Here is a 56,746-nt window from a genome sequence, read left to right on the forward strand (position 1 = left end):
ACTAGGTCCTGTTGAAAATAATATATAATGCTTATTATCGCAGCAGAACCCCCATTTGCTGCCACCTGACCCCAATCTCTAGTTGCTCCCTTAGCCAATTTTTCTTCAATATCTTTTTTTGCTGCGCTTTTATATTTCGACCAGAGGCTGGATGTTATAAAGAATAGTCCAAGCAGGAGAATCCCTTTTACACCAAAACCGAAAAAGACAGCTACTCCTGTTACTACTGCAGCAATTGCCCCATTACTACTTAATGACCGCTCTCGATAACCTGCAAAACCACCTAAAATAATAATTGAGATAATGATTAGATTTTGAATCATTTTATATTTATTACCTCATCATTTGTGATTATCTTCGAGACTGGAATATCATGCTTTTCTATAGGAAATTGCTGAATAACTTGAAAGTGAAATGCAAGAGATAGTGTTTTTCCGTCATAATTCGTTAAATAGCGATCATAGTATCCTCCGCCAAAACCAAGACGAAACCCCTCTTTTGTATAAGCTAAACCTGGTACGAATAAAAGTTCAATATCCTCAGGCTTTACCTCCATCGTCTGGTCTATTATGGGCTCAAGTAAGCCATAAAAAACGGATTCAAGTTGTGAAAATTCCGTTATTTTTCGGAAGGATAAAGTTTTTTCCTTTGGATTGCACTTCGGAACGACCACCTCTTTTCCTGCTTCCCACGCTTTTCGGATAATTTGATATGTATCAACTTCAGGTTCCTTCGAGATGGTAATTCCAATGACGTCCGCTTTTAGCCAATCCTCATCTTTATAGAGAGTGTCAGCAATTTTATAGGAATAATGTTCATAATAAGGTTTCGTAAGGATCGCTAGGCTCTCTTTCATTTCTTTACGAATAAGGTTTTTTTCAGACATGTTAATCAGGATCTCCTTATTTTTTTACAACAAAAAAAGCAGCAGGAAGCCCTACTGCTTATTTTGTTTCACGGTGTGCTGTTGTACGCTTCTCTCTTGGGCAATATTTCTTAAGCTCAAGACGATCAGGGTTGTTACGTTTATTTTTTGTTGAAATATAGTTACGATCTCCACACTCAGTGCAAGCTAACGTAATATTTACACGCATGTCAATTTCCCTCCAAACGATTAAGCTAGTTCGTTCATACGACTTTTCTATAATATCATTTTTCAAAAGGAAATGCTAGTTGTTTTTTAAAAGGTCATTTTCCTGCCCATATTCCGCTAACCTAGATAGTATTTATACAGAAATTATCTTGTCTTTTCGCTCATATTTGCCCTTTTATTTAACAGAGTATCTTCCATCACATTAACTGTTTGAGCAGCGATTCGCTTCCATCCATATAAACTCTTAACAATCTTCATTCCTTTTATACCAATCTCTTTTGCTGTTTGAGGGTTCTGCAATAAGAAGTCGATATTATCAAGTAGACTTTCTGCATCACCTGGCACCATGAGCAAGCCAGTTTGCCTATCCCTCACAATCCCTTTAAGTCCGCCTGTTTCTGAAACAATGGTTGGTTTAGCAAGGATCATCGCTTCCAGAGCCACAATTCCAAAGGGCTCATACAAACTAGGAAACACAGCTATTTCACTATTCACTAATAGCGCATTTCTTTGTTCGTCCGTAACATAGCCAATAAAAGCAATGTGATGGTCTAATTGTTTTTCTGTCACCATCTTACGATATCTTTCCATCATTGGTCCCTTGCCAGCAATCACAAAATAAATATCCTGTCCCCTATCTTTTGCTGCTTGTGCAGCCTCGATTAAAGTCTCAAACCCTTTTTCCTCTACGATCCGGCCGACTGAAAAGATATATTTTCTATTTTTAATGAATGGATAAATATTATTTGGATCCACTTTAACATCACTTTGGTCGATACCATTTGGAATAATAGTCATTTTTTTGTCTGAGAGATAGAAGTTTGCTAACAGTTCTTCTCTCATAAAGGTACTGCACACAATTACTTGATCTGATTCCGTAATGAGCTGAAGTTCCTTTTCATGGATGAACCGCTGCATGTCTGTATGTATTCCCTTATTCCTGCCATGTTCAGTCGCATGAATTGTAGATAATAATGGAATCGACAGCACTTCTTTTAACGTAATGGCAGACGTTCCTACCAGCCAATCATGAGCATGGACAATATCAAACTTTATATCTTCTGCTAATATTTCACCTTTAAAACTCATAGCTAGATTCAGACCAGCAATCCAAGAGAGAAAATGATCGTCATGGTTGTTTATTGGAGTAACACGATGGACATGAACACCATTCATGATCTCATAAGCCGAGAGACCGCCATTCCCAGCGGTCACCACATGGACCTCGTGACCTTGCTCGGCCAAATGAACAGAAAGACCATAAACATGCCTTGAGAGCCCGCCTACAACGTTTGGCGGGTATTCCCATGTTAGAATTAGAATTTTTAATTGCCAGTCATAGGAATGTTTTTGGGTCATTTCGCTAATTACTTTATCGTCCATTTTTCTGCTCCATATTTTTTGATTCTCCGTAATAACTGTACGTACTTACATGATCAATCCACTTAGGGGAATACTGGTCAATTTGTTGATCGTGTACTAAATTATTATAAATTTCACTTCCATTTACATTTCCTAATGGCGGGGTTTGAACTGAATTTGAGCGAAGGACTGGAAAAAAATCATGTTCATTAAATTTAACACCTAATTCGGCTACATAGCTCCTATTCGCTGTCAGACCTTTGATAAACCAATGCCCTTTATTATAGGGTACCGCGATATCATAGTAATGATGTGCATTTTTTCCTGTGAAAATGATATCTGTAACATCATAAAGTCTAACGATGTGAACCAATTCCTCGAATTTTCTGTTATAAAATAAAGAAATGACTTTCTCGGGAATCTTCGAAGCCTCCCAATAGACGATGACCTTTCTTGGGGTAACTAGTTTGACTTGAAGTTCACCTTTCATCGGAGAATAATCGATCGTTGGCTGATCGAAAACGTTATCTGCCTTTTGAATTTTCTCTTCAACAGCATTATCTTCTATTTGATTTTCTTGACTATTAACATACTTATTCCATCTGTACTGTACTCTTCCAACCGTAGTATTTAGTTGTGAGGCGATTTTTCGGAACGAGAAACCACCCTCTCTTAGTTTAATAATTTCTTCAATCATTGTTCTCCTCCATTCTGCAGACACATATATATGCAAAAGTAATCAAAATATTCTTTCATAGATAAATTAATGGTAACATCGGTAAGCGAACTGTACAATAAACGTATTTTGTCGTATTTTGCTTCTCCATAAAGTGACAATTTTCTCTGGATAAAAAAAAGATGAGACAAATTAAGTAGTCTCATCTTAGGTGAAATATTATTTCTTACTCATTTAGTTCAAAGCGTTTACCAGTTACCAGGTAAATGACATTCTCTGCAATATTAGTTGAATGGTCAGCAATTCTTTCGATAAACCGACAAACAAAAGCAAGTTGAATAATCTGGTTTGTAGCATTCGGATTTTCTGGAACCATACTAATTAGTTCGTGAACTAATTTACCAAACATACTATCCACTGAATCATCTTTTTCAGCACATTTCTGTGCAAGCATTACATCTTCATCAATATATGCCTTAACGGACATTGCTACCATTTCAAGAGCCTGGTCCATCATTTTCGGAATATCCAAGATCTCTTTAAAGTGCTTTTCATTGCCAATATGAATAGCTGCTTTTGCAATATTAACTGCCATATCAGCCATCCGTTCTACTTCAGATGAAACCTTAAGAGCGACATTGAGTGTTCTCAAATCTTTGGCAACAGGTGATTCTCTTGCAATTAAAAGCAACGCCTTATCATGAATTTCATGTTCTAATGCGTCTATTTTATCATCACCATCAATAACTCGATTAGCTTTTTCAATATCGTGATTTATAAGGGCACTTAGTGATTCACGAACGGCCGTTTCCGCTAAACTTTCCATTTCTAAAAGTTTTTCTTTTAAATCCGCTAATTTACTATCAAATTTTGACCTAGTACTCATCATTTCACCTCATCATCCAAATCTTCCTGTAATATAGTCCTCGGTTCTCTTATCTTCTGGAGTAGAGAAAATTTTATTAGTTTCTGAAAATTCTATCACTTCTCCATTTAAAAAGAAAGCAGTTTTCTTAGATATACGTGCAGCCTGCTGCATGTTATGAGTAACGATAATAATACTAAATTCCTTCTTTAATTCCTGTACAAGTTCTTCTACTTTTAATGTTGATATTGGATCGAGTGCAGAAGTGGGCTCATCCATTAAAATAACATCAGGCTCAATCGCAAGACAGCGGGCAATACAAAGACGCTGTTGCTGACCGCCAGATAACCCGTAAGCATTCTGATTAAGACGGTCCTTTACCTCGTCCCAGATTGCCGCCCCTCGTAAACTCTTTTCAACAATCTGATCTAAGATTTTTTTATCGCGAATACCATGTATTTTAGGTCCATACGCCACATTCTCATAGATTGATTTAGGAAATGGATTTGGTTTTTGGAACACCATTCCAACCTTTGTCCTTAATTCTTCTACTTGGTAGGATTTATCAAGGATATTTTTTCCTCGATAGAGAATTTCACCAGAGGTTCTTACACCCGGTACTAGTTCAATCATACGATTTAAGGTCTTAATATATGTTGATTTTCCACATCCAGAAGGTCCGATAATTGCGGTAACTTCATTTTCTATAATATCTAGGTTGATTTTCTTTAGCGCTTGATTATCACCATACCATAAATCTAAATCGCTTGTTTTATATACAATTTTTTTTTCTTGTGGATTAATAATTTTTGCAGTGGCTGATGTTGTTTCCATAGTAGTTTGCCTCCCTATCATAGCCTTAATATCTCTTTTGGAATTTATTTCGAATTAATACAGCGATTGAATTCATGACAATTAACATGACAAGTAAAACGATAATACCTGCTGCAGCTAAAGCATGAAACTCTGCTTGAGGACGGCCTGTCCAATTGTAAATTTGTAAAGGTAATACGGTAATCATATCAAAAAATGTTTTTGGTAAAAATGCAAGAAATAAAGGCATTCCAAGGACAACAAGCGGTGCTGTTTCACCGATTGCACGGGAAAGAGCCAAAATTCCGCCAGTAAGTATTCCTGGAATAGCAGCAGGTAGAACAATACGAACAATAGTCTGCCATTTAGTAGCACCTAACCCAAATGAAGCCTCTCTTAATTGATTAGGCACCGCGCGAATAGCTTCTTGTGAAGCCACAATTATGACAGGCAAAACAAGTAGACTCATGGTAAGACCTGCGGCCAAAACACTTGTCCCAAATGCTAGCGCACGAACAAATACTGTTAAACCGAGTAATCCGAAAACTATAGACGGGACACCCGCTAGATTGGAGATATTCACTTTAATAAAATTCGTTATCGCGTTCTCTTTTGCATATTCTTCGAGATAGATGGCAGTACCCACACCTAGCAGTAATGAAACAGGTGCAACAACAGCCATCAACCAAATTGTTCCAATTAACGCAGCGTAAACACCTGCATTTTCAGGCTTTCTTGAAGGAAGACTTTGTAAGAATTGCAAGTCTAAATAGCCAAGTCCTTGAGAGAATATCCGATATAATAATACTCCTAATATTAATAAAACAAACATAGTTAATGCAAAAAATATCCATTTTGAAATTGAATTTTTTGATAATCTTGATTTCATCCGCTTCACAACGGATTCATGATTAATTAAATTCATTAGTATTCCTCCCTAAAACGACGGGTGATGTACTGAGCTAATAAATTCATCACCAATGTAAATACAAATAATGTCATACCAACGGCATAAATGCTATAGTAGATCGTTGTACCATAACCAGCATCTCCTTGGCTGACTTGGACAATATATGCTGTCATCGTTTGAATCGAGCTTGTCAAATTCCATTCCAGATTAGGCGTTGAACCACCAGCAACTGCTACAATCATCGTTTCGCCGATTGCGCGTGAGATTCCTAATACGATAGATGCGATTATTCCTGAGATAGCAGCAGGTAAGACAACCTTAATGGCTACTTCAAATTTAGTCGATCCTAGTGCTAGCGCACCTTCACGCATTGCATTAGGAACGGAAGTCATCGCATCCTCAGAGAGAGAAGCAATCATTGGAGTTATCATGATTCCTATAACAATACCAGGACTTAGAGCATTAAAGATTTCAAGGGATGGAATAATTTCACGTAATATAGGAGTTACAAAGGTTAGCGCAAAAAATCCATAAACTATCGTTGGGATTCCAGCTAAAACCTCTAATATCGGTTTAATAATTCTGCGAGCTCGATCTGATGCATACTCACTCAAATAAATGGCTGAAGCCAATCCGATAGGGACAGCAACAATAGCAGCTATCACAGTTACCTTTAACGTTCCCATTATTAGTGGCAGAATACCGAATGACCCATTGGTATCGGAAAAAGGATACCATTTTTTAGCCGTGAAAAATTCCTTAATAGATACAGCATCAAAAAATAAAAATGTTTCAAAGATAAGCGTAAGAACAATACCAATCGTTGTCAAAACAGAGACAGCCGCTGTAAGGAATAAAATATATGGCATTATTTTTTCTGTAATTCCGCCAGCACTTTTCTTTTTCTTCTTCTCTTGAATCATTTTCTGAACCGAGAAGGAATTTGTGTTTTGAGTAGCCAAATTGAAAACCCCTTTCATTCACATGACAAGAAGAGAAGCACATTTCTAGTGCTTCTCACCTATAAAGTTATTCTAGATCCTACTTAAGAGTTTCTAGTGTTTCAAGCTGTTTTGTATACTCTTCTTCAGGTAATTTTACATATCCAACATCTTCAGATAATGTTGCAGCATTTTCTAATAAGAATTTCACGAAATCATAGACTTCTTCTTGGTCTTTAATAGCAGAGTTTTTCACATAAGTGAATAACGGACGTGATAACGGCGAATATTCACCAGATTCAATTGTTTCATTAGTTGGCTCAACAGGACCTTCTCCGCCATCAATTGGAACGATTTTCAAAGTATCTTTGTTTTCTGCATAATAAGCATAACCGAAATATCCAATCGCATTCTTGTCACCTTGAACACCTTGAACGAGTGTATTATCATCTTCAGAAAGAGTTGCTTTTTCAACAATTGGTTGTCCATCAAGAATTACTTCATCAAAGTAATCAAATGTTCCTGAATCTGTTCCCGGAGAGTATAATTTGATTTCTTCATCTGGCCATTCCGGCTTGATATCGGACCATTTTTTAGTTGTACCATCTTCAACCCAAATCTTCTTTAAGTCTTCAATTGTTAAGCTTTCTACCCAGTCATTGTCTTTATTTACAACTACTGAAAGTCCATCATATGCTAATTGAACTTCAGTATAATCAATACCTTTTTCTTTAAGAGCTGCTGCTTCTTCATCTTTAATTGGACGAGAAGCATTGCTTAGTTCAGTTTCTCCAGCGATAAATGCTTCAAAACCGCCTCCAGTTCCAGAAGAACCAACAGAAACTTTAACCTCAGGCTGTGTCATGCCATATTCTTCAACCACTGCTTCCATAATTGGGAAAACTGTAGATGAACCGTCTATTTTAATTTCACCTTGAAGTTGTTTCGCTTCTTCACCAGCTTGTTCTTGTTCTTTGTTGCCTTCAGTACCTTGTGCACCACAAGCTGCAGTAATTGCTAGCACGCCAGTCATCATTGCTGTTAGTGCTAATTTCTTAAAGCTTTTCATTACTTAATTCCCCCTACGAAAATTGGTTTGTTTAACTTGTTCGTTCTCCTTACAACATTAATAATAAACTCCTTCTGTAAAGCTTGTTTTAATGAATTGTAAAGGTTTTGTAAATGTGTGTATGACTTTTGTAAATCATAAATAATTTTGTACTATTATTATCATGTTCATCTTATTAATAAAAAAACCTGTCTCTAAATTTTGAGACAGGTGTTAGTATTCCTATTGATTTATAAGTGTATCCGATGTTTCATCGGTAACTTCGACATTTTCCCCATTAGTTTGGGTCTGTTTTTTTAGATTAAAATAGGTATCCATAACCCTTCTGCCAATAATATTGGCTGTAGCTGGACCACTGTTTCCTTGGTATGCCCAAGGAACCAAAACAGCCATGGCAACCTCTGGATTATCAGACGGAGCGTAGCTTGTTAGACTCAAATTCATCACTTCAGGTGGTATTTTCCCAAATTTCTTTCGCTCTGGACCATCGTAAAAAGCTTGAGCTGTTCCTGTTTTACCTGCTGGACTGTACGCTGCACCCTTAAAGCTGCTTACACCGGTACCATCCCCAACTTGCATAACCATTCTAAAGCCTTCCTGTACCCGATCGATCCATTCATCCTTACCATCGATACGATTTAATATTGTCGGTTCAATTTCTTGAATAACCGGACCTAGTTGGTTGTTCTCAAGCACCGGTTCACGAATTTCCTTTACAATATGTGGCTGGACTCGATATCCACCGTTTGCAATAGTGGAAACATATTGCGCTAATTGCATTACCGTATAGGTATCATACTGACCAATCGCTAAGTCAAGAAGCAAACCAGGCTGTTTCAACGGTCCGGCATAACCAGTACTCTCATTTGGAAGGTCAATACCGGTTTTTGTACCTAAACCAAATTGACTGAACGATTGACGCATTGTGTCAAAAGCAGTTACGTCAAGTGGAAGCGGCTTATTCGGTGCATATTGTCCACCTGCCATTTCAATGACAGTCTTCCACATATAAACGTTAGATGAAACCTGAAGGGCCCTGAGGTCGTTAATATTTCCAAAGTTCTTCCAAGAAGATTTTGGAGGTGTATTTTTGATCAATAAAGGTGAGTCATAATGGGTCGACCCTGGCTGAATAGCTCCTGTATTATAACCGGTCAATATTGTTGCGCCCTTGACAACGGAACCAACGTTATAAGAAGTCGTGATATTTCCAAGAGCAAAGTCACGCATTTCTTGTTTATTCGTTTCATCGTTTCTAGCAATTTGTTTACCCGCCATGGTTAATATTTCACCAGTGTGGGGGTTCATAAGAACAACAAAGGCACGGTCTAAAAGAGCCGATTTAGAATTTTGCTTTGCATTCCAAAGTTCTTCTTCAATGATTTTTTCGATTTCAAGCTGTAGATTCATATCAATTGTTAGGACAAGATCTTTTCCGCGCTGTCCTTCGGAAACCACTTCAGTGGACAAGATTTTGCCCGCTTTGTCTGTAACATTTTTTACTTTACCTTTTTGACCATGCAGGACATCTTCATATTGAAGCTCAATATAGCTTTTACCAACCCGGTCATTCCGGCTATAATCACGAGCAAGGTATTCCTCTAGTTTATCTTTTGGCAATCCTTCATCAGAAGAAGTAACATTACCAAGTACGGTTTTTAATGTGTTTCCGAAAGCATAATATCGTTCCCAATCTGTGGTCGTATCAACACCAGGCAGACTTTCTAAGTTTTCACTGACTACAGCAAATTCTTCAGGAGTGACATTTTCATTCTTTACGATTTGCTGCGTTAGCGCATAGCCACTGTTAAATTCTCTAAATATCGCAAGTGTTTCTAAATCTTGTGCAGTTAAACTTGCTAAGTCATTTTCATTTATTCTTTTTAGCTGGAGATTATAAATTTCTTTATCATCTAATTCTTCTTTGTCGTATAAGTCCCATTCTTTCTCCGTAATTTTGGCTTTCGCTTTCTCAGGGTTTTTTAATATCCAAAAATCCTGTTTATCACGTTCACGAATTTTTGATATATCTTTATTAATCAGCTGTGCCAATCGTTCAGCGGTTTTGAGCATTTCTTCTTGGCTGGTATCTTGAAATTTTGTATAGGTGATAGCATTTAACGGTGTATTATCTACGATAACTTTCCCGTTCCGGTCAAACATTTTTCCCCGTGGCACCGGGTTGTTAACGGTAATATCTTCCGTTCTCTCAATTTCACGTTTAAAATCCTCTCCATAAACGATTTGGACTAGACCTAAACGCAGGATAAGGACAGAAAACAGCACAAATATAACAAAGAAAAGCATGTTCAGGCGAAAAGTAACATGCGGCTTCTTTTTCTTTTTAATAACCAACTTCTTCACTTCCTTGTCAATTCGACATGATAAGCCTTATTTTAGCGGAAAATCCCCTTATTTTCTATGAAAAAGACTTACCAATTGACAACATCCAACAAATCACACAAAAACCATTTAAATAAAAAAACACGATGAGTAATAGGAACTACTCATCGTGTTAAGCTGTGGGCAATTGGACTCTCCTTACGAACAAATAAATAAGTGAGTGACCGGCACCTAGAAATAATAGCAGGATTGGTATGCTTTGCTTCTCATTAAACCAAGTAACTGCTGCTAGGAAAGACAGTATCGAAACGATTCTCCCCAAGTTAATATAGATTTCGCGGACCACGATATACTCAATTCTCATTTCAGCCGCTTTCCAAGCAGATCCAATTACATCATATGTAGTGGACATATATGGTACAAGCAAAATAGGATAAGCAACGGCAATCATCGCTGCATAAATTAAAAGTTTTACATAATTAACATCCCAGACGATAATCAAAACAGCTATATAAAGGATAATACCACCTACAAGTATTGCCTTTTTTCGCTTGTTTTTTTTAATCAACCGGGATGCAGCATAATAGGCTATGAAGGAAATTCCGGAGTTAATCAGTCCAAAGGTCCCTAGAGCCAGCTCACTTCCCGTCGAAATGTAGACTAGTACTGAGATAATAAATAAAAATGTCCCTTCTCTAAGCCCTTGGAAGAAATTCGCATTTGTGATAAGACGCCAGTTTTCATTTTTCTTTCTTTCTTCTAATATCCTTCTAAAATCATACTTACCATTTGCAGGACGCGGCTTTAATGAAAAACTTAAGAATACAGCAAGTGCAAAGAGAGATAGTGATATTCCAAATACAATTGAATACCCTGTAAATTTTTCAAAACGAGTAATAATAATTCCAGCAGCAATTGGGCCGATCATCCCGCCGGTAGAAGATAAAATTCCTAAAAAGCCGTTAAAAAAATCTCTTGTCTCAGGTTCAGTTATTTCAAATGTTAGGACATTATAAGCCAGCCAATAAAAACCATATCCAACTCCAAGCAGGCTTCCTAACAGTAATAGATAGGTTGATGCATTTTTCCCGGTTATTAAAACCATCAAATAAAATATCGCTAAAAAACTGACTCCGATTCGTAACACTTTAACACGATCGATTTTTTTTGCCCATCTGCCTGCTAAGATAAAGGTTAATGGCTGTAAAATAACAATCGAAAGGTTATAAAGGGCTAGGTCAGAATATTCTCCCGTTTGTTTCCATAAATAAATATTCACAAAAGTATTTGATAGTGAAACACTTAAAGAATATAAACCACCAATGATTAACAGCAAGGATAAATCTTTTGTTAATTCTACGTCACCTAAAAACTTAAATTTTTTCGCCATAGTAACTCCCCTTTGTGATAAGGGTTATTCTTTAACAAGGAGGGAGCCTTTATACGAAAAAATAAAAAGACAGCTGAAATAATCAGCTGCCTTTTCTACATAATGAGTATTATTTTGCTGCAGTGTAACGTTTTGAAACTTCATCCCAGTTAACAACGTTCCAGAAAGAAGCGATGTAGTCAGGACGACGGTTTTGATAGTTAAGGTAATACGCATGCTCCCAAACATCAAGACCAAGGATAGGTGTTTTACCTTCCATTATAGGTGAGTCTTGGTTTGGTGTGCTTGAAACTTCTAATTCACCATTGCTTACAGACAGCCAAGCCCAGCCTGAACCAAAACGAGTTGTTGCAGCCTTTGCAAACTCATCTTTAAAGCTTTCAAAGCTGCCAAACTTATTGTTAATTGCGTCAGCTAGCTCACCAGATGGTGCACCGCCGCCATTTGGAGCAAGAATTTGCCAGAATAATGAGTGGTTAGCGTGACCGCCGCCATTATTACGTACAGCAGTACGAGCTGCTTCAGGAACTGCCTCTAGGTTAGCAATAACTTCTTCAACAGATTTTGCTAATAATTCATCATTGCCTTGAAGAGCGTTATTTAGGTTTGTTACGTATGTGTTGTGATGTTTTGTGTGATGAATATTCATTGTTTCTTTGTCAATGTGAGGCTCAAGCGCGTCATAAGCGTAAGGTAATTGTGGTAATTCAAATGCCATTGGTATTTCCTCCTATGTATACTAAAGTTTTTTAGCCTTAAAGATATGTCTAAACTCAAAACGATTTTAGAATATTCCTAAAGCTTTGTAGCTTAAGATTATCAAAGAAAGTGTTTTCTTTCAAATAAAAAGCTCTGTGCTCCTAACAAATATACAATTTCCTTCCAAAGAAATTTTTATACGCTATTTTTTTCTAGTTTTCAATAAATTGTCATGTTTCAACTGGTGATAGGTTGTTAATACATGATTAAATCAAGTTGTGGGTGTAAAGGAGATGGACATATGCTAAGAAGCAGCTTTTCAATATATAGCTTATTAGAACAATTCTTTCAGAAAACAGATCAAATTCTAAAGGTAAAAGCAGGCAGTGTTCTTTTTCAGGAGAAAGATCCGGTGGAATATGTATATCTTTTGCTCAGCGGAACAGTGGCACTGGGGAGAGTCCACATGCGCGGAAAGGATTTTATATTAAAAATATTAAATACCAGCGAAATGATTGTTGATTATCAGCTATTTAAACATAACCCTCATTATCAGTGTTATGCAAAGGCACTGTCCGACAGTGAAATTCTTGCCATCAAAAAAGATCAATTTGAGGAATTTTTAATGAATGACCCTGATGCCATGAATGCTTTTGCATCCTGGTTGAGCACAAGCTACCTAAAAGCCCAAATGAAATGCCAGGATCTAATCATGAATGGGAAAAAAGGCGGCCTATATTCCATTCTCATTCGCCTTTGCAATACCTATGGCGTAATGACAGAGGATGGTATTCTTATTGATCTGCCATTAACACATCAGGAACTTGCCAATTTAACATTCGGAACTAGGGAAGTCATTCAACGTGCATTAAAAGAATTGCGGGAAAAAGATGTAATTACCTATGATCAGCAAAAATTCACGATAAAAAATATTAGATACCTAAAAGAAGAAGTCGACTGCCAAAACTGTCCCTATGAAATTTGCGGTGTAAATTAAATAATCCTCCTCACTGCCTGTGAGGAGGATTTTTCGACTAAAAAACAACTAACAGGAAGTAAACAATCATTAGAGTTTGAATAATTGCTTTTGTTATGACACTGCTTATAAAGCCAATAACAGATCCAAAACCGATTTTTAAACTGTTTTTGAAATCTCGTTTATTAACGAGAAGCTCCGCTGCTACTGCGCCAATAAATGGACCAATTAGAATTCCCAGAAACGGAATAATGAAAGGTCCGACTAAAAGTCCTATTGTACTGCCCCAAACGCCAGCCTTTGATCCACCATATTTTTGTACCCCAATCATATTGGCGATATAATCTGCGACAAACAAAAGGATAATAAAAAAACTTTGAATCAGCCAAAAGAACAAGCCAAACGGCTCGAATGAAAAAAAGATACCATATAATATATATCCAGCTAATAGAAACAAAACACTTGGGATGATGGGGTAAACCAGACCGACAAACCCAATGATAAAAAGAATTGAAATGATTGACCAATAAACGATCTCCATGATTTCTCCATCCTTTTGAAGTTTATTCTTTACCTTATACGCATATCTCACTAAATAGTTTCATAAATCATCATTCTTGTTTATATTCACGCCTAAAGATACAATAGAGTGGTGAATCTTTATTAGGGTGGTAATTATGAATATTTTCAAGCAATTTTATAAAAGTATCTATTCTCCAAAGGATATTGCTTCTTTCCGTTTTCAGGGAATTGGAAAAACCATTTTATATGTATTTTTTCTCACGTTCTTATCTATTTTGCCATCGATTTATTACTTAAATACAATGCTTAACGCGGGGATTGAAAGTACTAAATCAGTCATTAACGATGATATCCCCTCTTTTACCATAGAAAATGGAACCCTTTCTGCTGAGACGGATGTACCTATAACCATTGATAAAGGCGATTTCTCCATCATTGTAGATCCTACTGGTGTCATTACAAACGAGGATGTGGAGGACAAGGACAACGCCATCGCTTTGCTGAAAAATGAAATTACGGTCGCAGCAGGCGGAAGAATTGATTCCTATTCTTACTCTATGACGGAAGGTTTAACACTTACGAAAGCAGATTTTATCGATATAGTTGATACCGTTGATGGGATGAAGGGAATCATTATTCCTGTTATATCTATTTTTATATTTCTTGTATCAAGTGCCGTAAGCTTTATCGAAGTGTCCATTCTAGCTTGGATCGGTTTATTATTAAAAAATCTTGCAGGCAGAAGTATTAGTTATCGCCGCTTATGGAGAATGGCTGCCTACAGTGTAACGCTGCCAACGGTTTTCTTTACGATTATGAGCGCACTTAATACACCAGTACCAAATAGCTTTTATATTAATTGGTTTGTTGAAATCATCATCTTATTTTTAGCGGTAAAAGAAATACCCAACGAAAAAACAAAAATTGAGAGTTAAACGCACCCCTTAGGTGCGTTTTTTCGTTCTATATAGAAGTGGACAAGCATAGGAATGTACAAACATCCCATTTTGGAGGCCTATTTCATGAAAAGAATTTGTCTTTTTTTATTTGGACTTCTTACCATTTATGTAATATATATTGATTTAACGGCAGGTACCCTGCCGAAAGAGGAAACCCAAAAACCAGAACAAACAGTTGCGACAATGACCAACATTAACAATTCGGTGGACTCTTTTGAAGCTGAAGTGGAACCCGGTGAAACCCTGATATCAATCGTAGAAAGTCATATAAAAAAGCCGTTGCCTGTATCAATTGATGAACTCATTGAAGATTTTCAAAGCTTAAATCCAGGTTTATCTCCAGAAAAGATTCAAATTGGATCTACTTATGAGTTTCCTGACTACTCTAAATAGGGAGACAAAAGCGTCTGTCTTGTCAAGATTAGCAAAGGACTGATAAAATAATAGGTGCATGTTTAAACTAACCATTATTCGAATCCAATTTGAAGGAGCGAATTTCCTTGAGTGAAATTACACATCGTACAAAAACCCGTCCCGTTAAGGTTGGTAATTTAACGATTGGCGGAAGTAACGAATTATTTATACAAAGCATGACCACTACTAAAACACATGACGTTGAAGCAACCGTTGCTGAAATCAAACGTCTTGAAGAAGCAGGCTGCCAGATTGTTCGTGTTGCCTGCCCGGACGAAAGAGCGGCAAATGCGATTCCTGAAATCAAAAAGAGAATTAATATTCCTTTAGTAGTTGATATTCATTTTGATTATAAATTGGCGCTTAAAGCCATTGAAGGCGGCGCTGATAAAATTCGGATTAATCCAGGAAACATCGGAAAAAGAGAAAAAGTGGAAGCTGTTGTGAATGCTGCCAAGAAGCGCGGAATTCCAATCCGTATCGGTGTAAATGCCGGCTCGCTAGAAAAAAGAATTCTTGAAAAATACGGGTATCCTACTGCCGATGGTATGGTCGAAAGTGCTCTCCATCATATCAAAATTCTGGAAGACCTGGATTTCCACGATATTATTGTTTCCATGAAGGCATCAGATGTAAACCTTGCAATTGAAGCATATGAAAAAGCATCAAAGGCATTCGATTATCCTCTGCACTTAGGTATTACAGAGTCAGGTACTTTATTTGCTGGTACTGTAAAAAGTGCGGCTGGACTAGGAGCAATTATTAGCAAAGGTATTGGTAATACACTCCGTATTTCCTTAAGTGCTGATCCAGTTGAAGAAGTTAAAGTTGCCAGAGAGCTTTTAAAAGTATTTGGTCTATCATCGAATGCTGCAACGTTAATTTCGTGTCCAACCTGTGGCAGAATCGAAATTGATTTAATCAGTATTGCCAATGAAGTCGAAGATTATATTTCGAAAATAAAAGCGCCCATTAAAGTAGCCGTTTTAGGATGTGCAGTAAATGGACCTGGTGAAGCCAGAGAAGCTGACATTGGTATTGCAGGCGCACGTGGTGAGGGCTTACTATTCCGTAAGGGTGAAATCGTTCGTAAAGTTCCTGAAGACCAGTTAGTCGATGAATTGAAAAAAGAAATCGATCAAATTGCTGAGGAATATTTCCAGAAAAAGGCGCTAGAGGAAGCAGAAGTAACCAAATAAAATCATTAAGAAACCCGGCAAAACTGCCGGGTTTCTTTTCTTGTCTAGCTTCAGCGCCTAGGGGCTCGGGGTCATAAGCCAATCCGTCAAGAAGGTAAAGTGCAACCTTCTCGCCGGCCCGTCTTATGCCTGTCGCCACTAAACAAAGCGCTTATGCTTTTCTTATTGCCCCTATATTTGCAAGCTGCTGTTAAAAGAACGGCAGGATAAAGATACCGACGATAATCGAAATGGCACCTATCCCGATTGCCCACGCGCCAAGACCTTCGGCTCCTCGACGTCTAGCAACGAATCCTAACACAATACCTACTGCACCAAAAAGAATCGGCATTACAAACAGTGATAAAATAGATAACGCTAAGGCAGCCCATCCCATTCCTGTACCAGCCTTTGTACCCGTGCCAGCCCCGGAACTATCTTTTGATTTTTCTTGGAAGGTTGGTCGGGTTATAGCAACAGGTGCTGCAATTTCAGCAGCCGTTTCTTCTCTATATTCGGAAGAGTTGTTTGGGTTATTTTGGTTAGACTTTGGACTTGGGAGATACCCAGCCACTTTCGTGTCTTTTTTATCTTCCATCCGAATCCCTCACTTTCAGTAATAGGAGCATTAATTATTGTTTGTAACTTTCATCATTTTAGTTATGGTAAAATAAAGTTAAAAAACTTGGCAGTTGAAGGTGACTACATATGAGGAAAAGATTTGGAATTGATATTGATGGTACCGTAACGTGTCCATCAGCACTAGTACCGTTCATTAATGAAGGATTTGGATTAAACATCACATTAGAGGATGTAAAAGAATATGACTTAACGAAGGTTGTTCAAGTACCTGAGGAAAAATTTTCAAAATGGTTTGTTGAAAATGAGCCAATCATTTATGAACAATCTCCCCTTGCAGAAGGAGCAGAAATAATCCTGAACAAATGGAAAAAGGAACATGAATTATTCTTTATAAGCGCAAGGGGTTCACACCTATTAGAAAATACAAAAAAATGGTTTAGTAAAAAAGGCTTGTCCTACCATCATATCGAGTTAATCGGTTCTCATGACAAGGTAGCAGCCGCAAAACGGCATGGAGTTGATATTTTTCTCGAGGATAAACACGACAATGCCGTTATGATTCATGAAGAATGTGATATACCCGTTCTTTTGTTTAATACTCCCTATAACCAGGACCCAATTCCAAAAGGTGTAGTACGAGTTAATAATTGGTTTGAAGCGAATAATTGGGTTAAAAATTGGCTTGGATAAATAGCAAAAAACAGCATGGCTAACAATAATGCCATGCTGTTTGTTATTAATTGCACTCAGGGCAACGTCCATAAATTTCGAATTTGTGTCCTGATATATCGTACCCTTTTAAATCCTCACTTAAGCCGTTCATTGGGCAAGTTTCAATTTCCTTGGTCTTACCGCAATCCATACAGATGAAATGATGATGGTGCTGGTGGCGTGAACAGGAAAAGCGAAAATGCTTTTCACCAGATAGCTCCGTCATTTCAAGGATTCCCATTTTAACAAAAAGAGAAAGATTTCGATAAATGGTATCAAAGCTTAGCCCTGGATAGTCTTCCTTTAATTCATCTAAGACATCCTTCGCTGTTAAGTATTTATCGCTGTCTGCAAACAATTGTAGCATGTCTTCTCTCTTCCCTGTTTGTTTAAATCCATTTTCCTTTAAGAATTGAATGGCTTCATTAACATTCATCCAGCTGCACCCCCTTGTGAGACCTGATTTTTAATCATTAATTTTTTATAAACAATGGTAAATACTAAAATAGCCACTGCAATTATGACGATCGTTCCACCAGGAGCAAGGTCTAAATAATAAGAGCTAAACAGTCCCCCAAGAACAGCTATTTCTCCAAAAACAATCGACAAAAAGATGGTTTGTTTAAATCCCTTAGCAATGCGGATACTGGCTGCAACTGGTAAAGTCATCAATGAAGAAACAAGCATGATTCCTACAATTCGCATAGAGGCAGCAATGACAAGTGCCACCATGATAATAAAAATGAAGTGAATGCTTTTTGCCGCTATCCCTGAGGCTTTAGCGTGCTCTTCATCAAAAGATAACAAAAATAGTTCTTTATATAATAAAATGACCGTGATCACTACGGCGATACTAATTACAAAAATCACCCATAAATCTGTGCGACTTACCGCAGAAACACTTCCGAATAAATAACTATACAAATCCGTATTAAAACCATCAGCGAGTGAAATGAAGATGACGCCAAGGCCTATACCGCCAGATAAAATAATCGGGATAGCAAGCTCTTGGTAATGTTTATAAACGCCCCGCAGCTTTTCAATGAACAGTGAGCCCCCTACTGAAAAGACCATTCCTAAGTAAAGGGGATTTAGACCACTTAATGCAACAAAGTACTTTTCAAGTAATAGACTGGCTGCTATTCCCGCCAATGTGACATGACTTAGGGCATCGGCAATTAATGAAAGCCGACGGACAACGATGAAGACACCTAAAAGGGGTGCAAGAAATCCTATCAAGATTCCCGTTAGGAAAGCATTTTGTAAAAATTCATATTGAAAAATTCCTTGAATCATTTAAAAACGCCTCCGTGGTCATGGTGATGGGAAAGAAGATGGACATCCGTCCCATAAAATTCTGACATCCCCTCACTTCGATGTTGTTCGAATTCACTGGTTTCCCCATGAAAATGTAAATGCTTGTTTAGACAAGCTACATGGGTCACCTTATCTGAAATCGTTCCGATGTCATGTGTAACTAAGAGGAGTGTTATCCCCCGCTTCTTATTTAAGTCAGCAAGCATATGATAAAATGAGTTTACATTTTCAGCGTCCACCCCAACTGTTGGCTCATCAAGAATTAATAGCTTGGGTTCACTCACAAGAGCACGAGCAATGAAGACTCTTTGCTGCTGCCCGCCTGATAACTCACCGATATTTCGATTACTAAACTTCCTCATTCCTACAGCTTCCAATGCTTCATGGACTGTTTGAGTGTGTTCTTTCTTAAAAAAGCGGAACAGCCCAAGCTTCTTTGTTAATCCACTTGAAACTACTTCAAAAACGGTAGCAGGAAAACCGGTATTAAATGAATTGGCCTTTTGCGATACATAACCGATTTGCTGCCAATCTTTGAATTTACGCATTTCCTGCCCAAATAAGCGAATTTCACCTTTTTGCGGCTTTAATAATCCCAAAATCAATTTTAATAGCGTTGACTTCCCTGAACCATTTGGACCGACGATCGCCAGAAATGAACCATTTGGTACAGTTAGGTTAATGTTTTCTAGGACCGTATCCTTTTCATAGCGATAGGAAAGTTTTTTTATTTCAATAATAGATTGTGATTTCATACACTCACACCTTAATTTTAAGAATCATTCCGATTTAACTTAAAGTAGTATACAATAGGAAATAATCAATGTAAAGTCTTTACCTTTACAAGATTCTAATAAATTGTCATCGTTCCCTTTTTGTAACACTCTATTTTCCCCCTTCATACAGTAGATGAAGGGGTGATGAGTGTGAAAATTTTTGAAAGTATCATAAATCATAAGATAAATACCATTACTGGTGATGAACTATTCAAGTATGCACAACAATTTAATATCCGGGTAAATCGGCAGCAAGCATATAAGGTTGCTCAATACTTAAAAGGGAAAAATGTAAATATATTTGATGACCGTGAAAGATCGGCTTTGATTAAAGAAATTGCTAAAATTGCAGGACCTGACGTGGCAAGAGAAGTGAATAAACTTTTTGTTCAATTTACCAAATGACACTCAAAAAGCTGTGCCCAAAGCACAGCTTTTTTGTTACCCAAGCATAATTCTATCCAGCAGGTCTTCGTTAAACTTTTGTTGACGGAGCATTTCAATTTCGAATGCATAGGGCGGCTTTTTATTATCTTTATCTTCTCCGACGAATGGTGTTTCAAGAATTTTCGGGATATCGGTCAGCTGCGGATGGTGGACGATATAATTGAGGGCTTTGAAGCCAATATGGCCAAAGCCGATATTTTCGTGACGGTCTTTTCTCATACCTACTGCATTTTTACTATCGTTGATATGGAGAACTTTTAACCTGTCTATTCCAACAATTTTATCGAATTCATTTAACACACCATCAAAGTCTTCGACTATGTTGTATCCGGCATCGTGGGTATGACACGTATCAAAACATACCGAAAGCCGATCGCTATAGTTTACGCCATCAATGATCATCGCCAATTCCTCAAACGACTTTCCACATTCAGAACCTTTGCCTGCCATTGTTTCTAAGGCTATTTGGAGCTGCTCTTTTCCCGTTAAAACTTCATTTAAGCCTTCAATGATTTTCTTTATACCAGCTTCTGTACCGGCGCCGACATGTGCACCAGGGTGCAGAACAATTTGCTTTGCTCCAATGGCTTCAGTTCTTTCAATTTCTGTCCGTAAGAATCTTACACCTAACTCAAACGTGTCAGGATTTGTGGTATTCCCAATATTAATAATGTATGGAGCATGGACAACAATATCAGAGATACCGTTGGCCTCCATATGCCTTCTGCCTTCATCAATATTCAAATCTTCAATTTTCTTTCTTCTAGTGTTTTGCGGAGCGCCAGTATAAATCATAAATGTATTAGCACCATACGATACAGCTTCCGCGCTCGCTGCCAATAACATTTTTTTACCGCTCATTGAAACATGTGAACCTATTTTCAACAAACCTTTTCTCTCCCTTCCCGTCTTACTTCTTCTTTAATCTTCTTTGACGTTTCTTTATTTTGTCCATTTCCCACTGCATTTTCTTTTTATAGCCTGGCTTTACTTTTTGAGGTTTTTTAACCATTGATTTAGCAGTCTTCTCTGCCTCATCCTCTTTCCTTACACGGGTTTTTCTTTTATTTCGATCTTCTAATTCAACAAATTCCTCTTTTTTAAGGTCGACGTACTTAAATTGAATCCCCATTTTTTCAAGACGGTTCAATGCATCCTCGTCAGATATATCATAGATTGTCAAGGCTACTCCCGTATTACCAGCTCTTGCAGTCCGTCCTACTCGGTGAACGTAAAAGTCTAGATCTGTAGGCAGCTCATAGTTAATAACATGACTGATTCCTTCAATATCAATTCCCCTTGAAGCAAGGTCAGTGGCAACAATATATTGGTACTCTAAATCTTGTATTTGCTTCATCATTTTTTTTCGTTCGCGTGGGTTTAAATCACCGTGGACGCGGGCGACCTTAAGACCTTTATCAATCAAAAAGTTGGCAACTTCTTCAGCCATTTTTTTGGTATTAGTAAATACGATTGCTAAATATGGGTTGTACTGCATAAGTGCATCGTGAACAAGCTGCTTTTTATTTCGGTGTCTTGAAGGTAAGAGATAATGAGTTAAATTTTCTGCCGTTTTTCTTTTCGCATCAATATGAATCGTTTTCGGATTTTCCATGTACTTTTTAAGAAACGGTTTAAGCTTTTCTGGAATGGTTGCTGAAAATACTAGCATCTGCAATTTTTCAGGCATTTTCGCTGCTACTTGATCCAAATCCTCAATAAAGCCCATGTCGAGCATCATATCTGCTTCATCCACTACAAGTACTTCTGAAGTATGAACAAAGAGTGCTTGTTCAACCATGAGGTCTTTTATTCTGCCTGGAGTACCTACTACAATATGTGGCTGTACCTTTAATTTATCGATCGTTCTTTGCTTGTCTGTTCCACCAATATAACATCTCGTCATGATTGCCTTATCAGGACTGCAATGCTCTGTCACCTTTAAAATTTGATGATAGATTTGCGAAGCAAGCTCTCTTGTTGGCGCCGTAATCACAGCTTGTACCTCTTGGCGCTCTGGATTGATCCGTTCTAGTATCGGCAAAACAAAAGCAAGTGTTTTCCCTGTTCCAGTTTGTGATTGACCAATGGCACTTTCATTTTTTAAAACTAACGGAATCATCCGTTCTTGAATTTCTGTTGGTTCATTAAAACCTTGTTCCTTAACTGCTTCTATAATAAAAGGCTGAAAATTAAAACGTTCAAAACGATTTTGCTTCATATTATTGCTCCTTATATATTAATATCTACCGTTTATGGAGTAAGTTCCTTACTTTAGCAAGAGCTTCCACTTTTCTGTCCATCATATCATTATAGTAAAGATTCATTTAAATAACCAGTTATTATCATCTTTTACCTTTGAACAACTTTTAATCATGAAAATTCACGTTTATTCTTGTGTTAATTCCTAAACCAATTTCAGGTAATTGCATACCATAATTTATAAGGCTTTTAGAGGAGGACATACGTATGCAGCAGCCTAGACCGAGATTTCCCACGCAAGGGCGTATGGGTCCATATATGATGGGTCCTGGACCTTTTGGAGGTCAACAACAAATGATGAATCCCTATGGCGGTAATGTACCAATGATGGGAATCCAGCACAACTATAACGGCGGCAGAGCCATGATGGGACAACCGATGGGAAGAGGACAAGGAAGAAGAAATGGCGGAGGATTACTTTCAAAAATTCTCGGCGGGAAAAAGCAGGGCAATCAATTGGGAGGGCCTAGAGGTAGACAGACAGCAACTGTTCCAAACAGTTCTAGAGGAGTTGGCTCTATACTTCAAACCCTAAGCAATCCTGAAAGTCTCACAGGATTTCTAAATAATACACAACAGGTTTTAAAGACAGCCCAATCTATCGGGCCAATGATTCAGCAATACGGGCCAATAGTAAAGAATCTTCCTATGATGTGGAAACTATATAAGGGATTTAAAGATCTGCCAACTGAGGAAAAATCTGAGACCGAAAAAACAGACAATCCTATCATGCAAGAGCAATCTGTCCAAGCAGAAGAAGAACTGAAGCGAAAACCGAAAAGGAAAATGGATGTAGAAAATCAGCCAGTTGCGCCAAGAAAACATCACAACGGTCCTTCTATGCCAAAACTATACATTTAATTTAGGGGTGCTGAGAAAACAGCATCTTTTTTTATTTTTCTTATTTTCACAGGAAAATTTCACAAAAATTTCAAAGGAAAAATGTATCTTTGTATTATTTCTATTAGTTTTATATAATAATTACATAGATTCAAAGTCAAATGTTCCTTAGGAGGACTTTATTATATGCAAATTATTAAGATTTCACCACGCGGATACTGTTATGGTGTCGTTGACGCTATGGTAATTGCAAGAAATGCTGCATTAGATAAATCATTACCACGCCCTATCTACATTTTAGGGATGATTGTTCATAATAAACACGTAACCGATGCTTTTGCCGAGGAAGGTATTATTACACTCGACGGAAAAAATCGCAAAGATATTCTAGATAAAGTAGATACTGGAACTGTTATTTTCACAGCTCATGGTATCTCTCCAGAAGTAAGAGAGCTTGCGAAAAAGAAAGGGCTTGTTACCATTGATGCTACATGTCCAGATGTAACAAGAACTCATGATTTGATCGAAGAGAAAACAAAGCAAGGATATCAAGTCATTTATATTGGAAAAAAAGGACATCCTGAGCCTGAGGGTGCTGTCGGGGTAGCTCCTGGTGCTGTCCATCTTGTTGAGACACCAAGTGATGTAGAAGCCTTAAACATTCATAGTGATAAACTGATTGTTACCAATCAAACCACTATGAGCCAATGGGATGTTGCCGATACCATGAAAAAGGTTCAAGAGAAATATCCGCATGCAGAGGCTTATAATGAAATATGCAACGCTACACAGGTGCGTCAGGAAGCAGTTGCTGGTCAAGCTACTGAAGCAGATGTGACCATCGTTGTCGGTGATCCAATGAGCAATAACTCTAATAGATTGGCACAGGTTTCTGAAGAAATTGCTGGTACAAAGGCATATCGAATCGCTGATATCTCAGAGTTAGAAATTGATTGGATTAAGGATGCAAAGAATGTTGCCGTAACATCAGGTGCGTCTACTCCAACACCAATCACCAAGGAAGTCATATCATTCTTGCAACAATTTGATCCGAATAACGAAGCTACTTGGGAACGTCAAAAAAATGTACCGCTTAACAAAATTTTACCTAAAGTAAAAAAATAACCGGTCGAATTGACCGGTTTTTTTGTCTAGTTTCAGCGCCTAGGGGGGCTTCCCCTATTCTCTATATAAATTTAAATGGATCTGTGTTCACTTCTGAAGGAAAGATTTCCACTTCATAGCCAGATTCCTTGCACATTTTTGAAAGTGTTGCTGTAAGTCCCTTTTTCATAATTTTTTCGACATTATGACCAGGATCTATCATGTTTAATCCCTGCATCATTGCATCATGAGCAGTATGATAATAAATATCTCCTGTAATATAGACATCAGCGCCCTTAAACTTTGCGCTCATGAAATACTTATTGCCATCTCCGCCTAATACAGCCACTTTCTTGACACGTGATGATAAATCACCAACCACCCTAACCTTATCAACTTCTAATGCTTTTTTGACCCTCTCAGCAAATTCTCCGAGTGTCATTTCCTTTACGGTTCCGATTCTGCCAAGCCCAAGAACTTCACCCTTATTTTCAACTGGAAAAATATCATAAGCAACTTCTTCATATGGATGGGCTTTTACCATAGCTGTTACTACCCTTTTTAACAGATGCTCAGGTACAATGGTTTCAATTCTTACCTCGTCCACTGATTCTAGACGACCTTGCTGTCCAATATACGGGTTGGTCTTTTCCCCTGGTAAAAACCTTCCTGTTCCATCAGCAGAAAAGGAACAGTGGCTATAATTACCGATAAAGCCAGCACCAGTATCCCCAAGGACCTTTCTAATTTCCTCAGCGTGACTTGCCGGTGTAAAGACCACTAGTTTCTTAAGCTTTGTTTCGTATGTAGGTACCAGCACTTCAGGGTTTCCTAATCCCAATGCGTCCGCAAGGAGATCATTTACCCCTCCTGCAGCGACATCAAGGTTTGTATGGGCTGCATAGACAGCTATATCATTCTTTAATAGTTTCTCAATCATTCTTCCCTGTACTGTGTCTGTTAGGACATTCTTAAGAGAACGAAAGATTGGCGGATGATGGGCAATGATTAGCTGTACATTTCTTTCAATGGCTTCATCTATCACTTCTTCTAAAACATCAAGTGCAATCATTACGTTATCTATTTTCTTGTTCAAGCGTCCAATTTGTAAGCCTATCTTATCACCTTCCATCGCAAGACCCTTTGGAGAAAACTGTTCAAAAAGTTGAATGATTTCATGACCATTCGCTTTCTTCATTGTCCAATACCTCCTCTACAAGGTTAATTTTTTTGGCAACCTCTTGTTTTTTCTCTTCTGTTTCAACAGAAGGAGCAGCACTTTCAAGCTGTTCGTAAATTCGTTTCCAATTCTTCATTTCTAAGAACCATTTCTTCTTAAAGGTTTTTTCTTTTCTTCGAAGAAGGAAAGGACCAACTAAAAGACCAGTTTCCAATGGTACATCACGATAGGGCTTTAAAGGTTCTCCTTTTTCAGCTGCTAATATTTCGTAAATTTTGTTATCCTCTTCCACTATTTCCTCAGCAATCAATTCCCAATCATTATCGACTAGCCATTGCCTTATTGCGATTGCATTGATATTTGGCTGCAACACTAGACGCCTTACAGAAGCTAATTTTTCTTTTCCATTTTCTAAAATAGACGCAATGAGACTGCCGCCCATACCGGCAATGGTAATACAATCTGCATCGCCAGGCTGAATAACCTCAAGCCCATCACCCATTCTAACTGAAATCACTTCAGTGAGCCCTTCTGCCATTACATTTTTTTCAGCAGACTGAAATGGCCCTTTTGCAACTTCTCCTGCAATCCCAAAGGATATCCGTCCGTTCTTAGCAAGGTAACTAGGCAGGTACGCATGATCAGAGCCAATGTCGGCTAACCTTGAATCCAAGGGAACATATTTTGCTACCGTTTCTAACCGAACTGATAATTTATCTGTATTCAAATCATTCACCACTTTTTATGTATTACTTACAGTATAAAAAAAGTCCTTTACAGAAGCAAAGGACCTTTTCATTAAAAAATTATTTAATATTTGCTAACCAATCAGCCATTGCATCGGCTTCTTCTGCTTTAACCATACCGCCTGGCATGTTTCCTCTGCCATTTGTAATCACGTCTTTGATTTCATCCTTGGATAACCTGTCGCCAACACCAGTTAGAGCAGGACCCATTCCCCCTTGGTATGCATCACCGTGACAACCTACACAAGACCCTGTGTAAATGTCTTCAGGTGCTTTTGCCACCTGTTCTGTTTCAGTTCCGCCTTCCTTTTCCTTGGCAAGCTCATCCATATCCCCGAGGCCTTTGAAAGACAATAAGAACATTAGTCCGATTCCAAATACAAAAATCAGGATGTAAGGAATAACCGGATTTCGATTCATCATATAACCTCCCTTATGTACGTACAGCTGTAAATAAATAGTCTTCTACAAACAACTACTATTTTACTTTAAAAACTTCAGAAGGAAAAGCCCTAAACTTATTTTGTCACGATAATATTAATAAAATATTCAATATATGGCTGTTTTTTTTTAAACGTCAGCCTTTTTATACTTCCCCTATATACCATTAAACAACCAAATTTAGTTATTTTTGAATATGATTTTCTTATTAGTAACCTATACTGTTTAGATGCCAGGTTAAAAATTAACCTTTATTAGAAAAGTGATTTGTGATTTTATTGAAAAAGATTACGTTTACCTATTTGCAAAGTTTAAAACAATTCAGTAAAATAAATACAAATGCTCAAACAGAAAGTGCTTTCATTTCCAATTATTTTATTTCAAAAAAAATAGTTTACCTCTTGTAAAAGAAGTAAACTATCGGTAATTGTTAAGGTTTTATTCTAAGAAGTCTTTTAGGCGTTTGCTGCGGCTAGGGTGCCGTAATTTACGCAATGCCTTTGCTTCAATTTGTCGAATACGTTCACGGGTTACACCAAAAACCTTTCCAACCTCTTCAAGAGTACGAGTGCGTCCATCATCAAGCCCAAAGCGTAAACGAAGGACGTTTTCTTCCCTGTCTGTAAGTGTGTCAAGAACATCTTCAAGCTGCTCTTTTAATAACTCATAGGCGGCATGCTCTGAAGGTGATGTAGCATCTTGGTCTTCTATGAAATCACCTAAGTGTGAATCATCTTCTTCACCGATAGGAGTTTCAAGAGAGACAGGCTCTTGAGCAATTTTCAAAATTTCCCTAACTTTGTCCGGTGTAAGATCCATATCTTCGCCAATCTCTTCTGGAGTTGGTTCGCGGCCAAGGTCCTGAAGCAATTGTCTCTGTACACGGATAAGTTTGTTAATGGTTTCAACCATATGCACAGGAATACGAATCGTTCTGGCTTGGTCAGCAATCGCTCTCGTGATGGCTTGACGGATCCACCAGGTAGCATAAGTACTAAACTTAAATCCTTTGCGATAGTCGAATTTTTCAACTGCTTTGATTAGTCCCATATTCCCTTCTTGAATTAAATCAAGAAAGAGCATACCGCGTCCAACATATCGTTTTGCAATACTAACTACAAGTCGGAGGTTAGCTTCTGCCAGGCGTCGTTTTGCTTCTTCGTCGCCTTCCTCAATACGGTTAGCCAATTTTATTTCTTCTTCAGCGGAAAGCAAGTCTACTCGACCAATTTCTTTTAAGTACATACGAACAGGATCGTTTATCTTCACACCAGGAGGAACGCTAAGATCATTTAGATCAAACTCATCGTCATCTCCTTTTGCTAATTGCTTAGGGTTTGGATCTTCTTCGTCACTTTCTCCTACTAATTCAATTCCTTGGTCACCTAAGAATTCATAAAATTCATCCATCTGATCGGACTCTAAATCAAAATTTGCCATTCTTTCCGCAATATCATCGTAGGCAAGGACTCCGGTTTTTTTACCCAGTACCGTTAACTGATCTTTTACTTGTTCGAAGGTCAATTCATTCTCGGCCTCTTTTGAACGGGCTGATTTTTCAGCCATATGTCCCCCTCCTTCCAGAATCAAAGACATTAAAAATGGAATCTATAGTGATTTCCGCAATTGACTGATTTCAGTTGCAATTGCAGCTGCTTTACTATAATCACTTTGTCGCTCTGCTTCTTTAAGTTCCACTTCTTTTTCTTTTATCTTTAACAATTTTTGATAATTCAACACCTGTTTGATATAATCAGTTAATTCTTGATTGCTTAATTCGTCATTAATTGACATCATTTCGATGTCAGCGACGATTCTTCTCAGATTTTCATCTTGAATATAGGTTAAAAACGCACTAGAATCAGGATTCATACGATCTTCGTAAAAACCAATTAGATAAGTTATTATTGCCTGATGTTCATCAGTATTAAACGTGCTGCCCTGCAATAAATCCTGAACCTTATAGGCTGTATCCCGATCTTTTAACATATGGGCAATTAATCGCCTTTCAGCAGTATAGTGTGCAGGCTTTAATTTGTTCTCCTGTTTAGCCATTACGCGGGGCTTATTAACTGGCTGCTGATTTTGACCACTTGAATTCCTTTTTTCTGCAAAGAAAATCTGCTTTAGCTGTTGTTGTAACGCGTCTAACGAAATCGAAAATTCAGATGCAAGCTGACGCAAATAATGATCTTTTTCAACAGCTTTTGTCAATTTACTTATTTCTTTAAGTATTGTTTCGATATAAGCAAGCCGTTCTCCTTCAATTTGAAGATTTTTTCCTCTTCGAAAGTAAAGAAATTTAAATGCCATCCATGTAAGACTTGCACCTATGACCTCGTTACGAAACTTTTCTGGACCATTTTTTTTTATATATTCATCTGGATCAAGTCCATCTGACATCATAGCCACTTTAATCGCACAACCCGCGTCCATAAGCATATTTCCAGCTCTATAAGCCGCTTCAATTCCTGCTTTATCAGAATCAAAACAAATTGTAACAGACTGGGTATTTTGCCGAATAAGCGTAATGTGCTCTTCCGTTAAGGAAGTACCCATTGTTGCAATACCATTTTCTACACCAGACTTGTCGGCAGCAATTACATCTGCAAATCCTTCAAAAAGAACTGCTTGCTGTAATTTACGTATACTTGGTTTGGCCAAATGAAAATTATATAAAATTTTGCTTTTATTAAAGATTGCTGTTTCGGGACTATTTAAATACTTGGGCTCCTCTGCCCCTAAAGATCTCCCTGAAAAAGCAATACTGTTTCCATTTCGGTCAAAAATCGGAAACATAATTCGATCTCTGAAGCGATCAAAATAGGTTCCATCCCTATCTCGTTTGATAATCAACCCGGCTTTTTCCATTATTTCAGGAGAAAATTCCCTTTTGGTAAGGAATTTGTAAACAAAATCCCATGAATTCAAGGAATATCCAATTTGAAATTTATCAATCGATTCTCGGGTAAATCCTCTCTTCAGCAAATACTCAAAAGCATGTTGACCGTCTTTTGTATTTACCAGTAAGTGATGGTAAAATTTAGTTAACAGCTCATGTGCATCCAGCATTGACTGAAGTTCCGGAGAAACACTCTTCCCCTTCCCATTTACTGAGAAGTTTACTTGTAAGTCAATATTAGCCTTTTCAGCTAATTTAATGGCTGCTTCTAGAAATGAAATTCCTTCTAGCTCCATTAAAAATGAGAAAACATTTCCTCCCGCTCCACAGCCAAAGCAATGGTAAATTTGTTTATCGGATGAAACGGAAAATGATGGGGAGTTTTCTCCATGGAAAGGACATAATCCGAAGTAATTTCGCCCTTGTTTTTTCAGTTGAATATATTCACTAATAATTTCAACTATATCAACTGACTGACGAATTTGATTAATTTTTTCTTCGGCAATCCGTTCTGCCATGAAAACATCTCCATTGTACTTATTCTACAAAGAAATATAAATTCCTGCATTTTTCGACAAAATTTCTGTTTGTTGTTTCAAAAATTTTGAACGATCATCAGAATTGAAAGACTTTGGTCCTTTACCCTATACACCCCTTCTTCTTGCTTTAGCACTTAGATTGCGCAAGTCAAGAGCAGTTAGTATTCCGGATTCATCATATACAATCCCGTTTGGTGATGGTACATGTACTCCCTTTGGAAGTAATGTGGAGGCCAGTCCAATATCCTGTGTAACAGTAATATCCCCCTTTGCAGTATGATTCATGATGAATAAGTCCGCTGCTTCTTTTCTGGAATCAACATTTTACCATGTTGCATTACCATATGTAGTCTTATTGTCACAAGAAGCGATAAAAAGAACTTTCACGGAAAATGTAGAAGCACTTTCGACAATTTCCTCTTTAACTGGGCAGGAATCTGCATCTACAAAATAGTTGGAATGCCTTTTGTATAAGTAATAATTCTACATCATTCCGCATATTCCTTCTTTAAGATGCTAACTTTTTAGGAGCAGCCCCAAAAAGACTTATGTCGAATTTTTTTCTGTAGGTTCCCTTGACATCTAACAATAAATAGTTTATTCGTATACATGCAAGTCTAAACCTAAAAGATTCATTTTTATCACAATTTTTTATTATAGTACATTCTTTTATACATTTCCATAGTTTTTTATCTTAAATGAAAAACACATAATCTAAGATTATGTGTTAAGCTCTTCTTTTATGAAAGTAATTTAGAATAACATTTGCTGTCTCTTCAACTGCCTTATTGGTTACGTCAATAACTGGACAATTAATTCTATTTACTATCTTTTCAAAGAAGGTTAATTCATCACGAATTCTCTCAATATTTGCATAGCTGGCCTGATCATTTAGACCTAAAGAGATTAATCGTTCTCGCCTAATATTATTTAGTTTTTGCGGGCTGATTTTAAGTCCAAAGCATTTCTCTGCAGGTACCTTATACAGTTCTTCTGGCGGGTCAACCTCAGGAACAAGCGGTACATTTGCAACTTTTAAACGCTTCAAAGCTAAATATTGAGACAACGGAGTTTTTGACGTTCTAGACACTCCAATTAAAACGATATCAGCTTTTAGTATTCCTCTTGGGTCACGTCCATCATCATATTTAACGGCAAACTCAATAGCTTCTACTTTTTTAAAGTAATCCTCATCCAGTTTTCTTACGAGCCCTGGTTCACATAGGGGAGTTTTCCCGCTAAAAATTTGAATTTGATCCATAATTGGACCCATTAAATCTACTGCATATATTCCTGCTTCGTCTGCCTTTTCCTTCATATAGGCACGCATATCTGGTTTTACCAAAGTAAAAGCGATCATAGCGTGGTCCATCGTAACAAGTGAAACTACTTCATCAATATGTTCTTTGTCCTCAACATAAGGGAATCTTTTCAATGTCATTCCTGACCCATTAAATTGGCTGATTGCCGCTTTTGTAACTAACTCAGCTGTTTCCCCTACTGAATCAGATACTACATATATGACAGGCGTAATCATTCTTCGTTAACAGCTCCTCTGGAAAATCCTATTATTATCTTCACTCAATTATTGGGAAGTCAAATTATTATCCATTACCCAAGGCAACGAATGCTTTCGTAATATTTGTCTTCGTAATTCTCCCTATTACTTCATATCCCTTTTCAGACGGCCTAACGATAGGCAAAGCATCTATTTGTTTATCAATTAATAATTTGGCAACATCGATTAAATTGTCATCCATTTCACACATTGTAATATTTGGCATTCTAGTCATAATGATGTTAATTGGTAGTGCTGTAAGCTCTTGTTTGCCAATACTTGCTCTAAGAAGGTCCTTTCTAGATAACACACCAACCAAAAGAGAGTTTTGGTCTACAACAAATAATGTGCCTACATCCTCAAGGAACATTGTACAAATTGCATCGTACACCGAAACGTTTTCTTTTACTAGGACTGGGATGGAATTATAATCTCTTACACGTATTTTCTGGAGATTTTCAGTCAAAAGCTGAGTCCCGGATTTTCCAGTATAAAAATATCCTACACGCGGTCTAGCGTCTAAATATCCTGCCATTGTTAATATGGATAAATCTGGCCTTAACGTTGCTCGTGTCAAGTTTAGTTGTTCAGCAATGTTCTCCCCGGTTATCGGTCCATTATCCTTCACAATCTGAATGATCAGTTCTTGGCGTTTGGTCAGTTCTATTTTTCTCACCACCATCATTTAATCCATTATGCAGAGGGGCGGTACGGACCGCACCCTCAAAAGCTCAGATTAAAACATAATTTTTTCTTGAATAAAGGGAACTAATTCTGCGATTGGTACGCGTGTTTGTTCCATTGTGTCGCGGTCTCTGATGGTTACCATATGGTCTTCTTTTGAATCAAAATCATAGGTGATACAGAATGGTGTACCAATTTCGTCATGTCTTCTGTAACGTTTACCAATTGAACCTGCTTCATCATAGTCAACGGAGAAATGCTTGGCTAATGTTTGAAACACTTCTCTTGCTTCGTCCGAAAGCTTCTTAGACAATGGAAGAACGGCTGCTTTAAATGGTGCCAATGCAGGATGGAAGTGCATAACGGTTCTAGAAGTACCATCTTCGAGCTGTTCTTCGTCATAAGCATCGATTAAAAAGGCTAATGTTACCCGGTCCGCACCTAGAGAAGGCTCGATACAGAATGGAATATATCTTTCATTTGTCTCTGGGTCAATATAGTTAAAGTCCTCTCCAGAGAATTGCATATGCTGCTTTAAATCATAATCGGTTCTTGATGCTACTCCCCAAAGCTCGCCCCAGCCAAATGGGAATTTATATTCAAAATCGGTTGTCGCATTACTATAATGAGAAAGTTCATCCTCGGAATGGTCTCGAAGTCTTAAATTTTCTTTATTTAATCCTAATGAGTGAAGCCATTGCTCAGCAAAGTTCTTCCAATAATCAAACCATGTTAACTCTTCACCAGGCTTACAGAAAAACTCAAGCTCCATTTGTTCGAATTCACGAGTACGGAAAGTAAAGTTTCCAGGTGTGATCTCATTTCGGAAGCTTTTTCCGATTTGGGCAATTCCAAAAGGTAATTTTTTTCTCATTGTACGCTGGACATTTTTAAAGTTAACAAATATCCCTTGCGCTGTTTCAGGACGAAGGAAAATTTCATTGGTACTAGACTCTGTAACCCCTTGGAAGGTTTTAAACATTAAATTGAATTGGCGAATGCCGGTAAAATCATGACTCCCGCAGTCTGGGCAAGCGATATTATGTTCTTTTACCAACTCTTCCATTTTTTCAAACGGAAGTCCATCAACGACCATCTCTATTCCCTTTTCATCAAGAGCATTTTCAATTAACTTATCAGCACGATGTCTCGCTTTACAGTTTTTACAATCAATCATTGGATCATTGAAGTTACCGATATGACCAGAAGCTTCCCATGTTCTTGGGTTCATCAATATGCTTGCATCTAATCCGACATTGTAAGGAGACTCTTGCACAAACTTTTTCCACCAAGCTTGTTTAATGTTGTTTTTAAATTCTACTCCAAGTGGTCCGTAATCCCATGTATTTGCCAGACCACCGTAGATTTCTGAACCAGGAAAAATAAAACCTCTATGTTTCGCATGAGAAACAATTTGCTCCATTGATACTTTCATTTTCATTACTCCTCTTCAATAAAATAAAAAACTCTCGTCGCTATGCTTAATATAAGCATAGGGACGAGAGTTACCCGCGGTTCCACCCTATTTGCTGCTATACAGCAGCCTCTTTTATGTGTTGTACACATGATTTGCTCAAGAACGCCTTCCTTAGGTCCCTATACCCTAGCTCACACCATCCTAGGTTCGCTTTTACAGAGATTGCTAAGTACTCTTTTCCATCATAGCAACTATTTATTATTAAAACACATAATATCGAAATCTAAAATAAAAGTCAATAAGTCAACTATATTTCATTTCGAAATTTTTCCATAGATTGAAGAAATTTCTTTGTCTTAAGATATAGACCGGAATATTCTTCGTAGTACGCTGTTATAACCTGTTTTAACTCATCCTTTGTTTCTTGTTTTACGGAGATGTTTCCTAATCTCGAGAGGTCAAAATAATAAAATAGACGTAATAATTTTACAGATGATGGCGATAATTTATAATGGTATGGATCCTTTTCTAAACATCGGTGGCATATAAACCCGCCTTCCCGAATGGAAAAAGAAAAAAGTCCGTCTGTGCTGCCGCAAACGGAACATTGATTTAGAATTGGATGTAAGCCCAATACATTCAGCATTTTCATTTCATAGATATTCATCAGAATATCTGGATCATATCCTTCATTCAAATAATTGAGTGTTTGAAAAAGAAGTTCGAAATGAAATGGGTTTGGTTTTTTATCATCAGTACATTTATCAGTCAATTCAACGATATAACTAGCATAGGCAGTGAGGAATATATCTTCACCAATTCCGCGAAAGCTGGTAATCATTTCTCCCTGCTGTACACTGCCTAATCCAGTTCCTCTTTGGACCAAAAAATATCCGTGGGTGAAAAGCTGGGTAATGGAGGAAAGCCGGCTGTTAGGCTTTTTTGCTCCTCTAGCCATAACGCCGATCTTTCCCCATTCCCGTGTATATAACGTAATGATTTTATTGGTTTCACCATAATCTGTAGTTCTAATGACGATGCCTTCACACTTTTGGAGCATTTCTGTCACCATCCCGATACATTAGACAAACTTATGAAACGGGAAAATCCATTTGCGCTAGATCTTCATTCTGATTTCCGGGTATTTCTTGGTTTTCCTTCTCAAGCTCCTTATAGAGAAGATAAGTGTCAATATTGCCTGTCTGTAGGAATACTTTCCACGTAAAATCCATCATCGAAAACCCCACCTTTCATGATTTAGACTAGCCTTTTTAAGAATCCCAAACCTTACAATTATCATAGCCTGCCCAAGCAAAAATCATAAGACGAAAAATTTGTTAATGTTGTCCATGCATATTTCTATAGAAAAGGTAATATTTTAGTTAGGGTTTAGATAGTTAGTATTAATATTCATCTTCGTTAAAGCCATAATCGCGAAGCTGGGACATTTTATTCCGCCAATCCTTTTGAACTTTAACCCAAAGCTCTAAGAAAACTTTTGACCCTAAAAGATTTTCGATATCCACTCGGGCACGTTTTCCTATTTCCTTTAGCATACTCCCTTGTTTCCCAATAATAATGCCCTTTTGAGAATCTCTCTCCACAATAACGGTAGCCATGACATGAATGATATCCTTTCCGCCTCTTTCACGTTCCATCTTATCAAGAACGACGGCAAGAGAGTGAGGAATTTCTTCACGTGTTAAGTGCAGCGCTTTTTCTCTAATTAACTCGGTGATAATAAATCTTTCTGGGTGATCGGTTACCTGATCCGCCGGATAATACTGTGGTCCTTCAGGTAAATAGACTTTAATTTGTTCTAGTAAACGTTCCACATTATTTCCTTCAAGTGCTGAAATAGGAACAACTTCTTTAAAAGGATATTTTTCTTTATATGATTCAATTAGTGGCAGTAATTCGTCTGGGTGCATTTGATCAATTTTATTTATAACAAGGAAAATAGGTGTGTTGACGGTTTGGAATTTTTCAATAATAAATTCTTCCCCACGCCCAAACCCTTCCTCAGCATTTACCATAAATAGGATTAAATCAACCTCTTTTAATGTGTTCTGTGCAACTTTCATCATAAAGTCGCCTAGTTTATGCTTTGGCTTATGAATCCCTGGTGTGTCAATAAACACCATTTGGGTATCATCTAGCGTCAATACACCCTGAATTTTATTACGAGTTGTTTGTGGTTTATCACTCATAATCGCAATCTTCTGACCTATTACTCGATTTAGAAATGTTGATTTTCCTACATTAGGACGGCCAATAATTGAAATAAAACCTGATTTATAACCTTTATTATCATTACTCAGCATGTAAATCCTCCGGAGAAAAGGCACCTGGAAGTAATTCTGCTACCGTAATTTCTAAAATATCACCTTTAAGGTTGGTTAGTACGACCTTCATGTCTTGCGGACAAAGTTCCGAGATTACCTGCCGGCATGCCCCGCATGGCGAACAAGGACGGTCAGTATCAGCGACAACTGCAAGCATTGTAAAATCTCGATCACCTTCTGAATAAGCCTTGAACAATGCAGTACGTTCAGCGCAATTGCACATGCTATAAGCGGCATTTTCAATGTTACATCCATGATATATTTTTCCATCTGTTGTTAATAGTGCTGCTCCTACCCCAAATTTTGAATAAGGAACATAGGCTTTTTCTCTTGCTTTCTTTGATTCTTCGATTAAATTCTCGATGTTCAAAGTTCATTCTTCCCTTCCAGCAATAATCTGCTGCTTTCTTTATTTTACCCTAAAAATGTCACAAAATCATCACTTGCAGCGAAAAAGTAATATAAAAATTTGAATTTTCATAAAAATCAACTAATTTGCCTATTTCGGGCAAAGCTGATAAGTAATTGTACCGAAATCGCAATTCCATTTCAAATTAACCATCTAAAAAAATACGGTAAAAAGATCATGCTTCCAATTACTACTGCTATAATAGCATAAATAAAAACCGCTCCGGCTGCTATGTCTTTCGCTTGTTTAGCAAGTGGGTGGTAATCTTCCGTCACTAAATCGACTACACGCTCGATTGCTGTGTTGACTAATTCTAATGAGAAAATTCCACCTATTGCTACAATAACAAATAACCATTCAAGTTTACTAATTGAAAAGAAAATGGAACACACAATTACGAGTAATGAAACAAAAAAATGGATGCGCATATTTCTTTCAGACCAAAGGGCTGTCTTAATTCCGGTTAAGGCATGAGAAAAAGATCTCCATAAATGAACATGCTTATCTCGTGAGTCCATAAGCGTCTAAAATTTCCTTTTGTCGAGAGAACATTTTTTCTTCCTCTTCCTTTTCCATATGGTCATAGCCGAGAAGATGAAGGAAACCGTGGACAGATAAAAACCCAAGTTCACGGATAAATGAATGTCCATATTCCTTCGCTTGCTCTTCAGCCTTTGGGATGGAAATGATGATGTCTCCTAGGACACGAGGAAGCTCCTCCCCTATCAATTCGATTTCACCTTCACCAAGCTCTTCCATCGCGAATGAAATCACATCTGTAGGGGCGTCCTTGTCTCTATACTCACGGTTAATTTCGTGAATTCTTTCATTGGACACAAATGTAACTGAAACCTCACTATTATCCTCGATATTTTCTTTCTCAGCTGCAAAATTCAATAGTTTTTCGATGTCCTCCATTTGCTCTTCAGACAGTTGATTCGTTTCATCAACTAAATCAATCATCAACTTGTTCATCCTTGAACCACCTTCTTTGTCATTTCTGGATATTCGATTCTTGAGTGGAAAATTCCCTTTAAAGTTTCACAAAGTGAGTGGGATACCGTCTCTAATTCCTTTAAGGTTAAATCACATTCATTTAATTGCCCATCCTGCAGCCGGTCTGCAACAATTTTCTTAACGAGAGATTCGATTGTTTCCGGTGTAGGCTGGTTCAGAGATCTAACGGCTGCTTCTACACTATCAGCAATACCTACAATAGCAGATTCTTTTGTCTGTGGTTTTGGACCTGGATATCGATAATCCTCCTGATTAACATTTTCTTCACCTTGCAGTGCTTTATGGTAAAAGAACTTTAACAGCGTGGTGCCGTGATGCTGCTCCGCAATGTGAATGATTTCCTTTGGCATATTGTATTTTTTTAATATAGCAGACCCATCTGTCACGTGTGAAATAATGATATTAGCACTTTTATCTGGAGGCAGACGGTCATGCGGATTGTCAAGGTGCATTTGGTTTTCTATGAAAAAGTTTGGCCGCTTCGTTTTACCGATATCATGATAATAACACCCTACCCTTGCTAGTAAACCATTAGCTCCTATCGCTTCGCTGGCTGCATCTGCTAGGTTGGCAACCATCACACTATGGTGATAGGTTCCAGGTGCTTCCATTAATATTTTGCGCAGAAGTGGATGATTGGGATTAGAAAGCTCAATCAACTTCATGGTTGAGAGAATTCCAAAGCTAGTTTCCAAAAGTGGTAATAGCCCCATTGTCAGGACAGCTGAACCAATTCCAGAAAAAATGGCTGTTAAGATATAATACCCATATTCTAACCCAGTAAATTGTCCATTTGGCAAAAACATTAGTGCCCAAATGGTGAATAGATTCACAGCAGCCGCAAGTGATCCTGCTTGCAGGATTTTTGACCGCTGGTTCTGCCCGCTTAAAAAGAGCACACCAGCTAGTGCACTGAACAAGATATAGATTCCTACTGAAAAATTTAGTGTTCCAGAGACCCCTTCATTGAATAAAATACTTCCGAAAATCGAAAAGATGATGGATGATAGAATGGCTAATTTTTCATCAATTAATATCTTGATTAGCATTCCGCCCATTGCCGCAGGGAATAAGTAACCTATACCCGAATAATTAAAAATTTGCAGCATACTGATGATTTTCAAAATGAAAAACGTCAGGATAAAAACAATCCCAAATAAAAGAAGATTCGTCTGCCTCTTTTCTGGATGGTCCTTCAACTGATAAAAATAAAAGTAAACGGAGGTCAGGATAATCGATATTAGAATCATTAAACCAATAAATGGTTTATAGGATTGTTTATTATCTAATAGACCAACTAGTTCTAGCTGGCGAAATTCTTCCTGACGGATTAATTTACCCTCTTCGATAATGATTTGCCCTTGCAGGATTTTTACAGGTTCCACAGATTCCGCTGCCTGCTTACGCAGTTCTTCGGTTGCCTCTGGATCATAGAATTCATTCTGAATGACAGCATATCTTCCTAATTCTATTGCTGCATTTTTCAAGTCACTATTTAAGGTGGTAAATTTTAATTCTTCTTCTAAACTTTTCTTGGCGTTTTCTACGTCATCAGCAGAAATTCTTTTGTTCATTACATTATTAATGGCTGTCACCGTTAAATCTTTTGCAATCGATAATTCATCGTTGCTTGCTTGTACCAGCGCAGTAAAAACACGCTCTGAAAGATCCTTGATTACACGATCTGTTAATTTATCCTTTAACATGGTCACTTCTTCTTCGACAGTTGGTTCCATAACATTAATAGGGTCTTCATCAAGCACATCTTGTTTTTTCGTTTCATCCTCTATGTCATCATTTACCTCTGAAGCAGAGTCAAAAATCGATGTAATTAAATCTACTTGATTCGTGGAATATTCCTTCTTCAATGCATAGACGTCCTGAACCTGATCCAATGCCTCTTGACGTTTTTTTTCTGTACTGATTTTATCTTCGACCGTGGCTGGAGATCGAATGGTTTTATCTGCTACCGTTAAAAGACTTATGTCTAGTTTCTCAGGCTTTACATTCCCATACATAGAGGTAAATAAGACTACTCCTAAAACAACAAAAACTAACAATCTGAAGAAGGTATAATCTAGAAGCTTTTTTATTTGAATTAAGTATTGCTGTATTTTTTTCAACTTACTCCCCCCAAAGCACCTAAATAACCCTAGTCAAGTATGTAATTACGCTTTATGTAAAATGATAACAGTTTTTCCCTGAAGTTTCATCCTCTAATAAAATATGAGCCATTTTTCCATAGAAATTGTTATGATTATATGGCAAAAGGGATAAACCCTAAATAGGTCTATCCCTCCATTCAATGCTTTAATTTTGCAGCGGTTTCTTTTCATAAGCCTCTATGATTCTGCCAACTAGCGGATGACGAACAACATCACTTTGTTCTAAGAAAACAAAGGAGACCCCATTAACACCCAGCAAGATTTTTTCGGCAGCAATTAGTCCCGACTTTGCCCCTTTAGGTAAGTCGATTTGTGTTTGGTCACCTGTAATGACCATTTTTGAACCGAAGCCAAGACGAGTTAAAAACATCTTCATTTGGGCATGAGTGGTATTTTGAGCTTCATCTAAAATGACAAAGGCATCATCTAATGTACGCCCTCTCATATAGGCTAGTGGAGCAATTTCGATGGTTCCACGTTCTATTAATCTTTGTGTATGTTCAGCACCAAGAATATCATTTAACGCGTCATATAGGGGCCTTAAATACGGGTCAACCTTTTCTTTTAAATCACCTGGTAAAAATCCAAGGCTTTCTCCAGCCTCCACTGCAGGCCGTGTTAGAATGATCTTGTTAACTTGCCCATTCTTCAACGCATTGACCGCCATAACGACGGCTAAATACGTTTTTCCTGTTCCGGCGGGACCAATTCCAAATACAAGGTCATTTTGTCTGATGGCCATTATATATTGTCTTTGTCCCAGTGTCTTGATTCGTATCGTCTTTCCTTTTACATTCTTAGCAATTTCCTCGTCATAGAGATTATCAAAGTAATCCAGTGTACCCTTTTGTGCCATTTGAATCGCTGACAAGACATCTCTTTGGCTGATGGTTACACCCTTTCTAATGACAAAAATAAGCTTATCAAGAATTTGACCGGCAAGTACTACTCTTTCCTCATCGCCAGAAAGGCTGACTGACTCCCCGCGTGTAACGATGGATACTTGTAGTTCTTCTTCAATTATTTTTAAATTTGAATCCGCGTTGCCTAAGAGAGCTATCGCTTCTGCTGGATTTTCAAGTTGTACATTAATTGTTTTTAAGTTAACTGTCATTCAGTAGTCTCCTTAGGTATTGGTTGTCCAACCGCTATATTTTCGATTATCTTAAAATGGATATCTAGGATTACTTTACCATTTTCCAACTCTTTGTGTAAAATTTTTTGGTCTTTAATGATAGCTTCTTCATCCATAGCACTTTTTATTTTATTTTTTGCTAATTCAAGTGCATTTTTTTCGGCTTCTTGTTGTGTATATATGCGAGTTGTCTCTTCACGTGCTCTTAATGTTTCATCTCCAACGGAGATTGGCAGCTCCCATTTTAGAAAACGGATTTTCTTCACATTCTTGTCCACTTCGTAATCCTGGAAATCCGGTTCACCAAAACCCCAAACAGGGATTTCTAGATTACCTAAGATTAAAGAGAATTTTTGCTTTTCCTGACCATTGAATACAAAGAACTTCGTTTTTAACGGCAATTCAACATGGCTTCTATACCACGTCTCCCCCCAAACCTCTCCAACGGCTGCAACTTGCTCGGTTTGACCTTCTTTTCCAATTACACCGGAAACTAGTAATTGTCCAGCTTCTACATGATCATGTATATCGACCATTTTTTGTCCTGTTTCAACATACATGGAATCAATAACCGCTTTCTTTTTTGCAACCAGATTTCGTGGTGCAAGTTGTTCCGGCTTTTCAGGTTCTTTCTTCTCAACCACTTGAAGGTGGTAGGTTGTCCCCTTTAATTCCACACCTACCCAAGTAAGATTACCAACGTTATTGGTCAATTTCCTTTGTATCCCTTCTACGTTATCAACAAAAAATTGACTTTTACCAATTTTCACTCCCATCTTGTCCAATTCTTTGCGAATCTGATACTCAGTGGCCGGCTTTGCTCCTTTTATTTCAATACCCCAAATCACATTTGATAAAAACATAATAATCAGTAAAAAGAGAACAGCCCCTCCTACAAAACCACTATTTTTCAATAGCCGTTTAAATAAAAAAGGCATACCTGCCCTTTTTAAGAATGTAATCGAGCAATCTCTTTCTCTTGCATATCGTCTAATTCTTAACGCGTCCTGAAGTCTCATTGTGAAGGTTATCGTTTCAGTCCCGTGTCGTTTTACATTCCATACAATCAGACCATTTCTGATTAAGACATTTAAGAATCTCTCTATGCCTCTTCCTGATACTTTAACGGTTACCTTGCCAGATATGAATTCGATCCATTGGTTTTTCATTTGGTTCCTCCTGGATTTTCATTTATATAAATGACCTGATCAATTTTTCCTTCAAGCAAAATTTCTTCAGGTAAAATCGTTTTTATCACGAAAGACTTACCTCTTATTTGTAATTGTCCCTGCTTTAACAACAGACGCAATTCTTTATCCGTAAAGGTAATCAACCCTCTATGATTCTCGATGTAAATATGGATTTGCCCAATCATAGTGATGCGGGGCAAATCCATCATGACATCTTGAGGAAGATCCATTTTTTGTGCCATCCAGTTCCGGACACGCAGGCCCCATTTTTTTGCCATAAAAAAAGAACCCCCTTTCATCTCATATTTATGAAATGAAGGAAGGTTCTAGCACTTCTTTTTCGATTTATACTAGGGGATTTGCAAATATTCGTTTAGCGCTTTCTCGAAAAATATGGTTTTTTCGCTCGTGGTTCACCGAGAATTTCCGCCCAAATAATCCCATTTAAAATCGTTTTTTCATCAGGTTTTTCAAGTGAAACATCCGCAGAATCAACTTCTAATAAAGTGGATTCAACCGGCTGCTTCAGTTGTTTTATTGGAACAACAGGCTTTTGCTTTATTTCTAGATACTTTTCCTCTAAACTCGGCAAATTTGTATCTTGCAGCGCAGGCTGGCCTGTAGAGATTTGACCAGGTTTTCGCTGCTTTTTTATCATTTGTTGTTCAACTTGAGTGCGAATATCAGAAAACCCTTTTGCAGTAAATGGCTTTGTTCGTCCAGGATTACTCTTACCCTTTGCCTTACCAAAGATGGATGAGAGAATTCCGGCGATAATTAAAAATAATATTGTTTCCATGCCCCACCCTCCTTCTGATCAAAATCAATCGGCGGTTTAGCGGTCGTCTTTTTTATCACCTGTCATCTTGCCGATAGATCCGCGCATATCGGTATCAGCCGAAATATTTTTATAATTCATATATTCCATGACACTAATATTACCGGATTTTAGTGCTTCTGACATTGCCAACGGCACTTTAGCCTCTGCCTCTACAACCTTTGCTCTCATTTCTTCTACTCTCGCCTTCATTTCCTGCTCAGTAGCGACAGCCATAGCCCTGCGCTCTTCTGCTTTTGCCTGAGCGATTTTCTTATCGGCTTCTGCTTGCTCCGTCTGAAGTTCAGCACCGATGTTTCTTCCTAAGTCAATATCAGCAATATCAATCGATAGTATCTCAAAAGCTGTACCAGCGTCTAATCCTTTGGCCAAGACAGTTTGGGAAATCAATTCAGGGTTCTCAAGTACTTTACTGTGGTCGGCTGAAGAACCAATCGTTGAAATGACCCCTTCACCTACACGAGCTACGACAGTATCTTCACCCGCACCTCCAACAAGTCGGTCGATATTAGCACGAACGGTAATTCTCGCTTTTGCTTTTACTTCAATACCATTCATGGCAACCCCTGCAATAAATGGAGTTTCAATTACTTTAGGGTTAACACTCATTTGCACTGCCTCTAATACATCACGTCCTGCCAAATCAATTGCTGCACAGCGTTCGAATGTTAACTCAATGTTGGCACGATGGGCAGCAATTAAAGCATTGACTACTCTATCCACATTCCCGCCAGCTAAGTAATGACTTTCCAGCTGATTGGTTGTAACATTTAGACCAGCCTTATGTGCTTTAATAAGCGGATTGACAACCCTGCTCGGTGTAACCCGTCTAAGTCTCATCCCTACTAATGTAAAAATACTGATTCGAACCCCTGCAGCAAGGGCAGAAACCCAAAGCATTACAGGAACAAATGATAATAATATTCCGAGAAAAATTAGCGCAACCACAATAATACCAATTATAAATAAACTTCCACTCGTTAATTCCACCGCACTTACCTCCTAGTTAGTCATTCATTATACTTTCCTGACTACGATACGTACTCCTTCAACCTTTATCACAGTGATTTTTGCATTTTGATCAATGAAATCGCCTTCACTCACTACATCGATTCTTTCATTATTAAAAACTGCTGTTCCAGATGGTCTTAAAACAGTCAATGCGATACCTTCTTTACCTAATAAATCTGTACGATTTACATTAGATACATAACCATCCTCTTTTTTGGCGGAGTCAAACAGAATCATTCGATTAAATAAAACCATTTTTTTGCCAAGGACCTTAATCATAAAAAATAGGACAGCAATTGAAATACCAATTGCGATGAAAATCGAGATTCCCATATTCAATGGATTTTCTCCTGCAATAAACAGACTTGCTATTAATGCTGCCAAACCTAGTGTGCCCGAAATGGCTCCTGGAAGAAAAAATTCTAAAAAGATCAGCATGATCCCTACTGCAAATAACATAATGGTTCCAAAACCGGCAAGACCAGCTTGAAAATGTCCGTAAAAGAAAAGAAGTAGTGCAAATAAACCTATGAATCCTGATATTCCGAACTTTGATGAAAACAACTCATAGACAATAGCCGTTCCTGCAATCGTTAATAGCAGTGTTACAACGATTGGGTTTGTTAGAAACTCAACCATAATTACCCTCCCTTCATGACGACACTATGTATACGTTTTATATCCAAATAAGTTTCAAATTAATAAAACAATGAAAAACCGCAAGCTAAACGCTTGCGGTCTTGGTTGTCAGAATAATTATGAAAGGTGTTGTTGTACAAATTTATTTACAAGTGAACCGTCTGCTTTACCTTTTACTTTTGGCATAATCGCAGCCATCACTTTTCCCATATCCGCTTTTGATTTTGCACCGACTTCAGAGATTGTTTCTTTAACAATTTCTGACAACTCTTCTTCGGAAAGCTGCTTCGGTAAATACAGTTCGACGATAGCCAACTCTGCACGCAATTTATCAACAAGGTCTTGACGACCTGCTTTATCAAATTCATGGAGGGATTCTTTGCGTTGCTTTACTTCGCGAGAAAGGATTGTTAACTCAGCTTCATCGGAAAGCTCTTTTGTACCAAGCTTAATCGCTTCATTTTGCAATGAAGCTTTTACCATCCGAATGGTTGTGAGTTTGTCTTTTTCCTTATTTTTCATCGCTTGTTTCATGTCATTGTTTAAACGCTCGAGAAGACTCATAAATTACACCCTCTCTTAGAACTTACGTTTTCTTGCTGCTTCAGACTTTTTCTTACGCTTTACACTTGGCTTTTCGTAGAATTCGCGCTTTCTTGCCTCTTGCAAAGTACCAGTTTTTGATACTGTACGTTTGAAGCGACGAAGAGCATCTTCAAGCGATTCGTTTTTACGAACGACGGTTTTAGACATTCTCTTTCCCTCCCTCCGAAACACAACACACTTACATTCAATCCATGTACCTTGCAATTATAATATATCATAGAAACAAGGTCAACTGTATTTCTAGAGTTGAAACAAGCTTTTGATATTTTTATTCATATATCCACATTTTTTTGAACACCCCGCCATAAATCTGGCATGTCCCCCTCCCTCAGGCATACAATTAAGAGAGGGGTGAAGACATGCTTTACATACTATTATTTATATTATTTATCTTATTATTTATCTTTGGCATGACCATAATAAGGTTTGGATTATTTAATTTGTCGGGGAATAAATTAAAAGGATGGCTGACCAAACTAACAAGTACACCACTAAAAGGTATGGTGACAGGCACCTTTGTTACTGCACTATTACAGAGTAGTTCAGCAGTAATGGTCATCACGATTGGGTTAATTTCAGCAAAAATCATGACTTTTCCTCAATCGATCGGGATTATCTTAGGCACAAATATCGGAACAACCTTTAAAACGGAGCTAATTACCTTTAATCTTGATAAGGTTTTAGTACCACTCGCTATTATTGGAGCATTACTTACCTTTTTTAAACCTTTAAAAATTAGAAGCATCGGAATGGTCACCTTTGGAATCGCCTCAGTCTTTACAGCAATGAAAGGTTTTGAGCTTCTAGCTCAGCCATTGACTGCACTCCCATTTATCAATAATTTTATCCTCTCAATTAACGACAATATCTTACTAAGTATTTTTACTGGAGCAATTATTACTGCCATTATTCAGTCAAGTACAGCTATGACAGGTATCACCATGGGTTTTTTAACTGCAGGTCTTCTTCATCTCGATGCTGGGATTGCGATCGTATTTGGCGCCAATATTGGGACATGTATTACAGCTCTAATTGCTTCCATTGGAGGCGGGAAAGAATCAAGATTAGCTGCCTTTGCACACGTTTGGCTGAATGTTGCCGGTGTTCTAATTTTCACTCCCTTTATTCCTTATTTGTCAGAAAATGCCCATATATTAGCGGATGAAAAGATGATTCAGTTAGCACATATAAGTGTAATATTTAATGTGGTTTCATCCATTATGGTATTGCCATTTGCAACAAAATTTGGTGAAATGATTTTGAAGATACATGGCGGAAAAACAAGTAACTAACTAAAAAGACGGCCTTGGCCGTCTTTTTTAGTAGTCAGAAGCAGCTGTTAATCCTTTTAGAATAGCCACTCCAGCACTTGCGCCTATTCTCGTCGCTCCTGCTTGAATCATTTTTTCCGTATCTTCCGTATTGCGCACTCCTCCAGAGGCTTTTACTCCTATATCAGGCCCAACAGTTTCCCTCATCAACTTAATATCTTCTACTGTAGCACCGCCAGTTGAGAAACCTGTGGATGTTTTTACAAAGTCTGTACCAGCCTTAACTGCAAGCTCACAGGCACGAATTTTTTCTTCCCTTGTAAGCAAACTTGTTTCAATAATAACCTTTGTTAACGCTCTTCCCTTTGCAGCTTCCACAACTGCCCGAATATCTTTTTCAACTAACTCATCATTTTTATCCTTTAAAGCGCCGATATTGATAACCATATCCACTTCATCTGCGCCATTTTCTATCGCATTATTTGTCTCAAAAGCCTTTGTTTCCGGCGTTGCAGCGCCTAATGGAAATCCAATAACGGTGCACACCTTAACGCCGCTGCCGTTAAGTAAATCTCTAGCTGTGTTTACCCACGTTGGATTTACACAAACTGAAAAAAACTTATATTCTATTGCTTCTTGGCACAGGGTTTCTATTTGCTGGCGGGTTGCGTCCGCTTTTAACAATGTATGGTCAATCATTGAAGCAACGTTGGTAGTAGCCATTTTACTTGCCCCTTTTCTCATGATAGTAAAAAGAAATTTGATACTAACATTAGAATACCCAAATTTATATAAAAAAAAGGACCAAACTAGGTCCTTAAATCGCAGCTTCTTCTTTTGTAAATACTTCTGCTTTTATATCATCTTCAACAATTTTGACAAATTGTCCTTCATTGTATGGATAACCTGCTTTTGTAATTTTTACTTTAACAAGTTTACCAATCATTTCTTCAGTTGCAGGGAATACCACTTTTAAATAATTATCTGTGTAACCAACATATAACCCATCGTTGAATTCCTCTTCAGGAATTACTTCCAATACATCATTTTCAAATTGCGAAGCATATTCCTTTGCTAACTGATCAGAAAGAGTTATTAAGCGGTGTACACGCTCATTCTTAACTTCTTCGTCAACCTGATCTTCCATACGCGCAGCAGGTGTTCCAGTACGTTTAGAATAAGGGAAAACATGCAGTTCTGAAAACTTATGGTCCTTAATAAAATTATAAGTCTCCATAAATTCTTCTTCCGTTTCCCCTGGAAAACCGACAATAACGTCAGATGTAACAGCAAGACCTGGAAGTACTTCTTTAAGACGGTCTAATCTTTCACCAAAGAATTCCATTGTATACTTTCGACGCATTCTTTTTAATACAGTATTAGATCCAGACTGAATTGGGATATGCAAATGGCGGACAATAATATTTGAATGTTTGATTACTTCAATCACTTCATCAGTAATTTGACTTGCTTCAATAGATGAAATCCGAAGTCTTGAAAGACCTTTAACTTGAGCTTCTAAATCACGGAGCAGCAAGGCTAAATTGTAATCCTTCATATCTTCACCGTAGCCGCCTGTGTGAATCCCGGTTAATACGATTTCTTTATAACCTGCATCCACAAGCTGCTGCGCTTGGCGAATAACTTCCTTAGGGTCACGGGATCTCATTAACCCGCGTGCCCAAGGTATAATACAGAAAGTACAGAAGTTATTACAACCCTCTTGAATTTTCAACGAAGCACGTGTACGATCTGTAAACGCAGGAACATCAAGCTCTTCGTAAACACGATTTTTCATAATATTGCCTACGCCATTTATTGGCTGGCGTTCTGTTTTATACTGTTCAATGTAATCAAGCATTTTCACACGATCCTGGGTTCCAACTACAATATCAACACCAGGTATCGCCATAATCTCAGCAGGTGAAGTTTGAGCATAACATCCTGTAACACAAATTACGGCGTCAGGATTTTTCCGGACAGCCCGTCGAATCACTTGACGGCTTTTTTTATCGCCAGTATTTGTTACCGTACAAGTATTAATTATATAGACATCAGAAATTGATTCAAAATCAACTCGATCATAGCCTTCTTGCTTGAACAATTGCCAGATTGCTTCAGTCTCATAATGATTCACCTTACATCCAAGTGTATGAAAAGCGACTGTTGGCATTGTATTCATCTCCTCATTAATTCAAAATGGTAGGAAATCGCCGCTAGAGCATATAAGGGCGCAGTTTCCGTTCTTAAAATACGCGGACCTAAGCCGCATAGGGCAAAACCATTTTCCTGTAAAATATGGACCTCTTCTTCAGCCAGCCCGCCCTCAGGACCAAAAACTAATAGCAGTGATTCCCCTGGTTTCATTTTTTGTAATGCCCCTGAAAAAACAGACGTTTCACCACTTCTGCTTTCTTCCTCGAAAGCAGCTAATTTATAATGAAAATTTTTGCTTTTCTCTATTAAAGCTTTAAAATTCATCGGACTTATAATTTCAGGTACTATACCACGATGGGATTGTTCCGCAGCTTCTTTCGCAATTTTTTGCCATCTCTCTACTTTTTTACCGGCTTTTTTATCATCCCATTTTACGACAGAACGACGTGCTGCAAAAGGAATAAATTCATGGGCACCAAGTTCTGTACCTTTTTGAATAATCCATTCGAGTTTGTCCCCTTTTGGAAGTCCGCTTGCAATCGTAATTGAGATAGGAAGCTCAGACTTCTCATCTTTCCATTGTACAACGTCTGCAACGACTTGTTCATCGGTAATTTTTGCAATTTCACAAACTGCCGCATCTCCTCTTGGATCAACACAAATGATTTTGTCCCCGATTGCCATGCGCATTACCTTGATCATATGATGGCGGTCATCACCATCAATCACAAAACTATTCTCATTTGCTCGTTGTTTAACAAAGTACCGTTGCACACGATGCACCCCTCTAAAACATTTTACTCTTTATTTTACTGCAGCCATTGTTTCATTTAAAGCAGGCAAATAGAAAAAAGGGGCATTATCCCCTTTTTTAGCATTATATCCTTTTAGCAATAATCGCAACCCAGTCTTCCATTAAGATGGTTTCGGTGATTTCAAAGCCGGACTGAATGAGTCCTTCTTTTACTTGATCTTTCTTTTGCTGAATAATTCCTGAGGCAATAAAAGTCCCTCCAGGTTTAACAACATGCGCTACATCATCCGTAAAACGTAATATAACTTCAGCTAAAATGTTGGCAACAACCACGTCAGCTGAATTTTCTTCCACGCCATCTAAAAGGTTATTTTGCGAAGTGGTTACCTTGTCACTTACTTTATTTAGCTTTATGTTGAGTCGCGCAGATGTTACAGCAACTTCATCTAAATCATAGGCACGAACATCTTCTGCACCTAGCATAGCTGCAGCGATACTTAGCACACCTGAACCAGTTCCAACATCAATTACTCTGTCACCAGGCCGAACTGTTCTTTCCAGAGCTTGAATACACATGACCGTTGTTGGATGTGTTCCGGTTCCGAAGGCCATTCCTGGATCCAATTCAATGATTAATTCATCACTGCTAACTGGCGTGTAGATCTCCCAAGTAGGAACAATCGTAAACTTCTCTGAAATTTTCACAGGATGATAGTATTTCTTCCATGCTGTTGCCCATTCTTCCTCGTTTACTTCACTAATGGTGACTTTATTTATTCCAATGTCAATATTGTGAATAATAAGGTTATTAATTGATTCTTTTATCGCGTCCACCGTTTCTCCTAAGAAGCTGTTAACAGGGAGATATGCTTTAACGATAACTCCTTCTTCAGGGTAATCATCAGGATTGAGTTGGTAGATTTCCCCGAACTGATCTTGCCTCTCCTTTGTTAGTTCAAAAGGATCTTCAATAACTACGCCGCTAGCACCGGCCTCATGTAAAATATGCGATATTGGTTCAATCGCTTCGTTTGTAGTGTGAATACTAAGTTCAGACCATTTCATTCTACCAACTCCAATCCTTAGTCGCCCTTAAAGGCTCGTTTTACTTTTGAAAAGAAGCCTTCTTCATGTTCACCTATTGGAGAGTTTCCACTTAGATCTGCAAACTCACGAAGAAGCTGCTTCTGTTTATCCGTTAATTTTGTAGGAGTAATAATACGGACTATGATGTGCTGGTCCCCTACTCCATATCCACGAACATTTGGTATCCCTTTACCTTTAAGTCGGAATTTGGTTCCAGTTTGTGTTCCAGCAGGTACCTTAAGTTTTACTTTTCCATGTAAGGTTGGTACTTCAACTTCATCACCAAGTGACGCTTGAACAAAAGTGATAGGCATTTCACAATAAACATCATCGCCATCTCTTTCAAAAAACTCATGTTCTCTAACATGGAAAACAATATATAAATCTCCAGAAGGTCCTCCGTTAATTCCGCCCTCACCTTGTCCGGAAATCCTTAACTGTTGGCCATCATCAATACCTGCAGGGATTTTAACATGAATCTTCTTCCGTTTTTTCACTTTACCAGATCCGCCACAGGTTGAACATTTATGTTTAATCTCTTTCCCTGTGCCGTTACAATGATGACAAGTACGGCGATTAACCACTCTGCCAAATGGTGTATTTTGCTCAATATTTAACTGTCCTGTCCCATGACAGTGTTGACAGGTTTCAGGCTTTGTTCCCTTTTTAGCACCAGAACCGTTACATGTACCGCATGTTTCTTCACGAGGAATTTCAATATCTGTTTCTTTTCCGAAAGCCGCTTCTTCAAAAGAAATAGTCATTGTATATTGCAGGTCTGCACCTTGTCTTGGGGCATTTGGATCACGTCGGCGTGAACCACCGCCGCCGCCAAAAAAGGTATTAAAAATATCTTCAAAGCCGCCGAAACCACCGCCAAAATCAGCGCCTCCGCCAAAGCCTTGATTTGGATCAGTATGACCGAATTGATCATAATGTGCTTTTTTCTGATCATCGCTTAGAACCTCATAAGCTTCAGCGATTTCTTTGAATTTATCTGCAGCATCAGGCTCTTTGTTAATATCTGGATGATATTGTTTAGAGAGCTTCCGATATGCTTTTTTTATTTCATCCTTAGAAGCGCTTTTACTAACACCAAGCACCTCATAGTAATCTCGTTTACTCATGATTACCACTCCCGAATCTGTCACATAAAGATTATTCTAACACAATAAAAACACAAATTACAAAGAAAAAGTCAAAGCCGATGCTGACTTTGACTTTTTCATAGGTTTAAAAAGAAATTTTATTGTCTAGCTACAGCGCCTAGAGGCTCTAAGGTCTAAGTCAATCCGTCAAGAAGGTTAAAGAGCAACCTTCATGCCGGCTCGCCTTATGCCTGTCGCCTCTGGACAAGGCGCTTCCGCTTTTCGTTTTTATTTTTCTTCTTTGATTTCTTCAAATTCAGCATCGACTACGTTGTCATCTTTAGGACCCGCGTTTCCGCCTTCTGCACCTTGTGCTCCTTGTGCTGCCTGAGCCGCTTGTTCATAAAGCTTAACAGTTAACGCTTGAACGATTTCTTGTAAAGCGTCTTTTTTAGCACGGATTTCAGCCAAATCATTTTGTTCAATCGCTGCTTTTAAAGCATCTTTTGCTTCATTTGCTTTTGCAACTTCAGCAGCATCTACCTTATCTTCTAAGTCTTTTAATGTTTTTTCAGTAGTAAAGACTAGTTGGTCCGCTTCATTGCGCAGTTCCACTTCTTCTTTACGCTGTTTGTCAGCTTCAGCGTTTTCTTCAGCTTCTCTGACCATTTTTTGAATTTCTTCATCAGAAAGACCTGTTGAAGATTTAATTGTAATTTGCTGTTCTTTATTGGTACCAAGATCTTTTGCACGTACATTTACAATACCGTTTTTATCAATATCAAAGGTTACTTCAATTTGTGGAATTCCACGTGGTGCTGGTGGAATATCGGATAATTGGAAGCGGCCCAATGTTTTATTTAGATTTGCCATTGGACGTTCCCCTTGAAGAACATGGATATCAACAGCCGTTTGATTATCAGCAGCAGTTGAGAATACTTGTGATTTAGATGTTGGAATGGTTGTATTGCGGTCGATTAACTTTGTAAATACGCCGCCCATTGTTTCGATACCAAGTGATAATGGTGTAACGTCAAGTAAAACTACATCTTTAACATCACCAGTGATTACGCCGCCTTGAATAGCAGCACCCATTGCTACTACTTCGTCTGGGTTAACTCCGCGATGCGGCTCTTTGCCTGTTGCTTTCTTAATAGCCTCTTGAACAGCAGGAATACGCGTTGATCCGCCCACAAGAATAACCTTATCAAGCTGTGAAGCTGATAGTCCCGCATCACTTAATGCTTGACGAGTTGGTCCCATTGTACGTTCTACAAGATGAGCAGATAACTCATCAAATTTAGCTCTGGTCATTGTTACTTCAAGGTGAAGCGGACCAGCAGGACCTGCTGTGATAAACGGTAAAGAAATTTGCGTAGAAGCTACTCCAGATAAATCTTTTTTCGCCTTTTCAGCAGCATCCTTTAAGCGCTGTAGTGCCATTTTATCTTGGGATAGGTCAATGCCATTTTCTTTTTTGAATTGCTCTACTAAGTAGTCGATAATAACTTGGTCAAAGTCATCGCCGCCAAGACGGTTATCACCAGCAGTTGCTTTTACTTCAAATACGCCATCTCCTAATTCAAGGATAGAAACGTCGAATGTACCACCGCCAAGATCATAAACAAGAATAGTTTGGTCTTGATCCGTTTTATCTAAACCATATGCAAGTGCAGCCGCAGTTGGCTCATTGATAATACGCTCAACTTCTAATCCAGCAATTTTACCTGCGTCCTTTGTTGCTTGACGCTCCGCATCATTAAAGTAAGCAGGTACAGTAATAACTGCTTTAGTAACTGGCTCACCTAAATAATCTTCAGCGTAAGATTTTAAATATTGAAGGATAATAGCCGACATTTCTTGTGGAGTATAGTTTTTACCTTCTACTTCTACTTTGTAATCTGTTCCCATATGACGTTTAATGGACATGATGGTATTTGGGTTCGTAACAGCCTGACGCTTAGCCACTTCCCCTATTTGGCGTTCACCGTTTTTAAATGCAACAACAGATGGGGTTGTGCGGTTGCCTTCTGGATTTGGAATAACCTTTGGTTCGCCGCCTTCAAGAACTGCGACACATGAGTTTGTTGTACCAAGGTCAATACCGATAATTTTACTCATTTCCCTTTTCCTCCTAGGATTAATATGTAGGTTTATTGATTTACCTTAACCATTGACGGGCGGATCACTCGATCCTTTAACATGTACCCTTTTTGGAATTCAGCACTTACGATATTAGAGCCAAAATTCTCATCTTCTCCCTGCATAACTGCTTGGTGGAAATTTGGATCAAACTCTTTTCCAACTGCTTCAATTGGTTCAACACCTTCTTTTTTCAAGGCGTCAACTAAACTACGATAAACCATTTCCATTCCTTGAAGCAAGGAGCGAGTTTGCTCATTGTCTGCTTCAATTTGTAATGCTCTTTCGAAATTGTCCAAAGTAGGAAGCAGTTCAGTCACTAACTTTTGTGCTTTATATTTTTCACCCGCCTCGATATCTAATCGAGTCCGACGGCGGAAGTTATCAAAATCTGCTTGAAGACGCAAGTAACGATTATCTGCTTCTTCTAGTTTACTGGTGAGGTTTTGAATTTCAGCAGCATAGTCTATGTGTGCAGCATTATCCTTGGAATCCCCTGCTTCATCGAAAACTGTTTCAACTTCCTCATTGGTAAGTTCAACTTGTTCATTTGTTTCAGATTCAACTTCCTCATTAAGTGTGTTGTTCTTTTCTTCTGTCAACTTACTCACCTCCTTAAAGGATTGTTAAATATTTATTTGTAATCGTTAATTTCATAGTAAGGGGGTGAAATACTTAGTATTTACCTAGGTGTAATACGCAGTATTTCACCCTTCTCAATATCTCCACTGCTAATATTTTTGATACAGGTTTGTTAACACTGAGGTTAAATCCTTACTTAAAAACTGCAGCAAGCTAATTACACGTGAGTATTCCATTCGAGTTGGCCCAAGAATCGCAATGGTTCCCAAACTTTCTGCTCCAACTGAATAGGTTGCGGTAATAAGGCTGCAATTTTCCATGGCACTGTTATTGTTTTCTCTGCCGATTTTCACATTGATACCAGCTGAGTCATGTTTGATTAAAGGATAGATCCACTCTTCGTGATCAATCATCTGTAAGAGAGTACGGATTTTACTGATATCATGAAATTCCGGCTGGCTTAACATATTTGTTTTTCCACCGAAGAAAAGTTTTTCATTAACCGGCATTTTAAGTGAATCAGCAATGGTGTGCAGCATTAAATCATAATTTCGAATATGCTGCCTTAGCAGCATCGCTACTTCCTTATAGATTTTATCGTTTAAATCTTCGAGTGCTACCCCAGTCAACCGTTCGTTTAATATGTTGACTGTCTTTTCCAAATCACTCGCATCCACTGTAGGGGGCAGATAAAATGTTCGGTTTTCAACATGACCCGAATCAGTAACAAAGATGGCTACAGCTGTTTCCTTGTTTAAAGGAATGATTTGTATTCGTTTAAGTTTATTAAAGCTTGCAGCTGGACCTAGAACGATTGAAGTATAATTGGTTAGCTCAGATAGTATCTTTGCTGATTTTTGAATGATTTTCTCAAACTCAAAAATCTTTTCCGCAAAAATCGATTGAATAATCGAAATATCCTGATTGTTTAATGCTTGAGGCGACAGTAAATGGTCTACATAGTACCGATAGCCTTTTTCAGAAGGAACACGGCCAGAAGAAGTATGCGTTTTTTCTATATAGCCTAATTCTTCAAGGTCAGCCATTTCATTCCGAATGGTTGCTGAACTAAATGAAATTTCTTCTTTTTTCGACAAACTCCTTGAGCCGACAGGTTGTGCAGATCGAATAAAATCATCAACAATAACCTGAAGAATCAATAATTGACGATCTGTTAACACCTTTCATCACCTCTGTTAGCACTCATTGAAGTCGAGTGCTAATTCTATTAATAAATTATCAAAAATAGGGGGATGGTGTCAATCATTTGATACTAAGAAATTGCAAAGTCACAGGTATTAAGATTTTAGTTAGTGACCCCTAAAAATGATTGAAAAACCTCATTTCCAAGCAGCAGCCCTGTTTTTGTTAAATATATATTATCGTCTTTTACTTCTATCCATTTTTTTGAAATCAAATCAGAAATCTCATTTTTAAATATTTCCAGTGGGTCAATATCAAATTTTTCAATGAAATGGGATATAGATACTCCATCTGTTTTTCGTAGACCTAAAAACATTTCTTCTTCTATTTGTTCTGCTTTTGAAGTTTGGTGTTCCTGAAAGATAGGGAGGTGCCCGTTATCAATTAGTTCCATATACTTTTTCAATGGTCCAGCATTCGAGCGTCTCCAGCCATTCACATAGCTGTGAGCACCTGCACCGAACCCATAATAGTAATCGTTATTCCAGTATGTTAGGTTATGTTTGCTTTCATAACCAGGCTTTGAAAAATTACTAATTTCATACTGATTAAATCCGTGCTTTTCCATTTGCTCCATAAGCAGTTCATACATTGCTGCTTCCATATCCTCTCCTGGTGTAGGGAGCTTGCCTTTTTGCAAAAGATTGTAAAAAACTGTCTTTGGTTCAATAATTAACGAATAGGCCGAATAATGTTGAATGTCTAGTGTAAAAGCTTGAGTCAATGACTCTTTAAAGTCAGTAATGGTTTGGGTCGGCAGGCTGAAAATTAAGTCAATACTAATATTTTTGAAGCCAATAGACTTTGCATTCTCTACTGTTTGGTACACATCTTTTGCACGATGGACACGGCCAATTTTCTTTAATAATTCATCATTAAAGGTTTGAACACCAAGGCTAAGGCGGTTAACTCCTGCATTTTTTAATATTTGTAACTTTTCTTTTGTTAAATCACCTGGATTTGCTTCGAAGGTAAATTCAAGTTCACTGCTCATCGGTAAGTTTCTGGTTATACTTCCACAAAACCTTTCAAGCTGCTTTTCATTTAGGGAGGTTGGTGTCCCGCCCCCCACAAAAATGGTATTCAGCTGATTCGTTGGGTATTTTTGTAACGATAAAATCATTTCCTGCTCAAGTGCCTGTAAATATTCATCCACCGGCTGCCCCTTAAGAAATACCTTATTAAAATCACAATAATGGCAAATATGCTCACAAAAGGGGATATGGAGATAAGCAGCTTTAATCATACTTTCACCTCTTAAATAACAAAAAGAGGCTGGATTTCGCCTATAAATAGACTTGTCCTAACCTCCCGTTTCGTTTTTATTTTTTTGAATTGTTGTCATCCATTTTAAGGACGGCCATGAAGGCTTCTTGTGGGACTTCTACAGAA

General features: G+C 38.0%; 64 protein-coding genes and 1 other annotated feature (2 of these 65 running past the window's edge). Of the genes, 10 read left to right on the forward strand and 54 right to left on the reverse strand.

The features are described from left to right. The 13 genes from ACIQAA_RS02460 to ACIQAA_RS02520 form a co-directional block, all read right to left on the reverse strand. Window positions 1-323 carry the 5' portion of a DUF92 domain-containing protein gene (locus ACIQAA_RS02460; RefSeq protein ID WP_402614499.1) on the reverse strand. It extends 469 nt beyond the left edge of the window, so only the first 323 of its 792 coding nucleotides appear in the window; its start codon is at window positions 321-323; its stop codon lies beyond the left edge, outside the window. Further along, entirely contained in the window at window positions 320-886 is a 567-nt protein-coding gene (locus ACIQAA_RS02465) for a 5-formyltetrahydrofolate cyclo-ligase (RefSeq protein ID WP_402614501.1), read from the reverse strand. Before ACIQAA_RS02465 ends, ACIQAA_RS02460 begins: the two co-directional genes overlap by 4 nt. A gap of 58 nt (window positions 887-944) precedes the next feature. Then, window positions 945-1,094 (reverse strand): 50S ribosomal protein L33, encoded by a 150-nt coding sequence (rpmG, locus tag ACIQAA_RS02470; RefSeq protein ID WP_015594975.1) that lies wholly within the window; start codon window positions 1,092-1,094, stop codon window positions 945-947. A gap of 143 nt (window positions 1,095-1,237) precedes the next feature. After that, complete coding sequence (locus ACIQAA_RS02475; protein ID WP_402614504.1) at window positions 1,238-2,476, reverse strand: glycosyltransferase family 4 protein; 1,239 nt, start codon at window positions 2,474-2,476, stop codon at window positions 1,238-1,240. Beyond that, the gene (locus ACIQAA_RS02480) at window positions 2,466-3,152 is read right to left on the reverse strand and encodes a DUF4912 domain-containing protein (RefSeq protein WP_402614507.1); all 687 of its coding nucleotides are present in this window, start codon (window positions 3,150-3,152) and stop codon (window positions 2,466-2,468) included. The genes ACIQAA_RS02475 and ACIQAA_RS02480 overlap by 11 nt, the downstream gene beginning before the upstream one ends. A 205-nt stretch (window positions 3,153-3,357) precedes the next feature. After that, complete coding sequence (gene phoU / locus ACIQAA_RS02485) at window positions 3,358-4,017, reverse strand: phosphate signaling complex protein PhoU (protein WP_402614510.1); 660 nt, start codon at window positions 4,015-4,017, stop codon at window positions 3,358-3,360. A 12-nt stretch (window positions 4,018-4,029) separates the two neighbouring features. Next, window positions 4,030-4,830 carry a phosphate ABC transporter ATP-binding protein PstB gene (gene pstB / locus ACIQAA_RS02490; RefSeq protein ID WP_402614512.1) on the reverse strand — a complete coding sequence of 267 codons (801 nt, stop codon included), beginning with the start codon at window positions 4,828-4,830 and terminating at the stop codon, window positions 4,030-4,032. Window positions 4,831-4,855: 25 nt separating this feature from the next. Next, on the reverse strand, window positions 4,856-5,734 hold the full coding sequence (gene pstA / locus ACIQAA_RS02495) for a phosphate ABC transporter permease PstA (RefSeq protein WP_402614515.1): 879 nt from the start codon (window positions 5,732-5,734) through the stop codon (window positions 4,856-4,858). Next, a complete protein-coding gene (gene pstC / locus ACIQAA_RS02500) occupies window positions 5,734-6,699 on the reverse strand; it encodes a phosphate ABC transporter permease subunit PstC (RefSeq protein WP_402614518.1) in 966 nt (321 codons plus the stop codon). Before pstC ends, pstA begins: the two co-directional genes overlap by 1 nt. 61 nt (window positions 6,700-6,760) lie before the next feature. Further along, a complete protein-coding gene (locus ACIQAA_RS02505; RefSeq protein ID WP_402614520.1) occupies window positions 6,761-7,729 on the reverse strand; it encodes a PstS family phosphate ABC transporter substrate-binding protein in 969 nt (322 codons plus the stop codon). 222 nt (window positions 7,730-7,951) lie between these two features. Then, window positions 7,952-10,036: a peptidoglycan D,D-transpeptidase FtsI family protein gene (locus ACIQAA_RS02510; protein ID WP_402615595.1), complete on the reverse strand. Its 2,085-nt coding sequence runs from the start codon at window positions 10,034-10,036 to the stop codon at window positions 7,952-7,954. A gap of 208 nt (window positions 10,037-10,244) precedes the next feature. Next, complete coding sequence (locus ACIQAA_RS02515; RefSeq protein WP_402614523.1) at window positions 10,245-11,462, reverse strand: MFS transporter; 1,218 nt, start codon at window positions 11,460-11,462, stop codon at window positions 10,245-10,247. A gap of 109 nt (window positions 11,463-11,571) precedes the next feature. Next, a complete protein-coding gene (locus ACIQAA_RS02520; protein ID WP_402614526.1) occupies window positions 11,572-12,180 on the reverse strand; it encodes a superoxide dismutase in 609 nt (202 codons plus the stop codon). A 243-nt stretch (window positions 12,181-12,423) separates the two neighbouring features. On the opposite strand from ACIQAA_RS02520, the gene ACIQAA_RS02525 reads away from it, so the two are divergent. Continuing rightward, window positions 12,424-13,158 (forward strand): Crp/Fnr family transcriptional regulator, encoded by a 735-nt coding sequence (locus tag ACIQAA_RS02525; protein WP_402614529.1) that lies wholly within the window; start codon window positions 12,424-12,426, stop codon window positions 13,156-13,158. Between the two features lie 37 nt (window positions 13,159-13,195). Here the strand turns inward: ACIQAA_RS02525 and ACIQAA_RS02530 are convergent, their stop codons facing one another. Then, the gene (locus tag ACIQAA_RS02530) at window positions 13,196-13,678 is read right to left on the reverse strand and encodes a DUF456 domain-containing protein (protein WP_402614532.1); all 483 of its coding nucleotides are present in this window, start codon (window positions 13,676-13,678) and stop codon (window positions 13,196-13,198) included. A gap of 136 nt (window positions 13,679-13,814) precedes the next feature. On the opposite strand from ACIQAA_RS02530, the gene ACIQAA_RS02535 reads away from it, so the two are divergent. The 3 genes from ACIQAA_RS02535 to ispG all read left to right on the forward strand — a co-directional run bounded on the left by ACIQAA_RS02535 (window position 13,815) and on the right by ispG (window position 16,231). Beyond that, entirely contained in the window at window positions 13,815-14,594 is a 780-nt protein-coding gene (locus tag ACIQAA_RS02535) for a DUF1189 domain-containing protein (protein WP_402614535.1), read from the forward strand. An 87-nt stretch (window positions 14,595-14,681) separates the two neighbouring features. Beyond that, window positions 14,682-15,011 carry a hypothetical protein gene (locus tag ACIQAA_RS02540; protein WP_402614538.1) on the forward strand — a complete coding sequence of 110 codons (330 nt, stop codon included), beginning with the start codon at window positions 14,682-14,684 and terminating at the stop codon, window positions 15,009-15,011. A 116-nt stretch (window positions 15,012-15,127) separates the two neighbouring features. Next, a complete protein-coding gene (gene ispG / locus ACIQAA_RS02545; protein WP_306073827.1) occupies window positions 15,128-16,231 on the forward strand; it encodes a flavodoxin-dependent (E)-4-hydroxy-3-methylbut-2-enyl-diphosphate synthase in 1,104 nt (367 codons plus the stop codon). Between the two features lie 190 nt (window positions 16,232-16,421). Here ispG and ACIQAA_RS02550 read toward each other — a convergent pair whose 3' ends face one another. Beyond that, window positions 16,422-16,808, reverse strand: coding sequence for a hypothetical protein (locus ACIQAA_RS02550; protein ID WP_402614540.1), 387 nt, complete (start codon window positions 16,806-16,808; stop codon window positions 16,422-16,424). 110 nt (window positions 16,809-16,918) lie between these two features. Between ACIQAA_RS02550 and ACIQAA_RS02555 the strand changes: the two genes are divergently transcribed. Continuing rightward, window positions 16,919-17,482 carry a hypothetical protein gene (locus ACIQAA_RS02555; RefSeq protein WP_402614544.1) on the forward strand — a complete coding sequence of 188 codons (564 nt, stop codon included), beginning with the start codon at window positions 16,919-16,921 and terminating at the stop codon, window positions 17,480-17,482. A gap of 46 nt (window positions 17,483-17,528) precedes the next feature. Here ACIQAA_RS02555 and zur read toward each other — a convergent pair whose 3' ends face one another. Genes zur through ACIQAA_RS02570 form a run of 3 tightly spaced genes read right to left on the reverse strand, consistent with a single transcriptional unit; the run spans window position 17,529 to window position 19,575 of the window. Beyond that, window positions 17,529-17,939: a zinc uptake transcriptional repressor Zur gene (gene zur / locus ACIQAA_RS02560; protein WP_402614547.1), complete on the reverse strand. Its 411-nt coding sequence runs from the start codon at window positions 17,937-17,939 to the stop codon at window positions 17,529-17,531. Continuing rightward, window positions 17,936-18,799: a metal ABC transporter permease gene (locus ACIQAA_RS02565; protein ID WP_402614550.1), complete on the reverse strand. Its 864-nt coding sequence runs from the start codon at window positions 18,797-18,799 to the stop codon at window positions 17,936-17,938. The genes zur and ACIQAA_RS02565 overlap by 4 nt, the downstream gene beginning before the upstream one ends. Next, a complete protein-coding gene (locus tag ACIQAA_RS02570) occupies window positions 18,796-19,575 on the reverse strand; it encodes a metal ABC transporter ATP-binding protein (protein ID WP_402614553.1) in 780 nt (259 codons plus the stop codon). Before ACIQAA_RS02570 ends, ACIQAA_RS02565 begins: the two co-directional genes overlap by 4 nt. A 171-nt stretch (window positions 19,576-19,746) precedes the next feature. On the opposite strand from ACIQAA_RS02570, the gene ACIQAA_RS02575 reads away from it, so the two are divergent. Then, window positions 19,747-20,001 (forward strand): DUF2624 domain-containing protein, encoded by a 255-nt coding sequence (locus ACIQAA_RS02575; RefSeq protein ID WP_402614556.1) that lies wholly within the window; start codon window positions 19,747-19,749, stop codon window positions 19,999-20,001. A 36-nt stretch (window positions 20,002-20,037) separates the two neighbouring features. On the opposite strand, the gene ACIQAA_RS02580 is transcribed toward ACIQAA_RS02575, so the two are convergent. Together ACIQAA_RS02580 and ACIQAA_RS02585 are read right to left on the reverse strand one after the other, a co-directional pair. Further along, window positions 20,038-20,931, reverse strand: coding sequence for a deoxyribonuclease IV (locus tag ACIQAA_RS02580; protein WP_402614558.1), 894 nt, complete (start codon window positions 20,929-20,931; stop codon window positions 20,038-20,040). A 22-nt stretch (window positions 20,932-20,953) separates the two neighbouring features. Continuing rightward, a complete protein-coding gene (locus tag ACIQAA_RS02585) occupies window positions 20,954-22,264 on the reverse strand; it encodes a DEAD/DEAH box helicase (protein ID WP_402614560.1) in 1,311 nt (436 codons plus the stop codon). Window positions 22,265-22,512: 248 nt separating this feature from the next. Here ACIQAA_RS02585 and vrrA point away from each other — a divergent pair, with 248 nt between their 5' ends. Together vrrA and ACIQAA_RS02595 are read left to right on the forward strand one after the other, a co-directional pair. Further along, window positions 22,513-23,166 carry a VrrA/YqfQ family protein gene (gene vrrA / locus ACIQAA_RS02590; RefSeq protein WP_402614563.1) on the forward strand — a complete coding sequence of 218 codons (654 nt, stop codon included), beginning with the start codon at window positions 22,513-22,515 and terminating at the stop codon, window positions 23,164-23,166. A gap of 165 nt (window positions 23,167-23,331) precedes the next feature. Then, entirely contained in the window at window positions 23,332-24,270 is a 939-nt protein-coding gene (locus ACIQAA_RS02595) for a 4-hydroxy-3-methylbut-2-enyl diphosphate reductase (RefSeq protein ID WP_402614566.1), read from the forward strand. 61 nt (window positions 24,271-24,331) lie between these two features. Here the strand turns inward: ACIQAA_RS02595 and ACIQAA_RS02600 are convergent, their stop codons facing one another. From ACIQAA_RS02600 to ACIQAA_RS02625, 6 genes are all read right to left on the reverse strand, one after another. After that, window positions 24,332-25,447, reverse strand: coding sequence for a Nif3-like dinuclear metal center hexameric protein (locus ACIQAA_RS02600; RefSeq protein WP_402614569.1), 1,116 nt, complete (start codon window positions 25,445-25,447; stop codon window positions 24,332-24,334). Then, entirely contained in the window at window positions 25,425-26,156 is a 732-nt protein-coding gene (locus tag ACIQAA_RS02605; RefSeq protein WP_402614572.1) for a tRNA (adenine(22)-N(1))-methyltransferase, read from the reverse strand. Before ACIQAA_RS02605 ends, ACIQAA_RS02600 begins: the two co-directional genes overlap by 23 nt. 79 nt (window positions 26,157-26,235) lie before the next feature. Further along, window positions 26,236-26,595 carry a cytochrome c550 gene (gene cccA / locus ACIQAA_RS02610; RefSeq protein ID WP_402614575.1) on the reverse strand — a complete coding sequence of 120 codons (360 nt, stop codon included), beginning with the start codon at window positions 26,593-26,595 and terminating at the stop codon, window positions 26,236-26,238. 459 nt (window positions 26,596-27,054) lie between these two features. Then, on the reverse strand, window positions 27,055-28,182 hold the full coding sequence (gene rpoD, locus ACIQAA_RS02615; RefSeq protein WP_034675043.1) for an RNA polymerase sigma factor RpoD: 1,128 nt from the start codon (window positions 28,180-28,182) through the stop codon (window positions 27,055-27,057). 42 nt (window positions 28,183-28,224) lie between these two features. After that, a complete protein-coding gene (gene dnaG, locus ACIQAA_RS02620) occupies window positions 28,225-30,036 on the reverse strand; it encodes a DNA primase (protein ID WP_402614579.1) in 1,812 nt (603 codons plus the stop codon). A 126-nt stretch (window positions 30,037-30,162) separates the two neighbouring features. After that, entirely contained in the window at window positions 30,163-30,342 is a 180-nt protein-coding gene (locus tag ACIQAA_RS02625) for a DUF188 domain-containing protein (protein ID WP_402614581.1), read from the reverse strand. Between ACIQAA_RS02625 and ACIQAA_RS02630 the strand changes: the two genes are divergently transcribed. Continuing rightward, window positions 30,341-30,511: a hypothetical protein gene (locus tag ACIQAA_RS02630; protein WP_402614584.1), complete on the forward strand. Its 171-nt coding sequence runs from the start codon at window positions 30,341-30,343 to the stop codon at window positions 30,509-30,511. The two genes, ACIQAA_RS02625 and ACIQAA_RS02630, sit on opposite strands and share 2 nt — an antisense overlap. Window positions 30,512-30,784: 273 nt before the next feature. Here ACIQAA_RS02630 and ACIQAA_RS02635 read toward each other — a convergent pair whose 3' ends face one another. The 18 genes from ACIQAA_RS02635 to rpsU form a co-directional block, all read right to left on the reverse strand. Next, window positions 30,785-31,594 carry a pyruvate, water dikinase regulatory protein gene (locus tag ACIQAA_RS02635; protein WP_402614587.1) on the reverse strand — a complete coding sequence of 270 codons (810 nt, stop codon included), beginning with the start codon at window positions 31,592-31,594 and terminating at the stop codon, window positions 30,785-30,787. Between the two features lie 67 nt (window positions 31,595-31,661). After that, a complete protein-coding gene (ccpN, locus tag ACIQAA_RS02640) occupies window positions 31,662-32,300 on the reverse strand; it encodes a transcriptional regulator CcpN (protein ID WP_402614590.1) in 639 nt (212 codons plus the stop codon). 51 nt (window positions 32,301-32,351) lie between these two features. Continuing rightward, complete coding sequence (locus ACIQAA_RS02645; protein WP_402614593.1) at window positions 32,352-33,734, reverse strand: glycine--tRNA ligase; 1,383 nt, start codon at window positions 33,732-33,734, stop codon at window positions 32,352-32,354. A gap of 56 nt (window positions 33,735-33,790) precedes the next feature. Next, window positions 33,791-33,971, reverse strand: a binding site (T-box leader). A gap of 52 nt (window positions 33,972-34,023) precedes the next feature. After that, window positions 34,024-34,776 carry a DNA repair protein RecO gene (gene recO / locus ACIQAA_RS02650; protein ID WP_402614596.1) on the reverse strand — a complete coding sequence of 251 codons (753 nt, stop codon included), beginning with the start codon at window positions 34,774-34,776 and terminating at the stop codon, window positions 34,024-34,026. A 31-nt stretch (window positions 34,777-34,807) separates the two neighbouring features. After that, complete coding sequence (locus ACIQAA_RS02655; protein WP_081954416.1) at window positions 34,808-34,951, reverse strand: YqzL family protein; 144 nt, start codon at window positions 34,949-34,951, stop codon at window positions 34,808-34,810. A gap of 168 nt (window positions 34,952-35,119) precedes the next feature. Then, window positions 35,120-36,040: a GTPase Era gene (gene era, locus ACIQAA_RS02660; RefSeq protein WP_402614600.1), complete on the reverse strand. Its 921-nt coding sequence runs from the start codon at window positions 36,038-36,040 to the stop codon at window positions 35,120-35,122. Continuing rightward, complete coding sequence (locus ACIQAA_RS02665) at window positions 36,030-36,431, reverse strand: cytidine deaminase (RefSeq protein WP_402614603.1); 402 nt, start codon at window positions 36,429-36,431, stop codon at window positions 36,030-36,032. The genes era and ACIQAA_RS02665 overlap by 11 nt, the downstream gene beginning before the upstream one ends. Window positions 36,432-36,610: 179 nt before the next feature. Further along, window positions 36,611-36,988: a diacylglycerol kinase family protein gene (locus tag ACIQAA_RS02670; RefSeq protein ID WP_402614605.1), complete on the reverse strand. Its 378-nt coding sequence runs from the start codon at window positions 36,986-36,988 to the stop codon at window positions 36,611-36,613. Then, window positions 36,972-37,445 carry an rRNA maturation RNase YbeY gene (gene ybeY / locus ACIQAA_RS02675; RefSeq protein ID WP_402614608.1) on the reverse strand — a complete coding sequence of 158 codons (474 nt, stop codon included), beginning with the start codon at window positions 37,443-37,445 and terminating at the stop codon, window positions 36,972-36,974. The genes ACIQAA_RS02670 and ybeY overlap by 17 nt, the downstream gene beginning before the upstream one ends. After that, window positions 37,442-39,610: an HD family phosphohydrolase gene (locus ACIQAA_RS02680; protein WP_402614611.1), complete on the reverse strand. Its 2,169-nt coding sequence runs from the start codon at window positions 39,608-39,610 to the stop codon at window positions 37,442-37,444. The genes ybeY and ACIQAA_RS02680 overlap by 4 nt, the downstream gene beginning before the upstream one ends. 187 nt (window positions 39,611-39,797) lie before the next feature. After that, window positions 39,798-40,766: a PhoH family protein gene (locus ACIQAA_RS02685; RefSeq protein ID WP_402614613.1), complete on the reverse strand. Its 969-nt coding sequence runs from the start codon at window positions 40,764-40,766 to the stop codon at window positions 39,798-39,800. Further along, complete coding sequence (gene yqfD, locus ACIQAA_RS02690; protein WP_402614615.1) at window positions 40,763-41,956, reverse strand: sporulation protein YqfD; 1,194 nt, start codon at window positions 41,954-41,956, stop codon at window positions 40,763-40,765. Before yqfD ends, ACIQAA_RS02685 begins: the two co-directional genes overlap by 4 nt. Beyond that, window positions 41,953-42,255, reverse strand: coding sequence for a sporulation protein YqfC (gene yqfC / locus ACIQAA_RS02695; protein ID WP_283861553.1), 303 nt, complete (start codon window positions 42,253-42,255; stop codon window positions 41,953-41,955). Before yqfC ends, yqfD begins: the two co-directional genes overlap by 4 nt. A gap of 95 nt (window positions 42,256-42,350) precedes the next feature. Further along, a complete protein-coding gene (locus ACIQAA_RS02700; RefSeq protein ID WP_402614618.1) occupies window positions 42,351-42,776 on the reverse strand; it encodes a hypothetical protein in 426 nt (141 codons plus the stop codon). Between the two features lie 36 nt (window positions 42,777-42,812). Beyond that, entirely contained in the window at window positions 42,813-43,805 is a 993-nt protein-coding gene (floA, locus tag ACIQAA_RS02705; protein ID WP_402614620.1) for a flotillin-like protein FloA, read from the reverse strand. Window positions 43,806-43,832: 27 nt separating this feature from the next. Beyond that, on the reverse strand, window positions 43,833-44,465 hold the full coding sequence (locus tag ACIQAA_RS02710; RefSeq protein ID WP_402614623.1) for an NfeD family protein: 633 nt from the start codon (window positions 44,463-44,465) through the stop codon (window positions 43,833-43,835). Between the two features lie 117 nt (window positions 44,466-44,582). Continuing rightward, window positions 44,583-45,029, reverse strand: a complete 447-nt coding sequence (locus ACIQAA_RS02715) for a GatB/YqeY domain-containing protein (protein ID WP_402614626.1) — start codon at window positions 45,027-45,029, stop codon at window positions 44,583-44,585. Between the two features lie 15 nt (window positions 45,030-45,044). Then, entirely contained in the window at window positions 45,045-45,218 is a 174-nt protein-coding gene (gene rpsU, locus ACIQAA_RS02720) for a 30S ribosomal protein S21 (protein ID WP_007087607.1), read from the reverse strand. Between the two features lie 212 nt (window positions 45,219-45,430). Here rpsU and ACIQAA_RS02725 point away from each other — a divergent pair, with 212 nt between their 5' ends. Continuing rightward, entirely contained in the window at window positions 45,431-46,363 is a 933-nt protein-coding gene (locus ACIQAA_RS02725; protein WP_402614629.1) for a Na/Pi symporter, read from the forward strand. 27 nt (window positions 46,364-46,390) lie between these two features. Here ACIQAA_RS02725 and deoC read toward each other — a convergent pair whose 3' ends face one another. From deoC to lepA, 10 genes are all read right to left on the reverse strand, one after another. Continuing rightward, a complete protein-coding gene (gene deoC, locus ACIQAA_RS02730) occupies window positions 46,391-47,065 on the reverse strand; it encodes a deoxyribose-phosphate aldolase (protein ID WP_402614631.1) in 675 nt (224 codons plus the stop codon). A gap of 94 nt (window positions 47,066-47,159) precedes the next feature. Further along, window positions 47,160-48,515 (reverse strand): tRNA (N(6)-L-threonylcarbamoyladenosine(37)-C(2))-methylthiotransferase MtaB, encoded by a 1,356-nt coding sequence (mtaB, locus tag ACIQAA_RS02735; protein WP_402614634.1) that lies wholly within the window; start codon window positions 48,513-48,515, stop codon window positions 47,160-47,162. A gap of 5 nt (window positions 48,516-48,520) precedes the next feature. Further along, on the reverse strand, window positions 48,521-49,273 hold the full coding sequence (locus ACIQAA_RS02740) for a 16S rRNA (uracil(1498)-N(3))-methyltransferase (RefSeq protein WP_402614637.1): 753 nt from the start codon (window positions 49,271-49,273) through the stop codon (window positions 48,521-48,523). A 103-nt stretch (window positions 49,274-49,376) separates the two neighbouring features. After that, window positions 49,377-50,318, reverse strand: coding sequence for a 50S ribosomal protein L11 methyltransferase (gene prmA, locus ACIQAA_RS02745; protein ID WP_402614639.1), 942 nt, complete (start codon window positions 50,316-50,318; stop codon window positions 49,377-49,379). 17 nt (window positions 50,319-50,335) lie between these two features. Continuing rightward, window positions 50,336-51,466 carry a molecular chaperone DnaJ gene (gene dnaJ / locus ACIQAA_RS02750; RefSeq protein ID WP_402614642.1) on the reverse strand — a complete coding sequence of 377 codons (1,131 nt, stop codon included), beginning with the start codon at window positions 51,464-51,466 and terminating at the stop codon, window positions 50,336-50,338. Between the two features lie 249 nt (window positions 51,467-51,715). Next, complete coding sequence (dnaK, locus tag ACIQAA_RS02755) at window positions 51,716-53,548, reverse strand: molecular chaperone DnaK (RefSeq protein ID WP_402614644.1); 1,833 nt, start codon at window positions 53,546-53,548, stop codon at window positions 51,716-51,718. A 32-nt stretch (window positions 53,549-53,580) separates the two neighbouring features. Then, window positions 53,581-54,171 carry a nucleotide exchange factor GrpE gene (gene grpE / locus ACIQAA_RS02760; RefSeq protein ID WP_402614647.1) on the reverse strand — a complete coding sequence of 197 codons (591 nt, stop codon included), beginning with the start codon at window positions 54,169-54,171 and terminating at the stop codon, window positions 53,581-53,583. A 129-nt stretch (window positions 54,172-54,300) separates the two neighbouring features. Continuing rightward, complete coding sequence (gene hrcA, locus ACIQAA_RS02765; RefSeq protein WP_402614650.1) at window positions 54,301-55,332, reverse strand: heat-inducible transcriptional repressor HrcA; 1,032 nt, start codon at window positions 55,330-55,332, stop codon at window positions 54,301-54,303. 125 nt (window positions 55,333-55,457) lie between these two features. Next, window positions 55,458-56,600, reverse strand: a complete 1,143-nt coding sequence (hemW, locus tag ACIQAA_RS02770) for a radical SAM family heme chaperone HemW (RefSeq protein ID WP_402614652.1) — start codon at window positions 56,598-56,600, stop codon at window positions 55,458-55,460. A gap of 76 nt (window positions 56,601-56,676) precedes the next feature. Next, window positions 56,677-56,746: the final stretch of a translation elongation factor 4 gene (gene lepA / locus ACIQAA_RS02775; RefSeq protein ID WP_402614655.1), read on the reverse strand. The gene runs 1,766 nt beyond the window's last position; 70 of the gene's 1,836 nt are visible here — the last part of the coding sequence; the start codon falls outside the window, past its right edge; it ends in the stop codon at window positions 56,677-56,679.

The organism is Neobacillus sp. NPDC093182 (genome assembly GCF_044754045.1).

What these genes read in the sequence shown, in the direction of transcription:
- mtaB (WP_402614634.1), bottom strand. Translation starts at nt 48,515, where the DNA reads ATGCCAACAGTCGCTTTTCATACACTTGGATGTAAGGTGAATCATTAT.
- rpsU (WP_007087607.1), bottom strand. Translation starts at nt 45,218, where the DNA reads ATGTCTAAAACCGTCGTTCGTAAAAACGAATCGCTTGAAGATGCTCTT.
- ACIQAA_RS02520 (WP_402614526.1), bottom strand. Translation starts at nt 12,180, where the DNA reads ATGGCATTTGAATTACCACAATTACCTTACGCTTATGACGCGCTTGAG.
- pstC (WP_402614518.1), bottom strand. Translation starts at nt 6,699, where the DNA reads ATGAAAGGGGTTTTCAATTTGGCTACTCAAAACACAAATTCCTTCTCG.
- ACIQAA_RS02700 (WP_402614618.1), bottom strand. Translation starts at nt 42,776, where the DNA reads ATGGAAACAATATTATTTTTAATTATCGCCGGAATTCTCTCATCCATC.
- ACIQAA_RS02725 (WP_402614629.1), top strand. Translation starts at nt 45,431, where the DNA reads ATGCTTTACATACTATTATTTATATTATTTATCTTATTATTTATCTTT.
- ACIQAA_RS02505 (WP_402614520.1), bottom strand. Translation starts at nt 7,729, where the DNA reads ATGAAAAGCTTTAAGAAATTAGCACTAACAGCAATGATGACTGGCGTG.
- pstB (WP_402614512.1), bottom strand. Translation starts at nt 4,830, where the DNA reads ATGGAAACAACATCAGCCACTGCAAAAATTATTAATCCACAAGAAAAA.
- ACIQAA_RS02555 (WP_402614544.1), top strand. Translation starts at nt 16,919, where the DNA reads ATGAGGAAAAGATTTGGAATTGATATTGATGGTACCGTAACGTGTCCA.
- ACIQAA_RS02510 (WP_402615595.1), bottom strand. Translation starts at nt 10,036, where the DNA reads ATGCTTTTCTTTGTTATATTTGTGCTGTTTTCTGTCCTTATCCTGCGT.
- vrrA (WP_402614563.1), top strand. Translation starts at nt 22,513, where the DNA reads ATGCAGCAGCCTAGACCGAGATTTCCCACGCAAGGGCGTATGGGTCCA.
- prmA (WP_402614639.1), bottom strand. Translation starts at nt 50,318, where the DNA reads ATGAAATGGTCTGAACTTAGTATTCACACTACAAACGAAGCGATTGAA.
- ybeY (WP_402614608.1), bottom strand. Translation starts at nt 37,445, where the DNA reads ATGAACAAGTTGATGATTGATTTAGTTGATGAAACGAATCAACTGTCT.
- deoC (WP_402614631.1), bottom strand. Translation starts at nt 47,065, where the DNA reads ATGGCTACTACCAACGTTGCTTCAATGATTGACCATACATTGTTAAAA.
- dnaK (WP_402614644.1), bottom strand. Translation starts at nt 53,548, where the DNA reads ATGAGTAAAATTATCGGTATTGACCTTGGTACAACAAACTCATGTGTC.
- zur (WP_402614547.1), bottom strand. Translation starts at nt 17,939, where the DNA reads ATGAATGTTAATGAAGCCATTCAATTCTTAAAGGAAAATGGATTTAAA.
- ACIQAA_RS02550 (WP_402614540.1), bottom strand. Translation starts at nt 16,808, where the DNA reads ATGGAAGATAAAAAAGACACGAAAGTGGCTGGGTATCTCCCAAGTCCA.
- dnaJ (WP_402614642.1), bottom strand. Translation starts at nt 51,466, where the DNA reads ATGAGTAAACGAGATTACTATGAGGTGCTTGGTGTTAGTAAAAGCGCT.
- ACIQAA_RS02565 (WP_402614550.1), bottom strand. Translation starts at nt 18,799, where the DNA reads ATGATTCAAGGAATTTTTCAATATGAATTTTTACAAAATGCTTTCCTA.
- ACIQAA_RS02655 (WP_081954416.1), bottom strand. Translation starts at nt 34,951, where the DNA reads ATGATGGATTTTACGTGGAAAGTATTCCTACAGACAGGCAATATTGAC.
- ACIQAA_RS02670 (WP_402614605.1), bottom strand. Translation starts at nt 36,988, where the DNA reads ATGGACTCACGAGATAAGCATGTTCATTTATGGAGATCTTTTTCTCAT.
- pstA (WP_402614515.1), bottom strand. Translation starts at nt 5,734, where the DNA reads ATGAATTTAATTAATCATGAATCCGTTGTGAAGCGGATGAAATCAAGA.
- ACIQAA_RS02570 (WP_402614553.1), bottom strand. Translation starts at nt 19,575, where the DNA reads ATGAAATCACAATCTATTATTGAAATAAAAAAACTTTCCTATCGCTAT.
- ACIQAA_RS02685 (WP_402614613.1), bottom strand. Translation starts at nt 40,766, where the DNA reads ATGACAGTTAACTTAAAAACAATTAATGTACAACTTGAAAATCCAGCA.
- ACIQAA_RS02600 (WP_402614569.1), bottom strand. Translation starts at nt 25,447, where the DNA reads ATGAAGAAAGCGAATGGTCATGAAATCATTCAACTTTTTGAACAGTTT.
- yqfD (WP_402614615.1), bottom strand. Translation starts at nt 41,956, where the DNA reads ATGAAAAACCAATGGATCGAATTCATATCTGGCAAGGTAACCGTTAAA.
- hemW (WP_402614652.1), bottom strand. Translation starts at nt 56,600, where the DNA reads ATGATTAAAGCTGCTTATCTCCATATCCCCTTTTGTGAGCATATTTGC.
- rpmG (WP_015594975.1), bottom strand. Translation starts at nt 1,094, where the DNA reads ATGCGTGTAAATATTACGTTAGCTTGCACTGAGTGTGGAGATCGTAAC.
- cccA (WP_402614575.1), bottom strand. Translation starts at nt 26,595, where the DNA reads ATGAATCGAAATCCGGTTATTCCTTACATCCTGATTTTTGTATTTGGA.
- recO (WP_402614596.1), bottom strand. Translation starts at nt 34,776, where the DNA reads ATGCTCCAAAAGTGTGAAGGCATCGTCATTAGAACTACAGATTATGGT.
- ACIQAA_RS02635 (WP_402614587.1), bottom strand. Translation starts at nt 31,594, where the DNA reads ATGATTACGCCTGTCATATATGTAGTATCTGATTCAGTAGGGGAAACA.
- ACIQAA_RS02525 (WP_402614529.1), top strand. Translation starts at nt 12,424, where the DNA reads ATGATTAAATCAAGTTGTGGGTGTAAAGGAGATGGACATATGCTAAGA.
- rpoD (WP_034675043.1), bottom strand. Translation starts at nt 28,182, where the DNA reads ATGGCTGAAAAATCAGCCCGTTCAAAAGAGGCCGAGAATGAATTGACC.
- ACIQAA_RS02585 (WP_402614560.1), bottom strand. Translation starts at nt 22,264, where the DNA reads ATGAAGCAAAATCGTTTTGAACGTTTTAATTTTCAGCCTTTTATTATA.
- ACIQAA_RS02540 (WP_402614538.1), top strand. Translation starts at nt 14,682, where the DNA reads ATGAAAAGAATTTGTCTTTTTTTATTTGGACTTCTTACCATTTATGTA.
- ACIQAA_RS02710 (WP_402614623.1), bottom strand. Translation starts at nt 44,465, where the DNA reads ATGGTTGAGTTTCTAACAAACCCAATCGTTGTAACACTGCTATTAACG.
- ACIQAA_RS02630 (WP_402614584.1), top strand. Translation starts at nt 30,341, where the DNA reads ATGATGAATAAGTCCGCTGCTTCTTTTCTGGAATCAACATTTTACCAT.
- ACIQAA_RS02625 (WP_402614581.1), bottom strand. Translation starts at nt 30,342, where the DNA reads ATGAATCATACTGCAAAGGGGGATATTACTGTTACACAGGATATTGGA.
- ACIQAA_RS02515 (WP_402614523.1), bottom strand. Translation starts at nt 11,462, where the DNA reads ATGGCGAAAAAATTTAAGTTTTTAGGTGACGTAGAATTAACAAAAGAT.
- ACIQAA_RS02535 (WP_402614535.1), top strand. Translation starts at nt 13,815, where the DNA reads ATGAATATTTTCAAGCAATTTTATAAAAGTATCTATTCTCCAAAGGAT.
- ACIQAA_RS02465 (WP_402614501.1), bottom strand. Translation starts at nt 886, where the DNA reads ATGTCTGAAAAAAACCTTATTCGTAAAGAAATGAAAGAGAGCCTAGCG.
- yqfC (WP_283861553.1), bottom strand. Translation starts at nt 42,255, where the DNA reads ATGGCAAAAAAATGGGGCCTGCGTGTCCGGAACTGGATGGCACAAAAA.
- ACIQAA_RS02475 (WP_402614504.1), bottom strand. Translation starts at nt 2,476, where the DNA reads ATGGACGATAAAGTAATTAGCGAAATGACCCAAAAACATTCCTATGAC.
- ACIQAA_RS02645 (WP_402614593.1), bottom strand. Translation starts at nt 33,734, where the DNA reads ATGAAAGTATCAATGGAGCAAATTGTTTCTCATGCGAAACATAGAGGT.
- ccpN (WP_402614590.1), bottom strand. Translation starts at nt 32,300, where the DNA reads ATGATGGTGGTGAGAAAAATAGAACTGACCAAACGCCAAGAACTGATC.
- dnaG (WP_402614579.1), bottom strand. Translation starts at nt 30,036, where the DNA reads ATGGCAGAACGGATTGCCGAAGAAAAAATTAATCAAATTCGTCAGTCA.
- ACIQAA_RS02715 (WP_402614626.1), bottom strand. Translation starts at nt 45,029, where the DNA reads ATGAGTCTTCTCGAGCGTTTAAACAATGACATGAAACAAGCGATGAAA.
- ACIQAA_RS02595 (WP_402614566.1), top strand. Translation starts at nt 23,332, where the DNA reads ATGCAAATTATTAAGATTTCACCACGCGGATACTGTTATGGTGTCGTT.
- ACIQAA_RS02480 (WP_402614507.1), bottom strand. Translation starts at nt 3,152, where the DNA reads ATGATTGAAGAAATTATTAAACTAAGAGAGGGTGGTTTCTCGTTCCGA.
- phoU (WP_402614510.1), bottom strand. Translation starts at nt 4,017, where the DNA reads ATGAGTACTAGGTCAAAATTTGATAGTAAATTAGCGGATTTAAAAGAA.
- ACIQAA_RS02530 (WP_402614532.1), bottom strand. Translation starts at nt 13,678, where the DNA reads ATGGAGATCGTTTATTGGTCAATCATTTCAATTCTTTTTATCATTGGG.
- era (WP_402614600.1), bottom strand. Translation starts at nt 36,040, where the DNA reads ATGCTGAGTAATGATAATAAAGGTTATAAATCAGGTTTTATTTCAATT.